Origin of the sequence: Streptococcus sp. DD04 (genome assembly GCF_001578725.1) — a bacterium.
Lineage (GTDB): Bacteria > Bacillota > Bacilli > Lactobacillales > Streptococcaceae > Streptococcus > Streptococcus sinensis.
Window position 1 is genome coordinate 379,499 of sequence record NZ_KQ968976.1, and the last position, 47,374, is coordinate 426,872.

General features: G+C 42.3%; 54 protein-coding genes, 2 pseudogenes and 1 riboswitch. Of the genes and pseudogenes, 18 read left to right on the top strand and 38 right to left on the bottom strand.

Going from position 1 to position 47,374, the window contains the following annotated elements:
• From STRDD04_RS11315 to STRDD04_RS11625, 18 genes are all read right to left on the bottom strand, one after another.
• On the bottom strand, positions 1–842 hold an 842-nt coding region (locus STRDD04_RS11315), incomplete at its 3' end, for an AAA family ATPase (protein WP_231853865.1).
• An 8-nt stretch (positions 843–850) separates the two neighbouring features.
• Positions 851–1,282, bottom strand: coding sequence for an arginine repressor (locus STRDD04_RS01805; RefSeq protein ID WP_037614433.1), 432 nt, complete (start codon positions 1,280–1,282; stop codon positions 851–853).
• Positions 1,266–2,090 carry a TlyA family RNA methyltransferase gene (locus tag STRDD04_RS01810; protein WP_062198832.1) on the bottom strand — a complete coding sequence of 275 codons (825 nt, stop codon included), beginning with the start codon at positions 2,088–2,090 and terminating at the stop codon, positions 1,266–1,268. The genes STRDD04_RS01805 and STRDD04_RS01810 overlap by 17 nt, the downstream gene beginning before the upstream one ends.
• Positions 2,083–2,958: a polyprenyl synthetase family protein gene (locus STRDD04_RS01815; protein WP_062198834.1), complete on the bottom strand. Its 876-nt coding sequence runs from the start codon at positions 2,956–2,958 to the stop codon at positions 2,083–2,085. The genes STRDD04_RS01810 and STRDD04_RS01815 overlap by 8 nt, the downstream gene beginning before the upstream one ends.
• The gene (locus tag STRDD04_RS01820; protein ID WP_037614428.1) at positions 2,955–3,167 is read right to left on the bottom strand and encodes an exodeoxyribonuclease VII small subunit; all 213 of its coding nucleotides are present in this window, start codon (positions 3,165–3,167) and stop codon (positions 2,955–2,957) included. The genes STRDD04_RS01815 and STRDD04_RS01820 overlap by 4 nt, the downstream gene beginning before the upstream one ends.
• Complete coding sequence (gene xseA, locus STRDD04_RS01825; RefSeq protein ID WP_062198836.1) at positions 3,145–4,485, bottom strand: exodeoxyribonuclease VII large subunit; 1,341 nt, start codon at positions 4,483–4,485, stop codon at positions 3,145–3,147. Before xseA ends, STRDD04_RS01820 begins: the two co-directional genes overlap by 23 nt.
• 171 nt (positions 4,486–4,656) lie before the next feature.
• Positions 4,657–5,499 carry an NAD(P)H-hydrate dehydratase gene (locus STRDD04_RS01830; RefSeq protein WP_062198838.1) on the bottom strand — a complete coding sequence of 281 codons (843 nt, stop codon included), beginning with the start codon at positions 5,497–5,499 and terminating at the stop codon, positions 4,657–4,659.
• 917 nt (positions 5,500–6,416) lie between these two features.
• On the bottom strand, positions 6,417–7,127 hold the full coding sequence (locus STRDD04_RS01840; protein ID WP_062198842.1) for an ABC transporter ATP-binding protein: 711 nt from the start codon (positions 7,125–7,127) through the stop codon (positions 6,417–6,419).
• The gene (locus STRDD04_RS01845) at positions 7,127–7,891 is read right to left on the bottom strand and encodes an ABC transporter ATP-binding protein (RefSeq protein ID WP_062198844.1); all 765 of its coding nucleotides are present in this window, start codon (positions 7,889–7,891) and stop codon (positions 7,127–7,129) included. Before STRDD04_RS01845 ends, STRDD04_RS01840 begins: the two co-directional genes overlap by 1 nt.
• The gene (locus tag STRDD04_RS01850; RefSeq protein ID WP_062198846.1) at positions 7,891–8,844 is read right to left on the bottom strand and encodes a branched-chain amino acid ABC transporter permease; all 954 of its coding nucleotides are present in this window, start codon (positions 8,842–8,844) and stop codon (positions 7,891–7,893) included. Before STRDD04_RS01850 ends, STRDD04_RS01845 begins: the two co-directional genes overlap by 1 nt.
• Before the next feature lie 3 nt (positions 8,845–8,847).
• A complete protein-coding gene (locus tag STRDD04_RS01855) occupies positions 8,848–9,729 on the bottom strand; it encodes a branched-chain amino acid ABC transporter permease (protein ID WP_062198848.1) in 882 nt (293 codons plus the stop codon).
• Between the two features lie 139 nt (positions 9,730–9,868).
• A complete protein-coding gene (locus tag STRDD04_RS01860) occupies positions 9,869–11,029 on the bottom strand; it encodes an ABC transporter substrate-binding protein (RefSeq protein ID WP_037614421.1) in 1,161 nt (386 codons plus the stop codon).
• 89 nt (positions 11,030–11,118) lie between these two features.
• Positions 11,119–11,388, bottom strand: a complete 270-nt coding sequence (locus STRDD04_RS01865) for a DUF2129 domain-containing protein (RefSeq protein WP_062198849.1) — start codon at positions 11,386–11,388, stop codon at positions 11,119–11,121.
• A 101-nt stretch (positions 11,389–11,489) separates the two neighbouring features.
• Positions 11,490–12,080 (bottom strand): ATP-dependent Clp protease proteolytic subunit, encoded by a 591-nt coding sequence (locus STRDD04_RS01870; RefSeq protein WP_062198851.1) that lies wholly within the window; start codon positions 12,078–12,080, stop codon positions 11,490–11,492.
• 170 nt (positions 12,081–12,250) lie between these two features.
• Positions 12,251–12,880 (bottom strand): uracil phosphoribosyltransferase, encoded by a 630-nt coding sequence (gene upp / locus STRDD04_RS01875; protein ID WP_062198853.1) that lies wholly within the window; start codon positions 12,878–12,880, stop codon positions 12,251–12,253.
• Positions 12,881–12,977: 97 nt separating this feature from the next.
• Positions 12,978–15,638 (bottom strand): magnesium-translocating P-type ATPase, encoded by a 2,661-nt coding sequence (gene mgtA / locus STRDD04_RS01880; protein WP_062198854.1) that lies wholly within the window; start codon positions 15,636–15,638, stop codon positions 12,978–12,980.
• A gap of 279 nt (positions 15,639–15,917) precedes the next feature.
• Positions 15,918–16,070: riboswitch (M-box (ykoK) riboswitch) on the bottom strand.
• 114 nt (positions 16,071–16,184) lie between these two features.
• Positions 16,185–16,367: a PspC domain-containing protein gene (locus tag STRDD04_RS01885; protein WP_062198856.1), complete on the bottom strand. Its 183-nt coding sequence runs from the start codon at positions 16,365–16,367 to the stop codon at positions 16,185–16,187.
• An 80-nt stretch (positions 16,368–16,447) separates the two neighbouring features.
• Positions 16,448–16,663 (bottom strand): DUF2798 domain-containing protein, encoded by a 216-nt coding sequence (locus STRDD04_RS11625; protein WP_197460068.1) that lies wholly within the window; start codon positions 16,661–16,663, stop codon positions 16,448–16,450.
• Between the two features lie 439 nt (positions 16,664–17,102).
• On the opposite strand from STRDD04_RS11625, the gene STRDD04_RS01895 reads away from it, so the two are divergent.
• From STRDD04_RS01895 to STRDD04_RS11325, 3 genes and pseudogenes are all read left to right on the top strand, one after another.
• Positions 17,103–17,522 carry an NUDIX hydrolase gene (locus STRDD04_RS01895; protein ID WP_062198860.1) on the top strand — a complete coding sequence of 140 codons (420 nt, stop codon included), beginning with the start codon at positions 17,103–17,105 and terminating at the stop codon, positions 17,520–17,522.
• A gap of 55 nt (positions 17,523–17,577) precedes the next feature.
• The gene (locus STRDD04_RS01900) at positions 17,578–18,387 is read left to right on the top strand and encodes a peptidylprolyl isomerase (protein ID WP_062198862.1); all 810 of its coding nucleotides are present in this window, start codon (positions 17,578–17,580) and stop codon (positions 18,385–18,387) included.
• 92 nt (positions 18,388–18,479) lie between these two features.
• Positions 18,480–18,658: pseudogene (locus tag STRDD04_RS11325) on the top strand (zinc-ribbon domain-containing protein).
• A gap of 55 nt (positions 18,659–18,713) precedes the next feature.
• Here STRDD04_RS11325 and STRDD04_RS01910 read toward each other — a convergent pair.
• The 14 genes and pseudogenes from STRDD04_RS01910 to STRDD04_RS01975 form a co-directional block, all read right to left on the bottom strand.
• A complete protein-coding gene (locus tag STRDD04_RS01910; protein ID WP_062198867.1) occupies positions 18,714–20,255 on the bottom strand; it encodes an ABC-F family ATP-binding cassette domain-containing protein in 1,542 nt (513 codons plus the stop codon).
• Positions 20,256–20,366: 111 nt separating this feature from the next.
• Positions 20,367–20,675, bottom strand: coding sequence for a DUF898 family protein (locus STRDD04_RS01915; RefSeq protein ID WP_062198869.1), 309 nt, complete (start codon positions 20,673–20,675; stop codon positions 20,367–20,369).
• A gap of 13 nt (positions 20,676–20,688) precedes the next feature.
• Positions 20,689–21,381 (bottom strand): 5'-methylthioadenosine/adenosylhomocysteine nucleosidase, encoded by a 693-nt coding sequence (locus STRDD04_RS01920; protein WP_062198871.1) that lies wholly within the window; start codon positions 21,379–21,381, stop codon positions 20,689–20,691.
• A gap of 58 nt (positions 21,382–21,439) precedes the next feature.
• Entirely contained in the window at positions 21,440–21,751 is a 312-nt protein-coding gene (macP, locus tag STRDD04_RS01925) for a cell wall synthase accessory phosphoprotein MacP (protein WP_062198873.1), read from the bottom strand.
• A gap of 12 nt (positions 21,752–21,763) precedes the next feature.
• Positions 21,764–22,318, bottom strand: coding sequence for an NUDIX hydrolase (locus STRDD04_RS01930; RefSeq protein WP_062198875.1), 555 nt, complete (start codon positions 22,316–22,318; stop codon positions 21,764–21,766).
• A gap of 8 nt (positions 22,319–22,326) precedes the next feature.
• On the bottom strand, positions 22,327–23,706 hold the full coding sequence (glmU, locus tag STRDD04_RS01935) for a bifunctional UDP-N-acetylglucosamine diphosphorylase/glucosamine-1-phosphate N-acetyltransferase GlmU (RefSeq protein WP_062198878.1): 1,380 nt from the start codon (positions 23,704–23,706) through the stop codon (positions 22,327–22,329).
• A gap of 336 nt (positions 23,707–24,042) precedes the next feature.
• Positions 24,043–24,741: a 3-oxoacyl-ACP reductase gene (locus STRDD04_RS01940; protein WP_062198880.1), complete on the bottom strand. Its 699-nt coding sequence runs from the start codon at positions 24,739–24,741 to the stop codon at positions 24,043–24,045.
• Positions 24,734–24,970: a DUF2829 domain-containing protein gene (locus STRDD04_RS01945; RefSeq protein ID WP_062198882.1), complete on the bottom strand. Its 237-nt coding sequence runs from the start codon at positions 24,968–24,970 to the stop codon at positions 24,734–24,736. The genes STRDD04_RS01940 and STRDD04_RS01945 overlap by 8 nt, the downstream gene beginning before the upstream one ends.
• 95 nt (positions 24,971–25,065) lie before the next feature.
• Positions 25,066–26,211, bottom strand: a complete 1,146-nt coding sequence (locus STRDD04_RS01950) for a tyrosine-type recombinase/integrase (RefSeq protein WP_062198884.1) — start codon at positions 26,209–26,211, stop codon at positions 25,066–25,068.
• A gap of 522 nt (positions 26,212–26,733) precedes the next feature.
• Positions 26,734–27,258, bottom strand: coding sequence for a type II toxin-antitoxin system VapC family toxin (locus tag STRDD04_RS01955; RefSeq protein ID WP_062198886.1), 525 nt, complete (start codon positions 27,256–27,258; stop codon positions 26,734–26,736).
• Positions 27,248–27,592 (bottom strand): STAS-like domain-containing protein, encoded by a 345-nt coding sequence (locus tag STRDD04_RS01960; protein ID WP_062198888.1) that lies wholly within the window; start codon positions 27,590–27,592, stop codon positions 27,248–27,250. The genes STRDD04_RS01955 and STRDD04_RS01960 overlap by 11 nt, the downstream gene beginning before the upstream one ends.
• 10 nt (positions 27,593–27,602) lie before the next feature.
• The gene (locus STRDD04_RS01965; protein ID WP_062198890.1) at positions 27,603–28,529 is read right to left on the bottom strand and encodes a hypothetical protein; all 927 of its coding nucleotides are present in this window, start codon (positions 28,527–28,529) and stop codon (positions 27,603–27,605) included.
• A gap of 197 nt (positions 28,530–28,726) precedes the next feature.
• A pseudogene (locus tag STRDD04_RS01970) lies at positions 28,727–29,032 on the bottom strand (Fic family protein); the annotation flags it as partial.
• Positions 29,033–29,267: 235 nt separating this feature from the next.
• A complete protein-coding gene (locus STRDD04_RS01975; RefSeq protein WP_062198892.1) occupies positions 29,268–29,831 on the bottom strand; it encodes a helix-turn-helix domain-containing protein in 564 nt (187 codons plus the stop codon).
• Between the two features lie 250 nt (positions 29,832–30,081).
• Between STRDD04_RS01975 and STRDD04_RS01980 the strand changes: the two genes are divergently transcribed.
• The 11 genes from STRDD04_RS01980 to STRDD04_RS11115 all read left to right on the top strand — a co-directional run bounded on the left by STRDD04_RS01980 (position 30,082) and on the right by STRDD04_RS11115 (position 37,019).
• Positions 30,082–30,279 (top strand): helix-turn-helix domain-containing protein, encoded by a 198-nt coding sequence (locus STRDD04_RS01980; protein WP_062198894.1) that lies wholly within the window; start codon positions 30,082–30,084, stop codon positions 30,277–30,279.
• A 14-nt stretch (positions 30,280–30,293) separates the two neighbouring features.
• Positions 30,294–30,701, top strand: coding sequence for a hypothetical protein (locus tag STRDD04_RS01985; protein ID WP_062198896.1), 408 nt, complete (start codon positions 30,294–30,296; stop codon positions 30,699–30,701).
• A 15-nt stretch (positions 30,702–30,716) separates the two neighbouring features.
• Complete coding sequence (locus tag STRDD04_RS01990; protein WP_062198898.1) at positions 30,717–31,346, top strand: Rha family transcriptional regulator; 630 nt, start codon at positions 30,717–30,719, stop codon at positions 31,344–31,346.
• 276 nt (positions 31,347–31,622) lie between these two features.
• On the top strand, positions 31,623–31,925 hold the full coding sequence (locus STRDD04_RS01995; RefSeq protein WP_062198900.1) for a hypothetical protein: 303 nt from the start codon (positions 31,623–31,625) through the stop codon (positions 31,923–31,925).
• A gap of 380 nt (positions 31,926–32,305) precedes the next feature.
• A complete protein-coding gene (locus STRDD04_RS02005) occupies positions 32,306–32,638 on the top strand; it encodes a hypothetical protein (protein ID WP_062198903.1) in 333 nt (110 codons plus the stop codon).
• Positions 32,631–32,912 (top strand): hypothetical protein, encoded by a 282-nt coding sequence (locus tag STRDD04_RS02010; RefSeq protein ID WP_062198905.1) that lies wholly within the window; start codon positions 32,631–32,633, stop codon positions 32,910–32,912. The genes STRDD04_RS02005 and STRDD04_RS02010 overlap by 8 nt, the downstream gene beginning before the upstream one ends.
• Positions 32,913–33,046: 134 nt before the next feature.
• Positions 33,047–33,946 (top strand): primase alpha helix C-terminal domain-containing protein, encoded by a 900-nt coding sequence (locus tag STRDD04_RS02015; RefSeq protein ID WP_062198907.1) that lies wholly within the window; start codon positions 33,047–33,049, stop codon positions 33,944–33,946.
• Positions 33,927–35,429, top strand: coding sequence for a DNA primase family protein (locus STRDD04_RS02020; protein ID WP_062198910.1), 1,503 nt, complete (start codon positions 33,927–33,929; stop codon positions 35,427–35,429). Before STRDD04_RS02015 ends, STRDD04_RS02020 begins: the two co-directional genes overlap by 20 nt.
• A 335-nt stretch (positions 35,430–35,764) precedes the next feature.
• On the top strand, positions 35,765–35,941 hold the full coding sequence (locus tag STRDD04_RS11110) for a hypothetical protein (protein ID WP_197460063.1): 177 nt from the start codon (positions 35,765–35,767) through the stop codon (positions 35,939–35,941).
• Between the two features lie 11 nt (positions 35,942–35,952).
• Positions 35,953–36,411: a hypothetical protein gene (locus STRDD04_RS02025; protein WP_062198912.1), complete on the top strand. Its 459-nt coding sequence runs from the start codon at positions 35,953–35,955 to the stop codon at positions 36,409–36,411.
• A gap of 98 nt (positions 36,412–36,509) precedes the next feature.
• Complete coding sequence (locus tag STRDD04_RS11115; RefSeq protein WP_062199193.1) at positions 36,510–37,019, top strand: hypothetical protein; 510 nt, start codon at positions 36,510–36,512, stop codon at positions 37,017–37,019.
• An 899-nt stretch (positions 37,020–37,918) separates the two neighbouring features.
• Here the strand turns inward: STRDD04_RS11115 and STRDD04_RS02035 are convergent.
• Positions 37,919–38,272 carry a type II toxin-antitoxin system PemK/MazF family toxin gene (locus STRDD04_RS02035; RefSeq protein WP_062198914.1) on the bottom strand — a complete coding sequence of 118 codons (354 nt, stop codon included), beginning with the start codon at positions 38,270–38,272 and terminating at the stop codon, positions 37,919–37,921.
• On the bottom strand, positions 38,256–38,471 hold the full coding sequence (gene mazE / locus STRDD04_RS02040) for a type II toxin-antitoxin system PemI/MazE family antitoxin (protein ID WP_045498766.1): 216 nt from the start codon (positions 38,469–38,471) through the stop codon (positions 38,256–38,258). Before mazE ends, STRDD04_RS02035 begins: the two co-directional genes overlap by 17 nt.
• A gap of 133 nt (positions 38,472–38,604) precedes the next feature.
• Here mazE and STRDD04_RS02045 point away from each other — a divergent pair, with 133 nt between their 5' ends.
• From STRDD04_RS02045 to STRDD04_RS02055, 3 genes are all read left to right on the top strand, one after another.
• On the top strand, positions 38,605–39,018 hold the full coding sequence (locus STRDD04_RS02045) for a DUF1492 domain-containing protein (protein WP_062198916.1): 414 nt from the start codon (positions 38,605–38,607) through the stop codon (positions 39,016–39,018).
• A 282-nt stretch (positions 39,019–39,300) separates the two neighbouring features.
• Complete coding sequence (locus tag STRDD04_RS02050; RefSeq protein ID WP_024402467.1) at positions 39,301–39,483, top strand: type II toxin-antitoxin system HicA family toxin; 183 nt, start codon at positions 39,301–39,303, stop codon at positions 39,481–39,483.
• A gap of 37 nt (positions 39,484–39,520) precedes the next feature.
• Positions 39,521–39,973: a type II toxin-antitoxin system HicB family antitoxin gene (locus STRDD04_RS02055; protein WP_062198918.1), complete on the top strand. Its 453-nt coding sequence runs from the start codon at positions 39,521–39,523 to the stop codon at positions 39,971–39,973.
• A gap of 477 nt (positions 39,974–40,450) precedes the next feature.
• Here STRDD04_RS02055 and STRDD04_RS02060 read toward each other — a convergent pair whose 3' ends face one another.
• The 3 genes from STRDD04_RS02060 to STRDD04_RS02070 form a co-directional block, all read right to left on the bottom strand.
• The gene (locus STRDD04_RS02060; protein WP_062198920.1) at positions 40,451–41,617 is read right to left on the bottom strand and encodes a MalY/PatB family protein; all 1,167 of its coding nucleotides are present in this window, start codon (positions 41,615–41,617) and stop codon (positions 40,451–40,453) included.
• A gap of 1 nt (position 41,618) precedes the next feature.
• Positions 41,619–42,713 carry a cystathionine gamma-synthase gene (locus tag STRDD04_RS02065; protein ID WP_062198922.1) on the bottom strand — a complete coding sequence of 365 codons (1,095 nt, stop codon included), beginning with the start codon at positions 42,711–42,713 and terminating at the stop codon, positions 41,619–41,621.
• 319 nt (positions 42,714–43,032) lie between these two features.
• A complete protein-coding gene (locus tag STRDD04_RS02070; RefSeq protein WP_062198924.1) occupies positions 43,033–44,664 on the bottom strand; it encodes a putative polysaccharide biosynthesis protein in 1,632 nt (543 codons plus the stop codon).
• A gap of 86 nt (positions 44,665–44,750) precedes the next feature.
• Between STRDD04_RS02070 and STRDD04_RS02075 the strand changes: the two genes are divergently transcribed.
• Positions 44,751–46,202, top strand: coding sequence for a UDP-N-acetylmuramoyl-L-alanyl-D-glutamate--L-lysine ligase (locus STRDD04_RS02075; RefSeq protein ID WP_062198926.1), 1,452 nt, complete (start codon positions 44,751–44,753; stop codon positions 46,200–46,202).
• Positions 46,203–46,234: 32 nt separating this feature from the next.
• Here the strand turns inward: STRDD04_RS02075 and STRDD04_RS02080 are convergent, their stop codons facing one another.
• Positions 46,235–46,984: a CPBP family intramembrane glutamic endopeptidase gene (locus tag STRDD04_RS02080; protein WP_062198928.1), complete on the bottom strand. Its 750-nt coding sequence runs from the start codon at positions 46,982–46,984 to the stop codon at positions 46,235–46,237.
• Between the last annotated feature and the right edge of the window lie 390 nt (positions 46,985–47,374).

Below are 47,374 nucleotides of genomic sequence, written 5' to 3' on the forward strand. Positions count from 1 at the left end.
ACATCTTCCAAGACATAATAAGTCTCTGACAAGCTGCCTGAAAGCTCCTTGTAGGCTGGATCGTAATCCTCGATAGACTCAAGGTCATTCATAGCTGAGCGGACATTGGTCAGGCTGGAAAAATCTTCATTATCCAGCATGGTATAGGCATTGGTCAGCGTATCGGCAATGAGCTTGTGGTTGAGCAAACGGTCTCGTTCCTGATGCAGGGCAGTATCTTCACCGCTTTTGAGGGCTGCGCTCTCAATCTCCGCCATCTGAAACTCCAGCATCTCAATTCTGGCCTTATGCTCCTGCTGATTTTTCTGCAGAGTCAGGACTTGCTTGCGCAAACTTCGATAGCGGTCAAAGGTCTCCTGATAGCGGCCTTTGAGATTTAAAAAGTCTGCTGAGCCAAACTCATCTAACATAGCAATATGAAGCTGAGGTCGCATCAACTCTTCCTGATCGTGCTGACCATGGATATCAACCAAGTGCTGACCGACAGCCTTTAGAACAGACAGATTCACCATCTGACCATTGATACGGCTGACACTGCGGCCGTTTTGCAGAATTTCCCGACGGATAATCAGCTCATCGGTCAGCTCCCAGCCCTGCTCCTCAAAAATCTCTTGCAAAGCTCTGCTATTTTCCAGCGAAAAAAGCCCCTCTATCTCAGCTTTGGGCGCTCCATGACGAATAACATCCGTCGTCGCACGACTGCCCAGCATCATGTTCATCGCGTCAATAATAATAGACTTTCCAGCTCCGGTTTCCCCGGTCAAAACCGTCATCCCCTGCTCAAAATTAAGAGAAATCTCTTCAATGATGGCAAAATTTTTAATCGAAATTTCTAATAACATAGGCTTTCCTACCAATTATCAATTTCAGCCGTTACTTTTTTGGCTGCACTTTCACTTACTGCAACGACTAAAATACTGTCATTATCCGCAATGATGCTGAAAATTTCCTCAGTAAATTCTTTACTAAGATGGCGTTTGACTACAGCAGTACTCCCTGGCACCAAGGTTAGATTAATCATATTTCCCAGATTTTGACAGGCTAAAATATTATTTTCTGCCAACTTCAGACTATTGGTCGCTGTTTTGGGAAGCTCATAGATATAGGTATTATCTTTAAAAGGGATTTTTACAATCCCTAGCTCCTTGATGTCTCGTGAAACCGTTGCCTGTGTCGCTGTAATACCAGACTCCCTGAGATGTTCCACAATTTCCTCCTGGGTACCAATCTCAAACTCGCTGACAAATCGTCTGATTTTCTCTAATCTATCCTTCTTCTTCATCTTTAAATTCCTTGTGGGCTGCCTCTACGACAGCAACTAAGTCTTTCTCCAAGTCATTTTTCGGCTGCTCGCTTTTTTCCAGAAAGGCTAGAAATTCAACATTGCCATGCCCGCCCTGAATCGGAGAAAAATCCAAACCTTTAACTGAAAAACCTGCCTCCAACATAAAGGCTGTCACGGTCTCCAGCACCGCTAAATGAACTTTCTTGTCCTTGATAATCCCCTTCTTGCCAATCTGCTCGCGACCAGCCTCGAACTGAGGCTTAATCAAGGCCACGACCTGACCTCCCTCCTCTAAAATCTGATAGAGGGCCGGCAGAATCAAGCTGAGCGAGATAAAGCTGACATCAATGCTGGCAAAGCTGGGTCGAAAGTCAAAATCAGCTGCCTCCGCATAGCGAAAATTGAACTGTTCCATGCTGACGACCCGTTCGTCTTGGCGTAGTTTCCAGGCTAACTGGTTGGTGCCGACATCAACAGCGTAGACCAATCGTGCTCCCGCCTGCAACATGACATCAGTAAATCCGCCGGTCGAAGCTCCAATATCCAAGGCCACTCGGTCTGTCACCGAAAGGCCAAACACTTGCAAGGCTTTTTCTAATTTTAGGCCGCCCCGACTGACATACTTGAGCTTTTCTCCCTTGAGCTTGAGCTCTGTTGCATCATCGATTTTTTCACCCGGTTTATCAAAGCGTTCTCCATTCACAAGCGCCACGACTAGGCCGGCCATCACTCCGCGCTTGGCCTGTTCTCGGGTCTCAAAGAGGCCTTGCCGATAGGCCAGTACATCCACTCTTTCCTTAGCCATCCAGTCTCAAACTTTCTATTATTTTTTGAATTTCTTCAGCTGAAAAATCACTTTCTGTTTCTAGTTGCTCCAGCAGGTTTTTTGCTTGTTCCAGTGTTTCATCGAAAAAGGCTCTGGCTCCATCTAAACCTAGTAAAGCTGGATAGGTCGATTTCTCAACCGCCAGATCCTTCTGCGGTGTCTTGCCAATCTGCTCAAAACTAGCTGTCACATCTAAAATGTCATCCCGTACCTGAAAAGCCAAACCCAAGAGTTCTCCCGCTTGACGGAGCTTCCCTAGGACAGACTGACTGGCCTGAGCAATAATGCCCGCCGCTACAAAAGGATAAGCTAGGAGTTTGCCTGTTTTATTATCATGGATGGCTTGGAGCTGGTCCATGGTCAACTTGCGACCTTCTCCCTGCATATCCAAAACCTGTCCGGCCACCATACCAAAGGATCCAGCTGCCAGAGACAGCTCTGCTATCAGCTCCACCTTGACCTGACTAGGGAGCTCTGCCATTGCCACCAAACCATAAGGATCCAAAAAGAGAGAATCCCCCGCTAAAATGGCCATATCCTCCCCGAATTTCTTGTGGCTGGTCAGACGGCCTCGGCGGTAGTCATCATTATCCATAGCCGGCAGATCATCATGAATCAAACTACCAGTGTGAATCATCTCTAAGGCTGCCGCCACCTGAAAGTGAGCGGGAGTCAATTCCAGACCAAAGCCCTCCAGCAACTCCAAAAGCAAGAGAGGGCGAATCCGCTTGCCACCGGCCTCGACAGAATAGAGAATGGTCTCTGTCAAATCCGATGACACTTCCTTGCTCTGATAAAAATCTTGAATCGTCAGGCCAATTTGCCTGATTTTAAACTCTCTTGTCATTCCATATCCGTTTCTGTGCCATCAGCCTGCATGACCTTGACCAAGGTCTTTTCTGCCTGATCTAGCGTCTTTTGCAGCTCTTTAGACAACTGCATACCCTTCTGAAATTCGGCGATTGCCTCTTCCAAGGCCACATCTCCATTTTCCAACTTCTGTACAATGGCTTCCAAATCAGCTAAATTTTCTTCAAATTTTTTGTCTTTTGACATCTTTTACCTCAACTTTGACCTGGCCATCTCGCATGAGCAGAGTCAGCTGGTCCTTCTCCTTGATATCCTGACTGGACTCGATTACTGTTTCATTTTTTTGGATAATAGCGTAGCCCCGCGCCACAATGCGACTGGTATCCAGCATGAGCAACGCATCTGACAGCCGCTTGGCTTCAGCCACCTTGTGATCATAGATAACCGCCATATTACTACGCAACAAGCGTTCCTGCTGGTGAACCTGCTCCTGATAGCGCTGCACCTGCCGCAGAGGTGACAGAGACTCTAAGCGGTGCCAGAGAATCTTGACCTGCTGGACTTCTTCACTATAATATTCGCGAATTTTTTGCTTTAAACGCAGAATAAGTTGGTCTAACTTTTGCAGATAGCCATCATAGAGCCGTTCTGGCTGCCGAAAAACAACAGACGAAGCCAGCTTGTGCAAGCGTTCTCGCTGGTAGGACAGACGATTTGAAGCTGCATTTGCCAGACGATTTTGCTGCTGACTCAAATGCCCCAGAAGATCCAGCTTGGTGACTGGTGTCGCCAATTCAGCTGCTGCTGTGGGGGTTGCTGCTCGTCGGTCTGCCACAAAGTCAGCCAGAGTCGTATCCGTTTCATGCCCCACACTGGAAATAATAGGAAGCTGAGACTCAAATATAGCCCGTACCACTACTTCTTCATTAAAAGCCCAAAGATCCTCAATCGACCCTCCACCTCGGCCTATAATCAAAACATCCAAGTCCTCTCGTTCATTGGTCCGACGAATATTGGCTGCCACCTCAGCAGCAGCTCCCTCTCCCTGAACCTTGGTCGGATAAAGCAAGATGTCCACGCCAGGAAAACGGCGGCTGACTGTCGTGATGATATCTCGGATGACAGCTCCGCTAGGACTGGTCACCACCCCAATTTTCTTAGGAAACTGGGGTAAAGCTTGTTTAAATTTATCTTGAAAGAGTCCTTCTTCTCCCAGCTTTTTTTTAAGTTGCTCGAACTGAACAGCCAAGGCGCCAATGCCGTCTGGTTCAGCCTTTTCAATAACAATCGAATAAGAACCGCTGGGCTCATAGAGCTGAACACGGCCAATGACATTAACCTTCATCCCTTCTTCTAACTCAAAGCCCAGCTTTTTATACACACCAGACCAGATAGTCGCCTGAATGACTGCCTTCTCATCCTTAAGCGAAAAATACTGGTGGGTGGGGCGCTTACGAAAATTGGAGACCTGACCAGTCAGATAGACCCGTTCTAGATAAGGGTCTCGGTCAAACTTCATCTTCAGATAACGGGTCAAAGTCGAAACCGATAAATAATCTGGCATGCCTCCTCCTTTCTATTTCCTCATGTTTTCGTAACTTTTATTATAACAAAAAACTGTATAAAAAACCGATTTCAAACCCCAAAAATGTCTTGAAAAGCTAAAAAGCTGGGACTTTCTAAATAGAACCCAGCTTAAGGAACAACTAAGATTAAAATTCACTGATGAAAAAATCTACGGACAGATTTTCTTCATCCATCTTGGGATTGCCCGACTAATCTCCGTCGGTAAAACGACATAGGCCTCCTCGGCTAATTCATCCGCGATGGCTGAATGCAGGTGGGTTGCAGACGTTACCCGTTCAAAAAGTGAAGCCTGCTGAAATTGTCCTGCAAAACCAGCAATCATCCCTGCCAAGGTATCTCCCATCCCACCAGTCGCCTGATAGGGGCCACCAACCTGCAGCTGATAAAAGTCTTTTATCCCACTCTGAAAAACTCGTGTTCTATTGCCTTTCTGAACAACTATAGTACCTTCAGAAAATTGGTCAACAGCTTTTTGACTGGATGTCTCATCTTGTGACTCGATAGGCAAGCCAGACAAGATTTCCCACTCTTTTTGATGAGGAGTAAAGATTATCTGGGAGCTTGGAAAGGGCAGAGCTTGCTTGGCAAAAAGCGAGATGGCACCACCATCCATAATCAATATTTGTCGTTTGTCCACAAGATTCAAAACCAGCTGCAATACTAACTTCTCTAAAGGGTTCTCAGCCAAACCCGGACCGATTAAAATCACACTTGCCTTACGAATCTGCTCCATCAGCCGCTCTTGCTCCCGCAAATCAAAGGCCATTGCTTCTGGCAGATGAGCATGGAGGGCGGAAATATTCTCCCGTTCAGTCGCAACTGTCACCAGACCAGCTCCGCTGCCTACTGCGGCTAAGGCAGCCATGATAATAGCTCCGCCATAGGGATAGGTTCCGCCAATCAAGAGCAGGCGACCATAGTCTCCTTTATGGCTCTCTGGCGGCCGATTTATAATAACCTTTTTCAAAAGATTGTCACTGACTATTTTCATTTTCAATCCTCTACAACTTATTTTAAATATTTTCGAAAACAAATATTCCCTACTCTATCATATCAGTCAAAGAAACTCGACCTATCTCCTCATATCTCTGCTTAACATAAAAAGTCGGTGCATATATGGATACGGGCGCCACGAAAAGACTCCCCATTCCATATTGCCGTCCCAAGTTTTCAAGATAGTTCAATAATAAAGTACCTAAATCTGGATACTAAGAGGCTTTTTCCACTCATAACTTCTGCATCTGAATTTGGATTCCGCAAGATAAATTCGTCAAGCCAACCTGAAAACATCACCCTTTTTCATTTCAGAAACTAAAATTGCTCTGTATCTCGCCAATCACCCGCAACAAGCGCCTCGTATTCCTTGGATTTTCGCTCCAAATCTTTTTGAAGAAAGTCTGAGTCTGCATTTAAACCAGAGCAGTTTTCCTTCTCCCATATTTTATCATATTTTCACCCAATACTTAAAATGAAGAAATAGATTTAGGAAAAGACTAATGAGAAACTGTTGCATCAGTTTCTTAACCAACACTTTAAAAATTCATGGAAGTTTCAAACAAAGAAAACTCGCTATTGCGAGTTTCTATCTGCAACTTAAAAAGGCCCAGTTGGCCTTTAAAAACGTAAAGTTGTTAGCAAAACTTCTTATCTGCAACCTAAAAATGTCTCTCAGATTATATAAATAAGTAGATTCATTCTGACAACAACTAAAAAAGGTCCACTGGATCTTAATTAACGAAAACTCGCTATCGCGAGTTCCCACCTGTAACCTGAAACAATCACCCGGAAATTTTGACGAAAACTTTGTTTTCTTTATACGCAACTTAAAAAGGTCCACTGGACCTTAATAAGCGAAAACTCACTATCACGAGTTCCTATCTGCAACCTGAAACAATCTCCCAGATTGTTTCAGCCACCTAAGTATGCTTTGCGGACTTCATCGGAAGTCAGGAGTTCTTGTCCTGTGCCTGAAAGGACGACTTCCCCAGTTTCAAGGACATAGCCTCTGTCAGCAATAGATAAGGCTTTATTGGCATTTTGCTCGATCAAAAGTACAGTTGTTCCCTGCTTTTGGATATCTTGAATGATGTCAAAGATTTCTTGAATGAAGATAGGAGCCAGCCCCATTGACGGCTCATCCAGAAGCAAGAGCTTGGGTGTAGACATGAGCGCTCGGCCCATAGCCAGCATTTGTTGCTCACCACCAGAAAGAGTCGCTGCATCTTGATTTTTTCGCTCTTCCAAGCGTGGGAAACGAGAAAAGACTTTTTTGAGATTAGCTTGGTTTTCTTCCCGATTTTTCTTAAGAAAAGCTCCCATTTCAAGATTTTCCAAAACGGTCAGGCCTGGAAAAACATGGCGCCCTTCTGGAACCTGTGAAAGCCCAGCCGCTACAATTTTTTGGGCGGGTACTTTTTGAATTTCATTGCCTAAAAATTCAATCTTTCCCGCACTTGGGCGAACCAAGCCAGAAATCGTGCGGAGGATGGTCGTTTTCCCAGCACCATTGGCACCAATAAGCGAAACGACTTCTCCTTCGTTGACTTCAAAGCTGACATCACGGACAGCCTGAATCATGCCGTAGTGGACGGATAGATTTTCAACTTTGAGCATGGACATTAGGCTTCACCTCCTAGATAAGCTTCAATAACGCGCTTGTCATTCTTAATCTCATCTGGTGTCCCGTGGGCAATCAAGCGGCCGTATTCCAGCACATAAATGCGCTCGGTCACTTCCATAACCAGACTCATATCATGCTCAATCAGCATGATGGTAATGTTAAATTCATTTTTAATCCGACGAATCAGGGCAGTCAGCTCAGCTGTTTCCTGTGGATTCATCCCAGCTGCTGGCTCATCCAAAAAGAGAATCTTAGGCTCTGTAGCAAGCGCCCGAACAATCTCCAGACGACGTTGCTGACCGTAGGCCAAATTTTTAGCCAAGGTTTCTGCTTCCTTATCCAAGTCAAAGATGGCCAGCAACTCCAAAGCTTTCGCTTTCAATTCTTTTTCATTTTTATAAAATGCCGGAAGGCGGAAGAAAGAAGCCAATACATGAGGTTTATGGTGATTACCAAAAGCAATCAACACATTATCCAACACTGTCAAATCTTTAAAAAGACGAATATTTTGGAATGTCCGGCTGAGACCCAGAGTTGCAATTTTGTAAGGTGCCTTGCCATTCAGCAAATGCCCGTCCAAAGTGACCGTTCCCTCACTCGGCTCGTAGACGCCTGTCAAAAGGTTGAAAAGAGTTGTTTTCCCAGCACCGTTAGGACCGATAAGACCGACCAGTTCTCCCTCGTTCAATTCCAGACTTACATCGCTAACAGCCGTCAGTCCTCCGAAATTTTTGGTTAATTTTTGTACATCAAGAAGCGCCATTATTCTTTGACCTCCTTATTCTTTTTAAAGAGCTTAGACAGGCTCAGTTCCCAAGTACCCAGCAAGCCTCCTGGACGGAAAATCATCACCAAAATCAAGGCCAGTGAGTAAACAATCATCCGGACGCTAGAAATATCTTGCAAAAGCATATTGAGGATACCCAGTACCACCGCAGCTACAATTGTTCCAGTCATTGACCCGAGACCACCAAAAACGACGATAATCAAAACGTTAATCGTATTGATGAAAGAATAATCTTTTGGTACAACAGAACCAACGAACCCTGCCTGCAGAGAGCCTGCGATAGAGGCTGTGATAGCTCCGAAAACAAAAGCAAGCACTTTAATTTTTGTTGTATTGACACCGACAGATTCTGCTGCAATCTCGTCCTCACGAACAGACAGGGTGCTGCGCCCGATAGGACTGCGGAGAAAGTTGAGGGTCAAAATAGTCGTAATCACTACAAAGACATAAACCATCTGCCAAGATGTAAATGGAGGAATAGACAGGATACCTGCTGCACCATTGGTCAATTCGCCTCCATTGACAATCAAAATCCGAATAATTTCAGAAACACCCAACGTCGCAATTGCCAAGTAATCTCCCTTTAATCGAAGAGTAGGAACACCGACAAGTAGTGCCACAGCTCCAGCAATCACAGCTCCGACCAACATGGCAATAAAGAAAGCTCCGTAGGTCGGTGATTTTGAACCCATAATAGCTACTGCATAGGCACCAATTGCCATGAAACCAGCATGACCGAGTGAGAATTGTCCAGAGAAACCAACGATGAGATTGAGCCCGACAGCCAAAATAATATTAATCCCAATCTGCTCAAAAATTTGCAGATAAAAAGGATTCAAGATACCTGCACTGGCAAGCACTGTCATCAAACCGTATCCAGCGACGATTAGAGCAAGCCATAACGCATTTACTTTTAAATTCTTTTTCATACATTACACCTTCTCTTTCACGTTTTTACCTAGAATACCAGCAGGACGAACCAATAGAATAACAATCAAGATAGCATACACAATCGCATCCCGGAAATCTGACAGTCCAACTGCTGTTGCAAAAGTTTCCAACAGACCGATTACAAAACCACCTAAAGCCGCCCCTGGGATGATACCGATTCCGCCCAAAACTGCCGCAACGAAAGATTTGATACCCGGTGTCATTCCCATTAGTGGCTCAAGTGAATTGTAGTAAAGGGCAATCAGGACGCCAGCAGCTCCTGCCAAGGCTGAACCTAAGGCAAAAGTAAAGCTAATCGTACGATTGACATTGATTCCCATCAGTTGGGCAGCGTCGCTATCCACGGAAACAGCCCGCATGGCTTTCCCCATTTTGGTTTTTTGCACGATAAACTGCAAACCAACCATGAGTAAAATCGAAATACCCAAAATCATAAGTTGGATATTGGAAATCGAAACTGGTCCGACTGTATAACGCACCGTTTCAATCACCTGAGGGAAGGAACGAGTATTGGCACCTACAAAGAAGACCATGCCGTATTCCAAAAGGAAAGAAACCCCAATCGCCGTAATCAAGGCTGCAATCCGTGTCGAATTGCGTAGCGGTCGATAGGCTAAAAACTCAATCACTACACCGAGGATAGCTGTTCCAACCATAGATAAAATAAGGGCCACAAAGAAATTCAGGTGAAGGGTGTTAATCAGGTAATATCCCATGAAAGCACCGATCATATAAATGTCCCCATGCGCGAAATTGATCAATTTGATAATCCCGTAAACCATGGTATAACCCAAGGCCAGAAGCGCATAAACACTCCCCAAAATCAATCCATTGGCTAGCTGCTGAAGAAATTGTTCGAGCATTCCACACCACTCTTTCTAATATAAAATAAGAGCAGAAACAACAATCTCAGACGAAGCCTTGTCTTGCCGTCCCTACTCAAACATCATAAGCAAGTAATAAACAAGCCAAAGACTGGGAATGCTCCCAGCCTCAGACCCTTTATTCAGGTTTAACTGTCTCAACAGTATCTACTTTACCATCTTTCAAACCGATCATCAAGGCTGTCTTAACAGGGTTGTGATCTTTATCAATGGTAATGGATCCAGTAACTCCTTCAAAGTCTTTTAACTTAGCAAGGTTATCTTTAATATCTACAGATGTTTTTGCACCCTTAGATGCTTCTGCTGCCATGTAAACTGCATCATATGAGAGCGCTGCAAACATAGAAGGTTCTTCATTGTACTTAGCTTTGTAGGCTTCAACGAATTTCTTCGCTTTATCTGTCATGTCACCTGAAGTTGAGAAACCAGATACATAATAAACATTAGTTGCTGCTGCTGGAGTTGCTTGCTCTACAAACTTAGCATCGCTAAATCCGTCTGGTCCAACGATTGTTTGAGTGATACCCAAACCACGCGCTTGGTTCACCAATTTACCAGCTTCTGTGTAGTAACCTGGCACAACCAGTGCATCAAATTCTTTGCCTTTGATTTTTGTCAAAGCAGCTTGGAAATCTGAGTCACCAGAAGCGAAAGTTTCTGTCGCAACGATTTCACCCTTGTATTCTTTCTTGAAGGCTTCAGCCATTCCTTTAGCGTAGTCGCTTGAGTTGTCATAATAGAGAACAACTTTCTTAGCTTTCAAGTTTTCAGTTACATACTTAGAAATGATTTTACCTTGATAACCATCTATAAAAGTTGCACGAAACAGATAGTCTTGGTTTTTAGTCAAATCATCCTGTGTAGCACTTGGTGTTACCAAAGGCACACCAGCTTTACCAGCATTTGCAATTGCAGCCGCAACCCCACCTGAAGTCGCAGGACCGATGATTGTATTCACCTTATCTTGAGTCGCCAAGCTTGTAGAAATAGTAGCTGCTTCTGCTGTTTCTGATTTATTATCTTTATCAGTGACTTCGATCTTCTTGCCATCTACACCGCCAGCTGCGTTGATTTCATCAACAGCAAGCTGAGCACCGTGTTGTTCTGCAGTACCGTAAGCTGCTACAGCTCCAGTTTCTTCAAAGTTGAAACCGAACTTAAGTGTATTACCGATTTCTGTTCCAGTAGCGGATGAGTTGTTTGTCGAAACCTCACCACAGGCTGCTAAAAGTGCAGCACTAGCAAAAGCTACAAGAGAAAGTGCAAATTTTTTCTTCATAATAATTCTCCTCTATTTTGTTATTTGCAAATGATATAGTAAGAATATACCGAATTATCTGACAATTGTCAACCCAAATAAACTATTTTTTAAATAATAGCGTTTTCTTGACTCCTATGGAGGCTACCAACAAAATCGGTATCTAGATCTTTAATATGACAAAATCGGATTCTTTTAATATATCTTTCCTTTGACAAACGTTTTTTTAGTTCATCAGCATGCTCTTTATGAACATACAATTGAAGATAACGGTGCTTTTTAGAATGATACACAATATCGCCAACATCTTCTAATTTTTTAACATCGCGATTATAATAAAGGTAGATAATTAAGCCTATTCTTTCCTCTTTTGTAAACATAAAACTCCTCTCTTTTATTTTTCGTTCTACTTGCTCTATTGATTATATCAAAAAAAATGCCCTTACGGAGCATTTTTTTCAAAACAGATTAAGTAGATTGACTAACTTAAGTTGTTATTTGCCATAATTTCGTCAATAAAACCGTATTCTAGAGTTTCTTGGGCACTCATCCAATAATCCCGCTCAGCATCTTTATGAACTTGCTCAACAGATTTTCCAGAATTGTCAGCTAGGATTTGCTCTAAGGTCTTCCGAGTCTTAAGCAAATGCTCAGCTGCAATCGCCATATCTGTTTGCTGGGTACCACCGCCAGTGCCACCCATTGGCTGGTGAATCATGTATTCTGCATTCGGAAGCATGAAGCGTTTCCCCTTGGTACCGCTAGAAGCAATAATGGTTCCCATGCTAGCTGCCATTCCCATAACAATAGTTTGCACGTCTGATTTGATGAAGTTCATCGTATCGACAATAGCTAAACCAGCAGAAACGGATCCACCCGGCGTATTAACGTAAAGGTAAATGTCTTTGGTATTGTCCTGAGCATCCAAAAAAAGCAACTGAGCAATGATAGAATTAGCCATATTGTCCTCAACGGGACCTGTCAGCATAATAATACGGTCTTTTAAAAGGCGTGAGTAAATGTCATAAGAACGCTCACCACGGCTGGTTTGTTCAATAACTACAGGAATCATGAATATTTTCTCCTTATTTCAATCTATTCATTATTATAGCTTTTTGGTCAAAAAAGGTCAAATATTTGCTTTATCTGTCGGATGACAGAGAACAAAGCTGTGATTATCTTTGGTTTGGAAAGCACAAATCCACTGGATTGGCTGGACTTTCCTATTACAAACTAGAATTTCTATTTTGTACCAAAAAGACGATCTCCCGCATCTCCCAGACCTGGAACGATGTAGCCGTGTTCATTGAGGTGATCATCGAGGGCAGCCGTGAAAATATCCACATCTGGATGAGCTTCCTGCAAAGCTTTGACACCTTCTGGAGCAGACACCAAGCAGACAAATGTAATATTGCTAGCACCACGTTTCTTCAGAGAGTCCACCGCCAAGATAGCAGAACCACCAGTAGCTAGCATTGGATCTACAACGAAAATCTGACGTCGGTCAATATCTTCTGGCAGCTTCACCAGATATTCAACCGGCTTCAAGGTTTCTTCATCACGGTACATTCCAATGTGACCAACTTTAGCTGCTGGAACCAAACTCAGAAGGCCATCCACCATGCCAATACCTGCGCGCAAGATTGGTACGATGGCCAATTTTTTCCCTGCAATCTGCTTTTGAACGGTTTTCGTAATTGGTGTTTCAATTTCTACATCTTCAAGTGGTAAATCGCGCAACACTTCGTATCCCATCAACATAGCAATTTCATCTACTAATTCGCGAAAAGCCTTGGTAGAGGTATCTGTACGGCGCAAGATAGACAGTTTATGCTGAATAAGTGGATGAGCGATAACTTCAAGTTTTCCCATGATTGGATTTCCTTCTTTCAATTTATTCGTCTTATTATATCAAAAAAATATTGAAAAGGCTTGCCATAAGCAAACCTTCTTAAAGATTTTATTTGCTTTACAGCCATTCTCTGTAGCGCTTGATATAGAAATGTTTAACAAAGGTTACGCTAAACATATAAAGCACAATTATCAAGAAGAGGAAAAGGAAATATGTGCCATTCAGCGGAGCTGTCTTCAGGACAGACGCAAAGAGGCTGTATGGTAAGGAAGTGACAAAGAGCGCAGCCGCCATGGTCGTCACAATAAGGGACAAAGCAGGACGACTTTGCACAAAAGGCAGCTTAGGCGAACGCAGCATGTAGATAACCATGGTCTGGGTCCACATAGACTCAATAAACCACCCTGTTTGGAAAAGAGTGATAAAGATCACTGCCTGTTCAGTACCAGCTTGATAATTTCCACCGGTCAACATAGGCACAATAATAAAGTAGAGCACCAGATAGGTCAAAACATCAAAAACGGATGAAATTGGTCCAATCCAAGCCATAAAGCGCGTAATGGAACTGGCTGACCAGATATGAGGTCTTTTGAGAAATTCCCTGTCCACGTTATCAAAGGGCAGAGCTATACAAGACCAGTCATAAACCAGATTGAGGACAATCAAATGAACTGGTGCCATAGGCAGAAAAGGCAGAAAGATGCTAGCAAAGAGAAGAGAAAAAATATTCCCAAAATTGGAACTGACCGTCATCTTGATATACTTGGTCATGTTGGCATAGACCTTGCGACCTTCTACCAGCCCTTTCTCCAGAACCATAAGGTCCTTGTCTAGCAGGATGACATCCGCCGTTTCCTTGGCAATATCGACAGCCGTATCAACAGAAATACCCACATCTGCTACTTTCATAGAAGGCGCATCATTGATGCCATCGCCCATGTAGCCGATCTTGTGGCCATTGGTTTTGAGCTGGAGGATAATACGAGCTTTTTGGTCAGGTGAGAGTTTAGCAAAGACTGTTGTATTCTCCACTGCCTGGCTCAATTCCTCATCAGACAGGGCATCTACCTCTACGCCTAGTAAGATATTGTCTACATCTAGGCCAACCTTCTCACAAACTGCCTGAGTTACCTTCTCATTATCACCCGTCAAAATCTTAGTGGCAACGCCGTACTCAGCCAAGGTTTCAATAGCTGGCGCTGCAGATGGCTTAGGCGGATCCAGAAAAGCCAGATAGCCCGTCAAAATCATATCGGACTCATCCTCAACTTCAAAGGCGTAATCTTCTTCTAAGTCTGACTTGTAGCTAACACCAAGCACGCGCAGCCCTTGCTCATTGAGTTGGGCCACTTCCGCAAGGATTTCCTGACGAATCTCCTCAGTCAGTTCCGTAATGCGATTCTTGTATTCTACATAGCTAGAGATAGACAGCATTTCCTCCAAGGCTCCCTTGGTCACCATACTGATGATATTTTCATCATCCTTGACAATGACGCTCATGCGGCGGCGTTCAAAGTCAAAGGGGAGTTCATCAATTTTCTTAAAGGTTTGGTCCAAATCACGGACAATCTCATGCTTTTCTGCTTCTTTCTCCGTTCGGTTGATAATAGCCCGATCCATGAGATTTTTAAGGCCCGTTTGATAATAGGAATTGAGAAAGGCACGACGGAGCACTGCCAAGTCCAAATCGCCGTGAATATCCAGCGGATATTCTAACACAATCTCGTCTTGGGTTAGTGTCCCCGTCTTATCCGTACAGAGGATATCAATAGCTCCTAGGTCTTGGATGGCATTCAGCTTTTTAATCACGACCTTTTCCTGAGCCATGATAATGGATCCTTTGGCTAAGCTCGCCGTGATAATCATCGGCAGCATTTCTGGCGTCAGGCCGACACCAACGCTAAGGGCAAAGACACCTGCTTCCAACCAGTCGCCGTCTGTCAGACCGTTGATGAAGAAGACAACTGGCACCATGACCAGCATCAAACGAATCAAGAGCCAAGAAATGCTATTCATCTCGCGCTCAAAAGAGGTCGGCTCATCGTAGGTATTCAGCGTCTGCTCAATAGCTCCCATCATGGTCTCGTCACCAACCACCAGCACCAGAGCTGTAGCTCTCCCGGAAATAACGTTGGTTCCCATAAAGGCCAGCGACTCTGTTTCTAAAAGGCTATCAAAGTTTTGCCCATCCGCCTTGTTCAAACAGAGCTTTTCTACTGCATCACTTTCCCCTGTCAGACCGGACTGCTGAACAAAGAAATCACGCGAGTCCAGCAGCAGTATATCTGCAGGAATCATGTCTCCGGCACTAAGCTTGATGATGTCTCCTACAACAAGCTCATCAATCGGAAGTTCCTGCTCTGCTCCTTCTCGGATAACCGTAGCTGTGTTGACAATCAGACGAGACAAATTGCTAGCAGCGCGGTCGCTCCGCAATTCCTGAATAAAACGAATGCCTCCAGAAATCAGCACCAGAACGACAATGATGATGGAAGTCGTTGGATCCTCCTCTCCAGGCTTGGCCAGCCAAACATTTGTCACTAAGGACACCAGAGCAATCACTAGCAAAATAACCGTAAAAGGGTTAATAATAGACTCGTAAATCTTCTTAAAAATGGAGTCTTCCTGACCCTTCGTGATGATATTTTCCCCATAGAGGTCCCGATTTTCTTCGACCTGCTCTTCTGTCAGGCCTCGAAAGGCACTATTGTAGAATGCCAAAGTTTCTTTTACAGGAAGCTGCAAAGCTACAACTAATCTTTCTTTTACTGTTTTCATTGATTTCTCCTTTATGTATGATTGATCATTTTCATACACAGGGACCAATCGCTTTATAAGGACAGAACGACACAAATCAGCGATTGGCTGTGTATGTGCGGTTCCGGATAATCGTCAATTTGCATCGTGCTGCTCCTTTCTTTTATTCTTGATTTGCAGGGAATCCATCATTTACATACTTAACCTACTTTCAGCAAAAAAGAAGACCCTGCCAATTTCTCGGCAGGGTTGGTTGCATGTCAGGTTATTCGCTTCATTGTTTTAAATACAGATAAAGCAAGTTTTGACCGTTCAAGCTTTAACTCCATAAGGCGATGTAATGAACTTAGTCTTGACCTTGGCGATCAGGACTGTTGACCAACGAGTAGTGTCTCCACTGCTTTGCGGTAGTCATCCGTATCCTTATGGTAGCCTCACCTACCGATTTACACTCTTACTATACTCCTATTTAGAAGGACTGTCAACAGTTAAGTGTCCTTAATTTCATTTTGGGGAAATCTATTTATTTAAAAGAAAAGCAGCCGCATTTTGCAACTGGCTTTGGCCTTATTCTTCTGGCAGAATCAACCAGAAAATGAGGTAGGGAAGAAGTCCAATCCCATAAGCGAAAAAAGAAACTCCCCAGATGACACGGATGATAACTGGATCTATATTAAAATAACGAGCTAAGCCGGAGCACACCCCAGCAATGATTTTATCATTGGCATTTCTTGTTAATCGTCTTGCCATAATCAAGCCTCCTTCAAACGGACTACAAATCTTTACCAGACTAAACAAATGATTCTAATATTATTTTACCACAATTTCCCTCAAATAATCGTCGGAAGTTCATCGTCGTCTTCAAAGTCTTCGAGCTTTTCCTCACATAGGAAAGGTTTTTGGATATTCCCTAGTATAAAACGAGAAAAGGGACCAACCAGCAGAAAGTTGAGCGGAAAAGGCATTACAAAATTTGTTCCCCAAGCTCCCAAATAGCTTTCCATTGACAAAGGTACTCTATTAAAAAGCAGCCCATAAACAGACATCAATGATACCATTGCTAGCACCATGCCCCCAGATATGACCGCAATCTTTTGCCAGCGCTTATGATAATCTTTCAAAAAGCGAAAGGCCAGGCCTTTGACCAAAGGTCCCACTAAAAGAACATCTAATAAAAAAGCAGTTGTAAAATCAGGTAAAAAGCCAGCGGCTAAATTTTCCAAAGAGAAATGTTCCAGTAAATAGAGATTCCAAACAGACATCCCCAAGACCATCAGACTACACATGAACAGCGTGAAAAACATGGCATCCTTAAAATTTCTAGGCATAAGCACTCCATTTCTTGTTTAAGAAAATTCATTCTAACATAAATATTTTTTTCGTAAGCAGAATTTCAAGAAAATGTTTTCATAGGTTCAGATTCGCAATTCTTGGCTATTTTTGCTAGACTAAAGTTAAGAGAAAACCATTGAAAAGGAGAAAAGTATGCGAGCAGGTATCATTATCTACAATCCTTTGTTGGACAAGATTTTACTGATTCACCGTTGGAAGGATGGACAAGAGTATTTTGTGATTCCCGGTGGAACTATCGAGCCTGAAGAAAGACCTTTAGAAGCCGCTCTGCGAGAGATTAAAGAAGAAGTCAATCTTACCTTTTCTGCCGACCAGCTGCTCACAGCTTTTTCCCTTAACAATCAGGGCAGAGAGGAGCATTATTTTTATACCGATCTAAGCACAGCTGACACTCCTCTGATGCAGGGCGAAGAAGTCCAGCGCAGTAGTCGTCAAAACATTTACCAGCCTGAATGGGTCAGCTTGCGAGATATTGACAGCCATAATCTGCGCCCAGAAAGTCTCAAATCCCTGCTCTTGGAATTTCTGACACAGGAAAGTTTGAAAAACTAAACCACTTATAGTAAAATATCAATAGTTTATAAACTTATGCTCAGAAAGGTTCCTTATGAAAAAAATTATTCTTTTCAGTCTTTTATCCGCTCTTACTCTGGCAGGCTGTTCTGCCAAACAAGAATCCAATACCCAGTCTTCCAGCGCTACTAATCAGTCTTCTGCTACCAATACCAGCTCTGAAGATGCTGAGACTCAGAAGCTCCGCGAGCAATACAAGGATGCTATGACCAACGAAAATGCCAACTTCCCACAGCTATCTACAGAAGTTGCCGAAGACGAAGCCGAGGTCAAAATCACTACTACTCAAGGAGACATTCGTCTCAAGCTTTTTCCAACATACGCTCCTTTAGCTGTCGAAAATTTTCTGACACATGCTAAGGAAGGTTATTATAATGGCATCATTTTTCACCGCGTTATCAATGATTTCATGATTCAGGCAGGTGATCCAAAAGGAAATGGCACGGGCGGCGAATCTATTTGGAAAGGAAAGGATACTGCCATTGATTCAGGAAACGGCTTTAAGAACGAATATTCTCCTTACCTCTACAACTTGCGAGGCGCATTAGCCATGGCCAATGCCGGAAAAGACACGAACGGCAGTCAATTTTTCATCAACCAAAGTAAGAAAGATTTATCCAACCAATTACCGACCGATACCTTCCCAGCTAAAATCATTGAAGCTTACAAAAACGGTGGAAATCCTAGTCTTGACGGTGGCTATACTGTCTTTGGTCAAGTGATTGAAGGAATGGATGTGGTAGATAAAATTGCTGCTGCAGAAACAGACAGCAGCGACAAGCCCAAAGACGACATCAAGATTGAAAAAATCGAGATTATCAAGGACTATGACTTTAGCAAATAAGCTTGCTGCTCAACGGATAAAGAAGGGAAATCAAGATGATTGTCTGGGGATATAAAGGTTATCAGAAAAACTTGGGCTAGACTCAAAGCAAAATTGAGTGCACAAACTGTAACAATGCTGCACCTTGCGACATTGTTGAAACTAGCTGAAAGTTTACACTTTACTGGATTCCAATCTTTCCTTATGGCAAAAAAATCTACCTCGCCTGCTCGGTCTGCCAATATGGTAAACAAATCGAAAAGCAGGAAATCAACAGTTTTTGAATTATTAACAACAAAAAGAGATGATTCGTAGTGAATCGTCTCTTTTCTTTTTTACTTCATTCGTCAAGTCAGCTGATTGAAATCCCAGATTTGGTCCATCCAGCCTTCATAGAAATCAGGCTCGTGACAGACCATGAGAATGCTGCCCTTGTACTCTTTCAGAGCGCGCTTGAGCTCTTCCTTGGCATCTACATCCAGGTGGTTGGTCGGCTCGTCCAGCACCAGAACATTATTTTCTCGGTTCATGAGGAGACAAAGGCGAACCTTGGCCTGCTCCCCACCTGAGAGAACCTGAATCTGGCTTTCGATATGCTTGGAAGTCAAACCACATCTAGCTAGAGCTGCTCGGACTTCGGCCTGATTGAGGGCCGGAAAGGCATTCCAGACTGCTTCTAGCGGTGTCTGACGATTACCACCTTCGACTTCCTGCTCGAAATAACCCAGCTCCAGATAGTCCCCACGCTCAACTTCCCCAGCGATTGGTGGTATAATCCCCAAGAGACTCTTCAAAAGAGTTGTTTTCCCAATCCCATTTGCCCCGATGATGGCCACTTTCTGATTGCGCTCAAAGGTCAGATTAAGAGGCTGGGTCAGTGGACAGTCATACCCAATCTGCAAGTCCTTGGCTTGGAAAATAAAGCGCCCTGGTGTGCGGGCAGGTTTGAAATCAAAAGATAGCTTTGGTTTCTCACTTTGCAGCTCAATAATGTCCATCTTATCCAGCTTTTTCTGGCGGGACATGGCCATATTACGGGTCGCCACACGGGCTTTATTGCGAGCTACAAAGTCCTTGAGGTCTGCAATTTCCTTCTGCTGACGCTCATAAGCTGCTTCCAGCTGAGATTTTTTCATCTCGTAGACTTCTAAGAATTGATAATAATCCCCAGAATAGCGGGTCAACTGCTGATTTTCCACATGGTAGACGATATTGATCACGTCATTCAAGAAAGGAATATCGTGAGAGATTAGAACAAAGGCATTTTCATAGTTCTGTAGGTAACGCTTGAGCCAGTCAATATGCTCAGCATCCAGATAGTTGGTCGGTTCGTCCAAGAGCAGAATATCCGGTTTTTCCAGAAGAAGCTTGGCCAAGAGAACCTTGGTCCGCTGGCCACCAGATAGCTCCGTCACATCACTTTCCATACCGTAGTCCATGACGCCCAGCGCCCGTGCGACTTCATCAATCTTGGCATCCAGAGTATAGAAATCCCGACTCTCCAAGCGATCCTGCAGCTCGCCCACTTCCTCCATAAGAGCATCAACATCTGCTCCGTCTTCTGCCATAGCTAGATATATCTCATTGATTCGAGACTCAGTCTTGAAAAGCTCATCAAAAGCCGTCCGCAACACATCACGTACAGATTGACCTTCTTTCAACACAGCATGCTGATCTAAGTAACCAGCTGTCACATACTTAGACCACTCAACCTTGCCTTCGTCCGGCAGCATTTTACCAGTCACAATGCTCATGAAGGTTGACTTTCCCTCGCCATTGGCGCCGACTAGGCCGATATGCTCACCCTTGAGCAGGCGGAAGGATACATCCTCAAAAATAGCCCGGTCTCCGAAACCGTGGCTGAGATTTTTTACTTCTAAGATACTCATTTTTTCTCCTCTATCATTGATTACAGTTCCTTGATTATACCATCAAAAGGGATTTTTTGGCAAGACAGAAGAAAAGGAAAAGCGAGCCACTTAAGTCTCGCTTGGTTTAACCTAATTCAAATGATGAGTGTGTTTGGTAATCCACTGGGTCAGTTTGATTTTAAGCCAAAAGCCATAAATACCAAAGGTAACAATGGTTAGAAGCCACCACTTGATCCAATTTCCAAAAAGCTGCATGGCGGTACCGTCAAAATAGAGACGGCGCCCATCAATGACCGTATGTTTTATCTTCCAACTATATAAGATACACATGCCCCAAGGTGCACAGATTCCTAGTGTCAAAACAGTAATCAAGGCAGCTAAAATCACATGACCAATGTAAGAAAAGAGACCGCCATCGAAATAAGACTCTTGATTCATGACATTTCCTCCTTTAAACCAACTCTTTCAGAAATTGAATCAGAGTTTCTGCAGAGCGTTTACCAGCTTCAAGAATAAATTCATCAAAAGTGACATTGGCATCATGGCTAGCTGTGTCACTCATGGCCCGAATAACCATAAAAGGCAGGCCAATTGAATGCGTCGCTTGCGCAATAGCTGCGCCTTCCATCTCCACAGCTAAGACATCTGGGAAATGCTCCTTGATACGGTCAATCTTATCCTGACCAGCAACAAAACTATCTCCTGTCGCAATCAATCCTACTCTTGCAGTCTGATGGGTCTTTCCCAAAATTTTTTTCATTTCAGAAACTAGATAGCGGCTAGCTTCAAAATAGAGCGGCTGCCGTGCCATCTGACCGTAGTCATAGCCAAAGGCCGTCACGTCCACATCATGATAGACCAGACGATCTGCGACTACCACGTCGCCGATAGCCAGCCCTTCTGCCACTGCTCCTGCTGAGCCTGTATTAATCACAGCTGTGACCTTGAAGTCATTGACCAAAACTGCCACACTCATAGCGGACATGACCTTGCCAATTCCGCTTTCGACCAGGACCACCTCATGACGGCCGATGGAGCCCGTATGATAGACATGACCCAAACGCAGGTGTTTCTCTGGATTCTCCAAATGCTCCAGCAGAATCTTCAGCTCTTCGGGCATGGCTGCGATAATTCCAATTTTCATGATTACTCATTTCCTCCATTCACATTAAAAAAGCGAAGAAGCCCAGCTTCTCGCTTTATTATAGCCAAATAATTGCTGCGATTAATACAACCAAAAGAATCACAATCCAAAAGAGAATTCTATTTAATTTAGCTTGGAAAATGCTGCGCTTTTGATTTTCAATCCGACGGCTTTTTGTTACTGTCGGTTCCACCTCAATCTTCAGGGTGTCTTGAGTTACATTTCTGCGCGGGGCAGAGTAACCAAAAACACCTCTCCCGGCGGTGGAAATCACCTTTGTTTCCTCATCATCCATCATAGGCGGCCCCGAAATGTCTTCACCTCGATTGGCACGCTCAATCATTTCATCAGTTAATAAGGGTTTTCCCATTGTTCTACATTCCTATTTCTTCAAGTTTTTTTCTTGCTGCCAATATTGAAGGGCCATGATAGTCTTGGCATCACAGATGTCCCCACTAGCAAGAAGCTGCTGAGCCTCTTCCAGACTGACTTCAAAGATTTCCAAGGTTTCATCTTCATCCTGAGGACGGGGATTTTCCACTTTTGTCAAATGGCTGGCGCTGTAGAGCTTGATTTTTTCATTGCAAAAACCAATAGCAGAATAAAAATCATAAAGCAATTCCAAGTCACCAGTATAGCCTGTTTCTTCCTCCAGCTCACGCAGAGCGGCCGCCTGAGGATCTGCATTTTCTCCCACTTCCAGTTTTCCAGCCGGAATCTCATAAGAAGTCGCTTCAATCGCCTTGCGGTACTGCTTGACCAAAATCATTTTGTTTTCCGGAGTGATAGCAATCACAGCCACCGCACCATTGTGGAAAATCAAATCCCGCTGAGCTTGACCTTTACCCTCTGGCAGCTCAACCTGATCCGTGACCACTTGGAAAATCGGTCCCCGATAAATTTCTTTGCGTTGGACGGTTTTTTCTTCAAATTCCATAACTAAACCTACTTATTTTGAGGGTGATGAGGGAGACGCTTAGCATAGTCTTCTTTGTTTATCTGACGACCGCGTCCCAGAGCGATGGCATCTGCTGGTACGTCCTGCGTTATGGTAGAACCCGCACCGACTAATGAATTGTCACCCAGCTCAACTGGGGCAATAATGGTCGAGTTGGAACCGACAAAGACATTATCTCCAATGATTGTCTTGTACTTCTTCTGACCATCGTAATTAACCGTAATCGTACCTGCGCCAAAGTTAACATGGGCACCGACCTGAGAATTACCGATATAAGTCAAATGACCAGCCTTGGTATTTTCACCAATACTAGAGCCCTTGACTTCGACAAAGTTGCCAACATGGACATCCTTGGCTAGACTGGATCCTGGACGGATATGGGCGTAAGGGCCGACTGTTACCCCATCTGCCAAGCTAGACTCCTCAATCATAGAGTTTGTAATGACCGCTCGCTCACCAATTTCTGAATCTACAATATAAGTGCCATTGGTCAGGATAGTCTCCGCCCCAATCTTGGTCTGACCTTTTAGGGTCACGTTAGCTTCAACTTTAACCTCAGGCGCGATTTCCACATCTACATCGATATAAGCCGCATCTGGGTTAACAAAACTGACCCCATTGACCATGTGTTGCTGATTAATCCGGCGGCGCATCACACCTTCAGCTGTAGCCAGAGCCACTCGGTCATTAACCCCTAGACTCTCATCAAAGTCTTTCAGCGTATAAGCGCCGACCTTTTCGCCATTTTCACGGAAAATACCGATCACATCTGTGATATAGTATTCACCTTGGGCATTATTGGTATTGATATTTTTGAGAGCTTCAAAGAGGCGAGCATTGTCGAAGACGTAAGTCCCTGTATTGATTTCCTTGATTTGCTGCTCAAAGTCAGAAGCGTCTTTTTGCTCAACGATTTTGACAACTTCTCCATGCTGATTGCGGATAATTCGACCGTAACCAAAGGGATTGTCAGCCTCTGCAGTCAAGATGGTCGCAACATTCTTGTGGTTGATATGAAAATCAATCAGATTTTCCAGGCTTTCTCCCGTAATCAGGGGCGTATCACCAGCAATGACCAGCGTTTGTCCAGCAAGGCCTTCTAAAACAGGCTCGGCCATCATAACCGCATGGCCAGTTCCCAGCTGCTCAGTCTGACGGACAAACTCTGTCTGACCTGCCAAGACTTGCTCGACCAGCTCTGCCTTATGTCCGATAACGGTAACAGTTTTCTCTGGCTCAATCGCACTAACACTGCGGAAAACGTGCTCTAGCATGGAAATTCCTGCCACCTTGTGCAATACTTTTGGTAAATCTGATTTCATGCGAGTACCTTTACCCGCAGCCAAAATAACGGCATAATTTGTCATAGATGAACTCTTTTCTTTAAGATATTATCATTATTATACCATTAAAACGAGATTTTTTAAAATCAAAAAAGAAATAGACAGTTGAAATGTCTATTTCTAATGAAATATCGCCCAGCTTTCCTCTCAAAATTCTCAAACTTTTTGCATACAAATTACACATATGTGGGAAAATATTTTTTATTCTCAAGGAAGTAAATTCGCATGAGAATATGCTAATTTTGCTCTTAGAATCCTCAGCACACTTGGAGGGATGAGACGAGCATAAAGTCACATTTGAATGCCTCTGTAGAGTGTAACCTATTTATTTCTTTTTCGTATTTGAAAATACTATTAAAACTACTTCAAACTCCAGCCACCATCAATCTTGATAATTTCCCCCTGCATGGCTGCAGCCTTACCACTGGCTAGAAAGAGGCTGACATCAGCTACTTCCTGAGGATCCAGCCAGCGCTTGATAGGAGTTTCTTCGGCCACCCAGTCAGCGAGTCCGTCTGGCTCAAAATCTGCGGCAGTCATGGCTGTCTTAACAGCGCCTGGCGCCAAGCCAAAGACTTGGATATTTTTATCCGCATAGTCTAAAGCTATCTGCTTGGTCAAGCCGGCCAGAGCATGCTTAGAGGCTGTATAGGCAGCACCGCCTCCGCCAGCCAGAAAGCTAGCAATCGAGCACATGTTAATGATGATACCAGACTTTTTCTCCAGCATTTTCTGCAGGTAAAAGCGGGTGATTTTCATGGTCGCGGTCAGATTGAGCGCAAAAATCTGCTCCCAGTCCTCGTCACTGGTCTCGTGAAGGGGACGATAATCGTCCAAGATACCGGCTGTATTACAGAGAATATCCACCTCAGGCAAGCTAGTGAAGAGCGGTGTCAGATCACCTGTCAAATCCAGCTGGACAAAACGCAGCTCATTGAGAAAGCCTGGATTTTTATCCTTATCTACACCATAAACGCGGTAGCCATTTTCCAAAAAGGTTAGAGCCTGAGCTCGGCCAATGCCAGAGCTAACTCCCGTCACCAGTACTGTCTTAGTCATTCACTTCCACCCAATCTGTCGCCAATACATCACAAGGAGTCGGACTCCACATGGAGAAGCCCTCCCCTTCGCCTGAGACATTGATGAGGAAATAAGGTGTCACTTCAAGAGCCACCCCATTCTGCTCAAGCGTGTCAAAGAGCTGGACGTAGTTTTCCGCTCCACCCCATCCTGTACGTACATATTTTTTCTTGGCCTTAAGGCCTGGCAAAATTTCTTCAAATGTCATGGTTTTCTCCTTTATTGTCTATAAACCTTGATTTGATAAGGTTTGTGAACCTCTGAAATGAGGTGGTTTTTAAATTTGTTCACCTTTTTGTGGACTTACAGGTCATTTATGGCTTTTTCGTAGTATGAAACAGCCTCTTTTTCTTTGTCTTTGGATAGGTGACTGTAGATGTCCATGGTCATAGCCAAGGTAGCATGGCCTAACCGGTATTGTAATTCTTTATAGCTGATACCAGCATTGAGCAATAAACTAGCGTGAGTGTGGCGGAAAGCGTGGAAGGTAAAGCGGGGGATTCCAATTTCTTTGCAACGCCTATCCAGGGAATCTTGCCTTGTGGCCATATTCTGATATTCCTTAGTCGGGATAGCAAATACTACAGACGGAGCACGCGCCCCATCTTCTACGAATAGTTGCCGCTGCCTATTTTTGTACAGCTTAAGCATATTGACTGTTTTCCGGTCAATACTAATCACTCTAACTCCTGCTTTACTTTTAGGCGGGCCTACTAGATCCACCAGCCTATTATAATTCTTTGATATGCTGATGGTCGCATTCTCCAAGTCGATATCAGACCACTCCAGAGCCACTGCCTCACCAAAGCGACAACCAGTCGCAAGTAGTAGGCTATACAGCACATAATCAAAATAATGACTGTATTTTTTAAATGCCAGCTTCTCCATATAGCCTAAAAGAGACTTCAAGTCCTCCGGAGCGATAAACTTGATTGCTTTACTCTCACGCTTTGGCTTCCTGGGCAGGATAATATCCCTCGCTGGGTTGAATGGCAAGAGCTGCAGTGAAACGCCATATTTTAAGATACGGCTGTTTATCGAGTGAACCACGCCAAAGTGAACCAAGCGACTTGATAAGTCATTGATGAAATTCTGGATATAACTAGCGGCCAGCTTATCCAGTTTCATCTTTCCAAAAACTGGGACTAAGTGGCTATTCACCATTCTTTCTGTCGCTATGAAGGTTTGTGGTTTGACAGTCAGCCGGTAACTTTCCAGCCACAGTTCAGCCAATTCTTGATAATTCTTCACCCGCACAGTTTTATGAACCGTTGATCCGTTCGCTTTAAAGTCAAGCTGCGCGTGCTGGGCTTTGCTCTTGACCTCTTTTCTTGTCCGTCCAGTGATACTGGTCTTTACTTTCTTCCCTGTTACCTGATCCACTCCCAGATAGACACTTGCGCGGTACACGTTGCTACCGTCTTTCTTTTTGACTTCTGTTATTTTCATGATATACCTTTCCATCAGCAGGCAAGCTGTTATTAAAAAGATTTTAGATTGAATTAGGTTTATATCATGCTAGGAGTTACGAGAACCCCTCTATTTTTGATTTTAACGAGTTGAACGGTCAAAATATACCAGAAAAGAAAACACGCGCTTAAACGGGCTTGTATTGCGTTTTAAAACGTGGCATATTTTGGGTGAATAATCTAGGTCAAGAAATGAGATTGTGAGGGTATGAGACTATTCATCCGATAGGTGCTTGATTTGTTTTTATATAGATTGAGCTTTACAATCCTCGTTTTACTTATCACTCTAACATCCAGATATTTTGCGTAAGAATTTTTGTTAACATTTGTTAACATTCAGGAATTTTTTACAACAGTTTTAAATTCTTTGATTTCTCTATCTAAATTGCGTTTCACCTCATTTCTTGGTAAAATTAGGTACAAGAAAACGACCTTTTGAATGGTTGTTTCTTATACGTATTTTCCTCACACTCAACGTTTTGCCATGACGAGTGTGAGTTTTTTAATAGTGTAACCAGATAATGTCTTCAGGATGATTTCCAAAATCTCTGTCATGACTAACAATTTTTATGTCACTTGTTAACATTTTTGTATAAAGCAAGTCATTGTAGTCTTTCATTTGGTGATAGTCATTTAGACTGCTATTGATATGTGATTGTTTGATTGGTAAAATTTCACTGTACTTTAAGATTTCATTTTTTACACTTTCACAAGCTAGTTGATAATAGTGTGAGAAGTCTGTAGTCTGTTGATAATCACGTTTGAACTTAAAATTACTCTTATTCAATCTACGAGTTCTTACGTAGTTCTCGTAAGCGGTTCTGCAAATGACATTGATATATTCTGAAATGATTTGTGAGTTGGTAAAGAGCTTGCAATTTTTATTTTGCCCTTCGGATAAGAAATTTTGATAACCAAAGCTATTGGTAGAAAATGGCGAGAAGAGATATATCCAGACATTGGTATCAACGATAAAGGTCTCACCTTGATTCAAGGTATAAGTATTCAAATCTTTCTCAATAGCCATCCTGCATTACCTCATCTTGCAAATCGGATAACTCTTGCCTTTTTTCTTTACTGTTAGATAGAACAAGACCTATTTTTCGGAAATGAGAGTCACTAACTGATGACCGTTTTATCTTCACTAGCTTTGTGAGTTCGTTTGTTGGTTTTAGATCATAAAGTTGCCCGATAGCAAGATTTAGAAATGCTGTGGTTAAAGTTTCTATGCCTGTGAAATCTAGTATAACTGGCTCGTCTTTCTCAACATATTCTTTAATTTTCTGAAAAACAATTTGGCCAGTTTCAGATAGGATAGCTGATTTGTTATTAATTATTTCAGCAATATTTAGTGTTTTCATGTATACTCCTTTATAAAAACCATTCTTCTAGTAGTAGCCCTGATAAATCCATTGTATCAGAAAGGGAAGGATTTTGACAGTCATCAAGGAAAAAGGTGATAATAACAAGCGTCCCTGAGACGTTAAATGGGAACTCTGAAAAAGTAATATCACCCGTTTTATCAATGTGATAATATCCGTTATTGGAGACTATTTTTATTTCCCCTTTTCCTCGGAGTTTTTTCTTTAGTTCATACAATCCTACACCACTGTCATATCTTTCTTTGGTTGACGTCCCTCTGGCAAAAGCCCATTCAAAGTATCCCTCTGTTTCAGAAAAGGAATGTCCTTTGGTTTTAATATTTTCTATCATTCCAATGCCATTGTCTGATATAGCAAAAGATATAGTACCATTTTGACTTCCTCTAGGTTTTCGCGGATAGTGCTGTCCGCACATATATAGGACATCCGAGCGCGAGTGGTCTCGAACGTTGTGGATAATTTCCAACAGAGCTTCCTTTATCTCTCCTAAAAACTCTTCAGAAGTTTTGTTTCGGATCTGTCTTAAAAGCTTGTCATCTATATATTCGTCAATTTTGTTAATTTTTTCTATCGTTTCTCTAAAAAATGGTATGGTGGTGTCGTAGGTATCGGCTAATTCATATTTTAAGCCGAAATGCTTTAAAAAGCCATTTTTTAGAAGTATTTCTTTTGATTTTAAAGAGAGGTTTTCTACAATGGCATAGACATCAGCTCCTCTATCTGTTACAGCACTGAACAACATCCCTAAAAAAACAGTCATTTCAGCATTTATCCAGCGGATATTTTCAAAGTTGAAAACAACTTTATCTTCTTTTGCTAAATACGGAAGGAGATTATCTATTTGCTGATATAGGTCAACTAGGTTGGGATACTCATTATCTAGTGTTCTTGGTAAAAAAATCTCGTACTTTGCCATATTCACATCCTCACAATTTTCTTGAATTCTTCCTGAATCATATCTTCATCCCATGTTGTTGAAAATTTGTGTCTTTCGGAAAATTGAAGCCAATTAAATTCTGTTGCTTCACATTTTATGAATCCTTCAGCCATGAGACGGCGCACCATAAAGCGGTTAGCTTCACTCTCGCAGCGCATAGAAGAATGACGATGTATAGAACTTACACGCTCTAACCACCCTCTATCGTGCTGTAGGCGGTCTGTCAATAGCGCGTGGAAATCTTGCACCAGACCTAAAGTCAAGGGGGCATGATTGACCAAGCTATCCAGCAGAAAAGAAAAGGCCTGCTTGTGGTTCTCTATCTCGTAGAACTCTCTAATACTCTTGTGCTTCCCTGGCAAGGTGCTTTCCAAGATGATGCTGACCGTTTCAGGAAGGGATATGGTGTTTCCCTCAATCCCGCTAGAATGGTAGGCCATGCGAACCAGAATATCATCCAGGTAATCTTGTTTGTAGGTCATGCGGTTTCCTTTCTGTGGTTTAGTGTATTCGTTATTCAGAAGATTTGGTAGGCGTTGAACTCCGAGCGAACGCCGAGAAATCACGCGCAGAATATGAAAAATAGTGAATTTTCAGAGCTTCTAAAATCTTAAGAACTCGCTATTTGCAAGGCTTTTAGCCGTTTCATACTGTAGGGGGTCATGTTTTTCTGATTGTTAACATTTGCTAACGTTTTAAAATATATAAGCGCGTGGGTTAGTTGTCTATACTATTATTGCTGTTAGCGAATTCCTTACTTAAATCCATAACGATTTTTCTTTGAATGTTAGTTCCCATAGTCCAATATACTAGCAAATCACGAAAATCTTCAGGCAAACTAGAAATATTGTTGATTAAGTGATTTATATCTCTATGAGCTTCTTCTTTTGAACTGTAGGCACCTAGTCCAAACTTCTTATTTTCAATATTAGCTATGTTGATGAGAGCACTGTAAAAATCGTCAATCCGCTTTTCTCCGATAGTATTAAAAGTTAGAAGTTCTATAGGGTTGGCTTTTAGTTCAATAATATCCCCCACTTCTTCATGATGCACTATTTCACGGCTATCTAGAAAATCTTCGGGTGTTTTGAAATCACTATACCCCAACAAATACCCAACAGACACCCCGAAATAGTCGGCTAATTGTTGGGCTTTTTCTGGTTTGATATTGCTTTCGCCGTTTTCCCAACGTGAAACAGTTTTTTCATTAACGGCTAACATTTCAGCTATTGCTTTTTGTGATACCTTTTTCTCTTGTCTTAACTCTTTTAGTCTATTCATAAATTTCAACACCTTTCACTATTGATTATAACACAATTTTATAGAGCAGACAAAAAAAGTCTGATTGTTTGCAAAAAATCATTGACATAGACACAAAATGTCTGTATAATAAAACCATCAGGACAAAAAACGTCCGATACCCCTAATACCTTTCAAGTCTATTCTAGGGGTTTATTTTATCGGTACGTGATTTGTTTTGACGGTGAGGCGTCCGACTTGCACTGGTAAAAAGAGCGAAAGGAGGTAGAGCATGAAAAATAATATGCGCGTATTATTAGCCAAGCGCCGTGAGAAAGTTTCTGATGTTGCAAAAATGACAGGTCTATCAAAAAGCACGTTAACAGCTTTGTACTATGAACGGGCGAAAAGTCCGACTATTGACACTCTCCAACGAGTAGCCGATTATCTAGGCGTCACCATAGATGAACTACTTACACCAGAAGAATAGAAAGGAGGCAGGAAGTGGCAAAACAACCATTTACCCAAGAAACACTCTATAAGCTCTATGAAGATAACGGAGTTATCACTTTGGATCTTATCGCTGAAGCTTTGCCGACGTGGACGCTTGCAGACATTAAGCAGCGGCTTTCGGGTTGGCGGTATCGAAAGGCTATTGACTATAAGTTAGAAGATGATGAGCTGATAGATTTTGAATTTTTGAGAAATAAAAAAGCCCAACAAGTAGAAATTACAGAAGGGCATAGACTCAAATTAGACTTACTTTTTCGGCAAGTTCTCGCAACTTCTGAAATTATCGAAAAAAGCACCGCCAAAGCAAGCGATCGTAACAAAGCTATGGAACTGCAACAAAAAGCCATGCGAGCAATCCCTGACGCTGTTTTTAAAGAACTATCAGAGGTTTACGAGTAAGAAAGGAGGCGCAGTATGGAATTAGTTTACATGGACGGCAAGAAAGAGCCGTACACCACAAGCGAGATAATCGCTGAATGTGCTGAGGTTACTCATCACACAATACAAGAGCTTTTAAGAAAGCATAAAGCTGATTTTGAAAGCTATGGAATTATCGCATTTAAAATGCGTAAATTAGACGGCAGAGGACGACCAATGAAAATCTATCGCCTGAACGAACAACAGGCAACCTTGCTGATCACTTACCTAAAAAATACCGAACCCGTTAGAGCTTTTAAGAAAGCTCTAGTCAAAGCATTCTTTGAAATGCGGGATGAGCTAATTCAGTTTAAGCTGCAGCGTGCTTTAGAAAAGCCAAAGCGTAAGACTTTGCATGACAGCATAGAAAGCTGGAAAGAAGCTCCAAAGCACCCGCATAGCACCATTACAAATCTTTTGCTAAAAGGCACTAGCGGCATGAATAAAAAGCAACTGATGGCAGCGCGTGGCGGTCTAACAGGTATCGATAGCCTGACTAGTACCGAGCTTGTCAGATACCAAGCCTTGGAAGATATGGCTATCGCTATGATTAACCTAGGCATGACCTATCAGGATATTAAGTCTATGGTCTTCAGACCAAAAGAAAACGCACCACAAGGCGCGTGAGAGCAACAAAAAAGGCTTACCGAGACCAATCAGCAAAGCCTTTCACACTATCACTAAAACATAATAAACAAGCAGGCAAGCTGTTATTAAAAGGGTTTTAGTAAAGATTTATACCTAGATTATAGCACATCTGGGACACTTTGACCATACGGAGAGCGCTAACTCTTAAAACTGGTACTTTCTCACACTCTCAAACTTTGGCGACTCTGAGCGTGAGACTGACTACAAGAAAAACTTTCAAAAGATTGTAATTACATTAAAAGCGAGGTAAATACCATGAAAAAACAAGACCAAAATCAAATAGTTGCTCTGACAGTTAAGCAAATCAAAGAACAAGGCCAACGCACTACCGACATTATGACGAGAGTAGACACTCTAAAAGGCTATGCTAACAGTCTTATGCTAGCCATGAACAGCGAGCCAGACAAAGCTGTTCTATTAAGCTGCCTAAAAAACTTTCTAAGCCAAGTATATGACCAGATGGATGTAATGCATCAGGAACTAGATGCTGTGGCATATCAGCTACTGGAATGCGACAATCCCGAAGAATTAAAAGCCTATCTAAGCGCGAAAGGATAAGGGTTATTAGCATGAGCGAACTACTAGGCGCAATTTTAACACTACTACTGTTCTTTCTGGCTGGCGTATGTGCTGAGCTATTTCACTCCTGGGCTATTGCTTACAGACGCCGAGGATATATCACCAAACGGCAACTCAAAAAGATGGAAAAATGGCTTGAAACAATGGAGGGTAGAGGATGATAAATAAAACAAATGATATTCTAGTAGACTATGAAGGGCTTTGCGGACAGTTAAAGGACATTCTAGAGGTCTTAGAGTTAGCTAGTGCAGAGGAAGGGCAAAGAACTTTTTCCTTACTCCATACAGCTAACCACGCTCTAAAACAACTTATTTCAGAACATGACGCTCTAGCCGAGACATACCGGAAGGAGGGCAGCCATGACAGAACTTGAAGAAAGAATTTTAAGACTGATACCAGTAGGGGCGGACGAGCCACGCGCAGGGCGAGATATTGCCAATGTGCTAGGGCTAGAGATGAGAGCCTTACGAGATCATATTCTCCGGCTTATCGTTCGCTATGGTATTCCCATTGTGGCCAAACGTGGAGCGAGTAATGGCTACTATATCCCTGCTAATAATACCGAACGCCTAGCAGGTATCCGAGAACTAAAGGCTCAGTATGACACAGAGGGAAGGCGTCTAGATGTGCTTATTAAAGCTGATCTAGAAAGCTATAAAGAGCTGCTGAAGGGAGCTGATCAGAATGTTTAGTCTTAGTAAAGAAAGTGAATATGAGCTAACTCATGGCGTTTTGGAGCTTGTGGAGAACTATCTAGAAGTGCGTGAGAAGGTCAAACCACGCTTGACAGGGTTAATTTCAGCCCAGCAAGCCATGGACGAACTGGATATAAAATACAAGACATTGCAACGGTGGGAAAAGGCGGGACTAAGACGATACAAGCCACCGTTAGAGGACGCTAGAAAAGTGTATTACAGGGTTAGCGAACTTTTAAAATTTTTGGGGGTGGAAAATGGCAAGGTATAACGTACACCCCGCACAAGGTGGCGGCAAATATCATGATATGAAAATCTATAAGGATCGGCAGCCTAAACCTCTTACACACGAGGAACAAAAACGCTTAAAACGCCTGAAAAAGAAACGGAGAAAGGGGCGATAGGATGGCCATCTATGAAAGCCGAGGGTTTGGATCACTGGTCCAGCCATATAAAGGCAAACTAGAGCCGTTTGATTATGTTGCACAGTTTAAACCTATGGTAGTCTCAGAAAGTGCAGACATCGAGGAATACAAACGAACTGCAGCGCCCTACTGCTTAAGCGGAAAAGTAATCGCAGAAAAAAATGGCAGCTATCGCAGAAGTAATCAAAGTTTAGTGTATCGTGATTTGATTTTCCTTGATTATGATGAGATTGAGGGAACGACTGAGAGCTTCATAGAAGCTGTTTCTGGTGCTTTGTTTGGCTACTCCTATATCTTATACCCCACCATCAAACACACCCCAAAAAGCCCCCGTTTTCGCCTTGTGGTGAAGCCTAACAACGTGATGAATGAGGCAACCTATAAGCAGGTAGTAAAGGAGATTGCTGACAAAATAGGACTACCCTTTGATATGGCCAGTCTGACCTGGTCACAACTCCAAGGGCTACCAGTAACCACTGGAGAACCATCCGAATATCAGAAAATTGTCGAGCATGGCCTAGATTATCCAGTCCCCAAGGTTGAACCAAGAGCGAAGCAAGAAACTACGGAGCGTTACAAGCCTAGAGCAAGTGGCCAGAGGTCAATGACTATGAGGATCATTGACACGCTTTTTAATGGCTTTGGAGACGAGGGAGGGCGTAACGTGGCAGTGACACGATTTGTAGGCTTACTCTTTAACAAGTGGGTTGATTGTGACCTAGAGACCGCCTACGAGCTAACAAAGATAGCTAATAGCGTGACTGCTGAACCGTTACCGATTGAGGAACTAGACCGTACTTTCAGCAGCATAGCACGGGCAGAATACAGAAAGAGAGGGGAGAACCATAGAACTAGAAGAATTGGAAAACCTAAAAAGTGAAATCTTAGAGGTGAGAGAAAAAGAGCAACCCCCTAGGACGATGAAAGAGCTTGAAAATCGTATCTTTCAGGCTGGTGAAGAATGGCGAACTGAACATACCGAAACTAAGGTAAACGAGTCCACAGGGGACGTTACCGAGAAAGTAGCTATGCCCCAGACCTTCACAGTCGCTAAAATTTTAAGCGATATTGTTACGTTTACTTTTATCAGTAAGAGCAACATAGCAGACTATAGCCTACTCTATATCTATGATTTAGACGAGGGTATCTATACCGCTAGTAATGACCTGTTTAACCTATTTTGTAAGACTTTTGACGTGAGAATTAAGCCCAGAGAGTGGCCACAGATTAAGTTAATGGTTAGGACATTGACCAAGATTAAGAAACCACTGGAGAGTGCTGACCTTGTCCCCGTTAAGAATGGCATTATTGACCTAAGAACTAAGGAGCTACTCCCTTTTAGCCCTGACTATGTCATTACAAGCAAGATCAGCACAGCTTACCACGCGCCTAAACGAGTCCCAACAGATCGAGAGGGCAAAACTTTTGACGATTGGCTAAACTCAATCGCTTGTAATGATAGTGAGCTGGTAATATTGTTTTGGCAGATTATCCTAGAGGCTATCAATCCTAACCACACCCGAAACAAGTTCGCGATCTTCTACGGGGACGGTAACAATGGTAAAGGGACATTTCAGCGCTTCCTTATCAATCTGATAGGAGAAAGCAATATATCAGCGTTAAAACCTGCACAGTTTGCTGAAAAGCATAACCTTGAAACCTTGGTGGGTAAAGTTTGTAATATTGGAGACGAAGCTCCAAACGAATACTTAAAAAATCCGTCTGATCTAATGAGTATCACTAGCGGGGACACCGTGCTAGTCAATCCAAAAGGTCGGCCAGCTTTTGAGGCTACTTTTAAGCTCTTTAATATTTTTTCGGGCAACTATATCCCCAACGGAGGCAACAAGACTAAAGGCTGGTATCGTCGAATTATGATCGTACCTTTTAACGCTGACTTTAACGGGGAAAAGGAAAAGCCTTGGATAAAAAACGAGTTTTTAGCAACTAAGGAAGTCCTAGAATATACCCTATACAAAGCTATCAATCAAGAGCCATTTACTCACTTTATCGAACCTCAAGCAGTCAAAGACCTGTTAGAAGAATACCAAGAGGATAATGACTACTTACTTTCATGGGTTAAGCATGAATACATGGAAAAAGGTTGGCATGAGCTGGACGTGGTGCCTGTTTTTATAATGACCAGATCGCTGAAACATTATGCTGAAGATATGGGAATACCTAAGCCCAATGTTTACGGAGCAGGTAAAGAAACTATTAGGCATTTACAACAGTTAACACCTAATAAGTATCAACTTAAAAAAGCTCGTGTTAGGATTGAAGATTTTGACAAACTAGATCCGTTGGAGTTTGAAAGACCTAAACTTGGTCGAGTGAATCACGCTATAACTAAAAAAGAATAATGTTGACCTTCTTAGGATGCTTTAAACTATTGAGATGACTGGTTTTTTACGAAATATGTTGACCTTCTTGTTGACCTTGTTTTAAAGAAGGTCAACATCTTAAAGCCTTGATACTACTAATTTTATATCCTTTATGTTGACCTTGTTACCTTCTTTTTAACTCTCTATATAGAGAAAAAAGCAGTATTTATATATAAGGGGTAAGGACTTCAAAAGAAGGTCAACATGGTAACAAAACGACCTAAAGCATTGTGGCAGTAAGGCCGAACTATGTTACCTAGAAGGTAACAAAATCACTAAAGAAGGTAACAAATTGAAGAAAAGGAGCTAAAAAAATGAAAATCAAGATATTTTATCAGCAACAGAAGCAAAGCCTGCAGGAATTCGAAGCTCAAATCAACAACTTTATGGCAAAGGTTGAAGTTGTGGATGTAAAATGCACTGAAGCAACTGAGGGTGACTATGAGAATTTGAGTGCAACATTGGGGCTACTGGTCCTATATAAAGAATAAGGAGGAATCCCATGACAGAATCAACATACTTTGAACAGACAGATCATGAACTGGAGGAACTCAACCGTAAGCGTGACGATTTTATGGCGGATGCAACACCAGTATGTCTTGCAGATACGCCTAAACTGATTGAACTAGGTGAAAAGCTCCGAACAGAAGACACCAGCATAAACGCCTATGAGTTATACAAACACCCTGAAGCGCGTGCAAAGTTATTCGCCCAAATCGTGGAAGCCTGCTTCTTGCTGATTGCCTATAGTTCACCAGTACCAGTGCAGCCAACACAAGCACAGCGGATCCATTTTTGCGAGTACCTAGAAGGGCAGTTCCAGAATATCATTAAGAAGTTGATTGTAAGCACAGACAAGCAAGCTATGGAGTATTTACTTGAAGCCCTGCAACTGCCCAAAGAAAAACAAGCTCAGTTTGTCCGTGATGTGGTAGTAAGCGGCTTACTCAGTGAAAAATAACATCAAAAGGGCATTGCCTCTTTTTGTGGCTTAATTGCTACTTATCCCAATAGATTTGGGTTTTTCTCTATATGGGGATTTTGGAGCGGATGAAAACTATAAAATCAATAGCTATTGAAACATTTATAAAGCCATTGAAAATTAAAAATCTAACTCATGGCATAGCTAAGTTAGACGGCAGGAAACTAGAAATAGACTTAGATAATTTATATATCACCCTTGGCAAAAACTACTTTGATTTAGATAGAATACCAGGGACTAAGGGAGGCTATCGCTACTTCTTTCTATGCCCTATTTGTGGTCGGCGGTGTAGAATACTTTATAAACGATATTTGCTCTATGGTTGCGGATCATGCCAGAAAATACACAAGTCAACCCTGAACCGCAGCAAGACGGATTGTCAATACTATTGGGAGAGAGCACTGAGAGAGGCTAGAAAGGTAGAGCCGGGTTGGAGTCCTAAACGTGGCGGGTATATGTTTGACGCTTTTCCAGAACGACCAAAGTATATGAAACGGGAACGGTACTACAAGCATTATCAGAAATTTGTTAATTACACCAGAAAAGGGGATAGATTTTGGCTGACTGGCTTAGGTAGATTGAGGTAGCTCCTTGGCCACTAAACGGAATAGCTAAAGCCCTAAAAAAGTACCAAGTTTTGAGTTAGGCTGCGCGTGCTCAAAGCTCAAGCGAAGCCGGAGAAAATGCAAAATATCCCCTGTCATTTATCAGGCAGATAAGAGCAACAATAAGGCGCCTTAACTCCCTGAGAAATGACAAGCAGATAAGAGGAGTTTTTAGCACTCTTATTTCTCGTCTTATTTTGAGTTTGCTCCTTGTAACTTTACAAGCAGATAAGCGGACTTTTTAGTCCCCTTATTTCTGATTTACTCCTTGTAGAATGGTAAGCAGATAAGGACGACAATAAGCCTTCTTAATTGCTTACAAAACAATAGGGAGTTAAGATGACTTTAAAAGCTCCTTATTTTCGTTTTTCCCCTTGTCAAATGCTAAGGAAATAAGACGGGAAATAACATCGCTTATTTTGATTTTACTCCCTGAAAAACTGCAAGGAGATAAGGAGAAGTTTTAGCTTCCTTAATTTGAATTTTCTCCCTGCAGAATGACAAGCAGATAAGAACTAAAATAACTCCCCTTATTTCCTTACAAAATGGCAGGGAGATAAGAGAAGTTTAAAAGTCTGTTATTTTGGATTTGTTGCTTACAAAACGACAAGCAGATAAGCTAAGAAATAACTTGCCTTATTTGCTTGCAGAATGACAAGGAAATAAGAGTGATAAAAACTTTTCTTAATTGCTTATCAAACTGTAAGCAGATAGGGGGGTATCCTCCTACCCACGCACCCCTAAGAGCTTCACACCGTCATTATACATTTTTTCTCACGGCGAACCGATCAAGTCATATAGCACTTGAACCTCGAACGAAGCAAGAGCGAACCATGAGAAAACGCAAAAAAGCCAAGGTGCTCCGCCTCAGCTTGATCGATTCATGCTTCAAAGATGAAGTTATAGAGTTGAACAACCTTCTGAAAGCTCGGTGTGTCCATGGTGGTGATTTTTTGCGCCTGGCGTTCTCGAAAGTCGAAGGTGTAAAGCTGGAGCGGATTCACTGAGCCATCTACCTCAGAGGACAGGACAGGAACCAGCAAGCCTAGCTTTTCTAGTTTCTTCTGGCCATGCGTGACAGGGCAGACAGCAACGAAGCCAGTGCGTTCTGAATATTCCTTGCGAGATACCACCACGGCAGGGCGGCGCTTCTGGATCTCACGCCCGACAGATGGATCAAAGTCTATCCAGATGATATCCTGCTTTTCTGGGATATAGTTAGATTTCGCTGTCAAGTAGTTTCACCCCTTCAAAATCATTTTCCATACGGAGATCAGCCACTTCAGAGAATGGATCTGCAATCTTTGGAGCTAGGACGATCACATTATCAGCGCCTTTGTAGACGACCATTTCTTGACCTTCTGGGACATCTAGCGCCTTGGGAATGGTCACAGTCAGAGAGTTCCCAACTTTACGGGTTTTTACTGTATTCATTTCTTTTCTCCTTTGTTTGTATATATCAAGTATATACCTGAAAAGAGAGAAAAGCAAGCAAAAAGTCAGCCTTGCGACTGACTCCTTGGTATAGATTAGATAGATTTATTATACCACAAGAGGAGGCCAAAACGTGACACCAGAGCAAGTAAAAGCAAAGTTAGAAGGTATTAGATGGTTAGATAAAGAGATTCAGAGTTTGCAGTTAGAACTTCAATATCTAGAACAAGGTCTATTTAAAAAATCAACTCTAAAACAAGCCAAAGTCCAGACTAGCAGAGCGAACAATACAGAGAATGAACTTGTCTATGTTTTGAAGTTGAAAGAAGATATACAAGACAGACTTTCCAATCTAATCAAAGAACGTTCAGAAACTTCTAAACTCATTGACAAGCTGAGTGATCCTCTTGAAAGGTCAGTATTGCGGATGTCCTATGTCAATCACTTGGAAATATGGAATATCGAAGACGAGATAGAAAAGTCAAAAGCTACAATTTACAGAATAAAGAGATCAGGAATAAAGAAACTTGCTGCAATCTTAACCTAGGTAAACCTATGATTTTTCGAGAAGCTGTATTTTTCACACCCCCCGCCCCTATGTGGTGGATAAGAGAGCCGCAACAAGATGTCGTCTTATATCACGCGCCAATTTTTCAAAATTTTAGGTAGGGGGGGTAACACCTTAAAAACATTGATAATACAAGGTTTTTAGTCTCGTTTCACATAAAACCGCTCCTGTTTTAGCACTTGTTCCACCGCTAATATCGCCTTTTAGTTGAATACGTGTAGTACGTATGATATAATTATCTTGTCAGGAGGTAAAAGCGCTATGCCTATGACACAAAAAGAAATGGTTAAGTTACTGACTGCCCACGGTTGGATAAAGACCAAAGGTGGTAAAGGGTCGCACGTTAAGCTTGAAAAAGCAGGAGAGCGACCTATAACCATTCCCCACGGTGAGATTAATAAATACACCGAAAGGGGTATCAAAAAGCAAGCAGGGCTGTTATAGTGACAGCCTACCGCTTGTTTTATTTTGGAGGTAAACTATGCTTGTCACTTATCCAGCTTTATTTTATTATGACGATACAGACGGAACGAATGTCCCTTATTTTGTTACTTTCCCTGATTTTGAACATTCAGCAACTCAAGGGAAGGATATGGCAGACGCTATGGCAATGGCTAGTGATTGGTTAGGTATTAACCTAGCGGACTATATCGAGAATGGGCGTGAGATCCCTACCCCCTCAGACATTAACGCTTTATCTTTGGTTGATAATAACCCTTTTCTCGATGATGAGGATATAGAGCTAGTTTATGACCCTAGCAAGTCTTTTGTCTCAATGGTTATGGTTGATGTCGCCGAGTATCTAGGCAGCCAAGAGCCTGTAAAGAAAACACTCACTATCCCACGTTGGGCAGATAATCTAGGGCGTGAATTAGGTTTGAACTTCTCACAGACACTAACAGACGCTATTGCTGACAAGAAAATCCATGCTTAATAATCAATTATGCTATAATGAGTATAAACAGAGGTGGTCTGATACTCCTTTTGGGTAGAATGCACCTATCAGCAACTCCACAAGTAATAAAAAAGCACGTTTGACCGTGCTAGTTTCTTGCCTGCTGAACTCATCAATTTTACGCCCTTTTTGAGGGCTTTTTTTGTTCACCTTTTTGTGGACTCCTGAAGAATATCAAAGATGAACTAATATTGGTATTCTTGCTATAAACCGCTATAAATCACTGTAAAGAGACACTAAAGAATATATAAAATCATGGTTTTTTTAAATTTCTTCAAATGTCATGGTTTTCTCCTTTTATCACTTTCAATTTATTCATCAAAGCTACCTTGGCATCATTTTCACCGCTGTAAGTCATCCCTATTTTCTTTAAAAACACCTTTTGAAATACCTTGAAATGTCCATCTATGATTCCAAGCAAGTCTCTCTTGAGGAAAAGATTCCACTTTTATTTGCTCAACGAGGTAAATTTTCTGCAATTCGCTTACAAATTTCTTCTATGATGCTTTTAGGTGCTGCAACATTCAGCCGCGCATGATTCTTTCCTTCTTTTCCAAAGTCCGTCCCTCGGTTAAGGACTACTTTTGCTTTCTGGCGCAAAATCTGAAATAACTCTTCATCCGTCAAGTTATAAGCTGAAAAATCCAACCAAATCAGGTAAGTTCCTTGTGGCTTCATAACCTTGAGGCTAGGAGCGTGCTGACTAAAGTAAGCGACTACAAAATCAATGTTATCCTCCAAGACAGCTTTGAGTTCAGTCAACCAAGGCTTGCCATAGCGATAAGCAGCTTCCGTAGCTAAAAACCCTAGACTAGATACTTCATGATGATTATTGGCCAGCTGACGTTGCTGAAATTTCTTTCTCAACTTTGGATTTTCAACAACAACGTAGGAATTTTTTGTACCAGCAATATTGAAAGTCTTAGTTGCGCTACTCAAAATCAGTGTAAAATCTTTGAAATCAGGCGAAACTGTGTTAAAAGAACAGTGTTTATTGCCAAAGAAAGTCAAGTCTTGATGAATTTCATCAGAAACTAAAATCACCCCGTGCTGCTGACAGAGTCGGCCAATTTTTTCTAGTATCTCTTTTTCCCAAACACGGCCTCCAGGATTGTGAGGATTGCAAAACACATATACTTTAACATCGTGTTCCGCCAAATCCTTTTCCAACTGCTCAAAATCAATCTGGTATAAGCCGTCCTCTTCTATCAAAGAATTCGTAATCAGTTTACGATTATTGAGCTCAATACTGCGAGCAAAGGGAGGATATACCGGAGTATTAATCAACACCGTATCTCCTTCCTGAGTAAAAGCCTGAATGGCTATGGAGATAGCTGGAACTACCCCTTCAATAAAGACAAGCGCATCTTTTTCAAAAACGTAACCATGCTCTTCTTTTTCCCAGTCCAATACAGACTGAATCAAGCTGTCACCAGCATAAGTATAGCCATAGACTAACTGTTCTGCATAATCATGAACTGTCTGCCTGACTTCGGGCAAGACTTCAAAGTCCATATCGGCTATCCAGGCAGCCAAAACCTCTCGGTCAATTTCCGCTTCTTTCCACTTATAAGTATGTTGCCCCAATCGATTCGGTGCTGTTTCAAAATTATAATTTCTCATATTAAGCCTCCAATGCTGACTGCAAGTCAGTCACTAAATCTCGGCTATCCTCAATACCAATAGACAGTCTCAGTAGATCATCCGTCAAACCATAAGAATGGCGCACTTCTACAGGAATATCTGCATGCGTTTGAGTTGCCGGATAGGTAATTAAACTCTCCACTCCTCCCAGACTTTCAGCGAAAGTGAAGATTTTAAGATTATTCAACAAATCAGGTATTTTACTCTCATCCACAACCTTAAAAGAAATCATACCTCCTTTTCCTGGGTAAAGCACCTCCTTAACAGCCGCAGATTTTTTCAAAAACTCCACGACAGCTAAAGCATTTTGCGTAGAACGTTCCATTCTCAAAGACAGGGTTTTGAGCCCCCGAAGAAGCATATAACTGTCAAACGGTGATAAAACGGCACCAGTTGTATTAAGTTGATAAAAAAGCTTTTCATAAATCTTAGCATCACTGGTCATAATCGCTCCGGCTAAAACATCATTATGCCCTCCTAGATATTTGCTTGCAGAATGCAAAACAATGTCTGCTCCATCCTCAAGTGGCCTTTGATAAATTGGACTGTAAAAGGTATTATCGACTACCACGGTCGCACCGTTCTCATGAGCCGCTTTAGCAATGCGAGCAATATCAAACTCGACCATCAAAGGATTCGTAGGTGTTTCGATATAAACAACATCCACTTGGTCTGTCAATTCAGTTAACAGCTCTGCTTCACTGCGAGCATAACTAAAATGAAAGCGACCTTCTTGCTCGAGCTGATTAAACCAGCGGAAAGAGCCACCATAAAGGTCCCGTACAGCAAGAACTTTGCTGCCCGCTGGAAATACGCTAAAAGCCAAAACAATGGCACTCATCCCTGAGCTAGTTGCTAAAGCATAATCTGCACTTTCAATAGCTGCTAGCGTTTCTTCCAAACTAGCACGTGTCGGATTCTTCGTACGCGTATAATCATAGCCTGTTGACTGACCAAACTCAGGATGCTGATAAGTAGTTGCAAAATGCAAAGGTGTTGTCAGGGCACCAGTCGTTTTATCATTCTTAATCCCAGCTTGAGCTAAAATAGTATTTAGTTTTAAGTTCTCACTCATAGCAACCTCCGATAAAAAATATTGAGAAATTTCCCTCAATTGTTTTACCTTTCTATTGTAACATCTTCAGAAAAAGCTAAACTTTTTTCTTTTTAAGATCTAGGTATAGTTTGAAGCTATGGTCACTATTTTAATATCAGCTGACTATGCTCTATTCAAAGAAAACATCCAAACATCTTCCAGATTTTTTTTGAGGAAGTCGAAGCTTTCTTTAGCCACCGACTCTACCAATTTTTATTAAAGAGGTTTGTTAGTCTTTCTTAAATATCAAACAGTTTGCTGTATTGTCTTGATTCAAAACAAAAAGCCCATAGGCTTTTTATTTGATGTGAAAAGTCCGACGCAGACTGGCCGCCCTTTCACCAATAAAGCGATCCAGCAAACGAACGCTAAGTGAGAATCCTCCGTAAACTGCGACTCCAATTCCTCCGATAATGGCCAAATAGATAAAACTCGAAATCCGTCCGCTTGGCTGGAATAAATAACCAATGATAAATTCTGATATGAGAACAACCAGTGTCATCAAAACAGTTAAAATACAAGTCAAGATTGTCCGTTTTTTAAGATTTCTAGGATTCAAACCAGTAACCTTACGAATTTCTTGATACATCAATACAATTGGAATAATCAGACCAATGGTTGTCGCAAGAAGAGTTCCGTATGCTTTAAATAAATAGATAAGCGGAATTTGTAAGATCAGCTTGACAGCAACTCCATAGAGGAAATAGATGATGGCCTTTCTATTTTGAAAAAGTGCCTGAATCATCGGAGCAAGGACTGTATAGATACTTAGGATAATCGTTTGCAGCATAGCAAAGATGAAGAGCCCTAGAGCCAGACTATCCGGTTTTCCATAAAAGACTGTATAAAGCGGCTCAGCTACTAGAACTGAGCCAATCGTAGCCGGTAGGATAAAGAAGAGTAACATGCTAAGATTATCCTGAACCAGACGGGCAGTCGCCTTCAAATCTCCCTTAACATAGTTTTCTGTCAGCAACGGGATTCCAACCCCACCGATTGAAGTCGCCACAGCAATCAAAATCATCGTAATCTTATTAGGATTGGCTGAGAAGTAAGCAAACATGACTTTCAACTGAGACTCATTGAGTCTTGTAAACCACTTCATACTGTTGATAAAGGTCATCTGGTCAATGATTTGGAAAAGCTGAATGGCTGAGCCTGTAATGATGAAAGGAATTGCTTCCCGAACCGTGTCCCAGAGCAAAGTCCGCCCCTTGATTTCTGCTGAATTTTCAGGTTTATCAAGAATGGACCGCAACATGCCAGTCTTCCACAGATAGAAAACCAACACTCCCATACTAGCCAGCATCCCAATAAAGGCAGCAAAGGTGGACTGGGTAACAGCCTCTACATAGTTTCCAGACCCAATCTTCATGATGAAAAAGGCAGTCAGGAGCATCCAGATAACCCGAATAACCTGCTCCGCAATCTGGCTGATAGCATAAGGCTTAAGATTGTTAAATCCTTGGAAAAAGCCGCGGATAACACTCATGGACGGGAAAATCAGCACAGCCCAGGATAGGCTTTGCATGACTGGAATCAAGTCCTTGCCACCGCCCGACATGCTAGCGAAAACAGGAGACAGCAGGTACATGATGACTGCAAAAACAGCCCCTAAAAGCAGCATAAATTTCAAAAACTCACGAATAAGGGTAAAACTATGCTCTTCCTTATCGATGGTGTTGTACTTGGCCACCTGCTTAGCGACAGCCACCGGTACTCCTGCTGTAGAAATCAGCAGAAACCATGCATAGATATTGTAGCCCATGGTGAAGAGACCATTGGCTTCCGCTCCGTGACGTCCCATCCAGATATACCAAGGAATGATATAAATAGCTCCTAAGAGACGGCTAATAAAATTACTGGCAGTCAGCCAGGCAGTCCCCCGCAACATTTGCTGCTGCTGACTTGTTGTTTTTGGTTGGTCCATAAATAACCTCTTTGATTTATTCTTATTTTATTATAAACTTTTCCTGAGCTCTTGTAAAACATAGTCTTTAGGTTTACAATAGAGATATGATAAAAATTAAAACTGTATTAGATATTTTAAAAAAAGACCACAATTTCCGTGAAATCATTGCAAACGGAGAATACTTCTTTGATTACAGCGACAGCGAATTCGCCTTCTCCAAGATTAGCTATGACAGCCGAGAAGCTGATGCTTCTACTCTCTTTTTTGTCAAGGGAGATCATTTCAAGAGAGAATTTTTGGAAAAAGCTGTGACAGCTGGGCTTAGATTTTATATTAGTGAAACAGACTTTGAAGTTAGTATTCCAGTCCTCTTAGTCAATGATGTCAAGCAAGCTATGAGTCTGATTGCTATGGAATTTTACGGCCATCCAGAACAAAAGCTCAAACTTTTGGCCTTCACTGGCACCAAGGGCAAGACCACGTCGGCTTATTTTGCTTTTAATATTTTAAAACAAAGTCACAAACCAGCCCTGCTTTCTACTATGAATACCACTCTGGATGGAGAAACTTTCTTTAAATCAACTCTCACAACTCCTGAAAGTCTTGATTTATTCAAAATGATGGCGGAAGCTGTCGACAATGGCCGAACCCATCTGATCATGGAAGTATCCAGTCAAGCCTATCTTAAAAAGCGGGTCTACGGCCTGACCTTTGATGTGGGCGTCTTTCTCAATATCAGCCCTGACCATATCGGCCCTATTGAGCATCCGACTTTTGAAGACTACTTCTACCACAAGCGACTCCTGATGGACAATAGCCGTGCTGTTGTAGTCAACAGTGGCATGGACCATTTTCAGGTTTTAGCCGAGCAAGTAGCTGCTTATGACCATGACTTTTATGGGCCAGCTTCCAGCAATGCCATCCTGAATTCCCTCGCCTTTTCCTTTGAAGTCCAAGGAAAACTGGCTAGCTCCTATGATATCCAGCTAATCGGCCGCTTCAATCAGGAAAATGCCATCGCTGCAGGACTAGCCTGTCTGCGACTGGGCGCTTCTTTGGAAGATATTCAAGCTGGTATTGCCCAAACACGTGTACCCGGCCGCATGGAGGTTCTAACTCAGAAAAATGGAGCCAAGGTCTTCGTTGACTACGCCCATAATGGCGACAGTTTGGCTAAGTTGCTGTCCGTCGTTCAAGAACACCAAAAAGGGAACATTGTCTTGATTCTGGGAGCAACCGGAAACAAGGGTGAGAGCCGGCGTAAGGACTTCGGCCTCCTGCTCAACCAACATCCTGAGTTGAATATCATTCTGACAGCTGATGATCCGAATCGCGAGGATCCTATTGCCATCGCCAGTGAGATTGCCAGCTACATAACCTTTGAGGTGGACATGATTGCTGATCGTGAAGAAGCCATCAAAAAAGCCCTCAGTCTAACGAGTGCTGAAGGCGATGCAGTCATTCTTGCCGGCAAGGGTGCCGATGCCTACCAAATCATTAATGACCAAAAAGTTGTCTATCCAGGTGATTATGCTGTGGCAGAGAAATATTTATAAACAAAAGGGATTGGAAAATATGCCAATCCCTTTTATGAACTCCAATTAACTAAAAGATAGATCAGGCTGGAGCCAAACATGTCCGCCAGAGCATGCATGAGAAAGAAAGGGAGGAGATTTTTAACCTTGTACTTATAGAGAAAGTAATAGAGAAGGCCAAAGACAAACCCAATCATAAAGGCCCAGAGTAGCCCTTGATAAGTATGGAAAGAAAAACGGATAAGAGTCGAATAGAGAAGAACCTGCCATTTATATTTGTCCTCAACTGAGGTTAGCAAGCCTAAAAAGAAGAATTCTTCATAAAAGCCATTCAGCAAGCTATAAAGGATAGCCATCGGACTTAAGGCAGCAAACTTACGGACAATCTCCATCAGGTCAATGTAGGGCCACAATTGCGGATCAAAATAATTATACTCTCCGCTGATTGTCGTTACAATATCTGCAATAATTCCCATCAGAGCAAAGATAAAAGGAACCCAAAACAGTACAGACCAGCTAAAACGGATAGGCAGTTGCTTAAAGTCATAGCGACGAATGACCAGATAGAGCAGGGCTAGAGCCAGCAGGATTAACTGAAGATACAAATTGCTAGAGTAAGCAGCGCCATTACTTGCGGTATCTGTTATTCCCTCAGTATAAGGGACTTGATCCATGCTACCTAAGTAGAGCTCTGTCGACCGATAGATAAACTGGCCAAACATAATCACAGTAATAATCACAATGTCAAACCACTTCAAATGCTTTAGCGGTTGCGACGGACGAATTTTTTCTAATAGTTTCATCGTTACTCCTTCCTTCTGCATGAAACAGTAAATTCAATTTTATACTTTATCCACTATACCACAAAAAACTTAAAAAAGTTTATATTGACGTGATCAGTATAGATACCAATCCTTATTGGAAACATGGTCAAACTCCTAGAAGCGAAAAAAATTGCAACAGGATTAGCGGATGCGTTTTAAAAGAATTTCAGTAGTTGCCGGACCATTAGAGCAAGTATTTGTAGCTCTTATTCTTTATGTTTTAACAGTTTTTTATTTTAAGCAAGAGAAAAACAGCAAACCAATTTGATTTGGCTCTATAATTTCTGTAGTGGGTAAATCCACCGCAGGGATTATGGAGCCTCTTTTGTTGTAGAAAAAAAGTCCCATAAGACCTATAATGAAAAGCGG

Coding starts and splice junctions, on each gene's coding strand:
- STRDD04_RS01845 (WP_062198844.1), bottom strand. CDS start 7,891: ATGGCGCTTCTTGATGTACAAAAATTAACCAAAAATTTCGGAGGACTG.
- STRDD04_RS01865 (WP_062198849.1), bottom strand. CDS start 11,388: ATGTTTACAAAAGAGGAAAGAATAGGCTTAATTATCTACCTTTATTAT.
- STRDD04_RS01945 (WP_062198882.1), bottom strand. CDS start 24,970: ATGACATTTGAAGAAATTTTGCCAGGCCTTAAGGCCAAGAAAAAATAT.
- STRDD04_RS01850 (WP_062198846.1), bottom strand. CDS start 8,844: ATGAAAAAGAATTTAAAAGTAAATGCGTTATGGCTTGCTCTAATCGTC.
- STRDD04_RS02065 (WP_062198922.1), bottom strand. CDS start 42,713: ATGAGTGAGAACTTAAAACTAAATACTATTTTAGCTCAAGCTGGGATT.
- STRDD04_RS02070 (WP_062198924.1), bottom strand. CDS start 44,664: ATGGACCAACCAAAAACAACAAGTCAGCAGCAGCAAATGTTGCGGGGG.
- STRDD04_RS01995 (WP_062198900.1), top strand. CDS start 31,623: ATGAAAAAACAAGACCAAAATCAAATAGTTGCTCTGACAGTTAAGCAA.
- STRDD04_RS01860 (WP_037614421.1), bottom strand. CDS start 11,029: ATGAAGAAAAAATTTGCACTTTCTCTTGTAGCTTTTGCTAGTGCTGCA.
- STRDD04_RS11110 (WP_197460063.1), top strand. CDS start 35,765: ATGAAAATCAAGATATTTTATCAGCAACAGAAGCAAAGCCTGCAGGAA.
- STRDD04_RS01940 (WP_062198880.1), bottom strand. CDS start 24,741: ATGACTAAGACAGTACTGGTGACGGGAGTTAGCTCTGGCATTGGCCGA.
- STRDD04_RS01820 (WP_037614428.1), bottom strand. CDS start 3,167: ATGTCAAAAGACAAAAAATTTGAAGAAAATTTAGCTGATTTGGAAGCC.
- STRDD04_RS01805 (WP_037614433.1), bottom strand. CDS start 1,282: ATGAAGAAGAAGGATAGATTAGAGAAAATCAGACGATTTGTCAGCGAG.
- STRDD04_RS02075 (WP_062198926.1), top strand. CDS start 44,751: ATGATAAAAATTAAAACTGTATTAGATATTTTAAAAAAAGACCACAAT.
- STRDD04_RS02080 (WP_062198928.1), bottom strand. CDS start 46,984: ATGAAACTATTAGAAAAAATTCGTCCGTCGCAACCGCTAAAGCATTTG.
- STRDD04_RS02060 (WP_062198920.1), bottom strand. CDS start 41,617: ATGAGAAATTATAATTTTGAAACAGCACCGAATCGATTGGGGCAACAT.
- STRDD04_RS02015 (WP_062198907.1), top strand. CDS start 33,047: ATGGCCATCTATGAAAGCCGAGGGTTTGGATCACTGGTCCAGCCATAT.
- mgtA (WP_062198854.1), bottom strand. CDS start 15,638: ATGAAAACAGTAAAAGAAAGATTAGTTGTAGCTTTGCAGCTTCCTGTA.
- STRDD04_RS01810 (WP_062198832.1), bottom strand. CDS start 2,090: ATGGCTAAGGAAAGAGTGGATGTACTGGCCTATCGGCAAGGCCTCTTT.
- STRDD04_RS01990 (WP_062198898.1), top strand. CDS start 30,717: ATGGAATTAGTTTACATGGACGGCAAGAAAGAGCCGTACACCACAAGC.
- STRDD04_RS02010 (WP_062198905.1), top strand. CDS start 32,631: ATGTTTAGTCTTAGTAAAGAAAGTGAATATGAGCTAACTCATGGCGTT.
- STRDD04_RS01840 (WP_062198842.1), bottom strand. CDS start 7,127: ATGTCCATGCTCAAAGTTGAAAATCTATCCGTCCACTACGGCATGATT.
- STRDD04_RS01815 (WP_062198834.1), bottom strand. CDS start 2,958: ATGACAAGAGAGTTTAAAATCAGGCAAATTGGCCTGACGATTCAAGAT.
- xseA (WP_062198836.1), bottom strand. CDS start 4,485: ATGCCAGATTATTTATCGGTTTCGACTTTGACCCGTTATCTGAAGATG.
- STRDD04_RS01955 (WP_062198886.1), bottom strand. CDS start 27,258: ATGGCTATTGAGAAAGATTTGAATACTTATACCTTGAATCAAGGTGAG.
- STRDD04_RS01900 (WP_062198862.1), top strand. CDS start 17,578: ATGAAAAAAATTATTCTTTTCAGTCTTTTATCCGCTCTTACTCTGGCA.
- STRDD04_RS01915 (WP_062198869.1), bottom strand. CDS start 20,675: ATGAATCAAGAGTCTTATTTCGATGGCGGTCTCTTTTCTTACATTGGT.
- STRDD04_RS01965 (WP_062198890.1), bottom strand. CDS start 28,529: ATGGCAAAGTACGAGATTTTTTTACCAAGAACACTAGATAATGAGTAT.
- STRDD04_RS01870 (WP_062198851.1), bottom strand. CDS start 12,080: ATGATTCCTGTAGTTATTGAACAAACCAGCCGTGGTGAGCGTTCTTAT.
- glmU (WP_062198878.1), bottom strand. CDS start 23,706: ATGACAAATTATGCCGTTATTTTGGCTGCGGGTAAAGGTACTCGCATG.
- STRDD04_RS01910 (WP_062198867.1), bottom strand. CDS start 20,255: ATGAGTATCTTAGAAGTAAAAAATCTCAGCCACGGTTTCGGAGACCGG.
- STRDD04_RS02025 (WP_062198912.1), top strand. CDS start 35,953: ATGACAGAATCAACATACTTTGAACAGACAGATCATGAACTGGAGGAA.
- STRDD04_RS01855 (WP_062198848.1), bottom strand. CDS start 9,729: ATGCTCGAACAATTTCTTCAGCAGCTAGCCAATGGATTGATTTTGGGG.
- STRDD04_RS01960 (WP_062198888.1), bottom strand. CDS start 27,592: ATGAAAACACTAAATATTGCTGAAATAATTAATAACAAATCAGCTATC.
- upp (WP_062198853.1), bottom strand. CDS start 12,880: ATGGGAAAACTTGAAGTTATCGCTCATCCACTTATTCAGCATAAACTG.
- STRDD04_RS11625 (WP_197460068.1), bottom strand. CDS start 16,663: ATGTCTGTTTATGGGCTGCTTTTTAATAGAGTACCTTTGTCAATGGAA.
- STRDD04_RS01975 (WP_062198892.1), bottom strand. CDS start 29,831: ATGAATAGACTAAAAGAGTTAAGACAAGAGAAAAAGGTATCACAAAAA.
- STRDD04_RS01830 (WP_062198838.1), bottom strand. CDS start 5,499: ATGAAAATAGTCAGTGACAATCTTTTGAAAAAGGTTATTATAAATCGG.
- STRDD04_RS01885 (WP_062198856.1), bottom strand. CDS start 16,367: ATGGCAAGACGATTAACAAGAAATGCCAATGATAAAATCATTGCTGGG.
- STRDD04_RS01920 (WP_062198871.1), bottom strand. CDS start 21,381: ATGAAAATTGGAATTATCGCAGCCATGCCCGAAGAGCTGAAGATTCTG.
- macP (WP_062198873.1), bottom strand. CDS start 21,751: ATGGGAAAACCCTTATTAACTGATGAAATGATTGAGCGTGCCAATCGA.
- STRDD04_RS01950 (WP_062198884.1), bottom strand. CDS start 26,211: ATGAAAATAACAGAAGTCAAAAAGAAAGACGGTAGCAACGTGTACCGC.
- STRDD04_RS01980 (WP_062198894.1), top strand. CDS start 30,082: ATGAAAAATAATATGCGCGTATTATTAGCCAAGCGCCGTGAGAAAGTT.
- STRDD04_RS01895 (WP_062198860.1), top strand. CDS start 17,103: ATGCGAGCAGGTATCATTATCTACAATCCTTTGTTGGACAAGATTTTA.
- STRDD04_RS02005 (WP_062198903.1), top strand. CDS start 32,306: ATGACAGAACTTGAAGAAAGAATTTTAAGACTGATACCAGTAGGGGCG.
- STRDD04_RS01930 (WP_062198875.1), bottom strand. CDS start 22,318: ATGGAATTTGAAGAAAAAACCGTCCAACGCAAAGAAATTTATCGGGGA.
- mazE (WP_045498766.1), bottom strand. CDS start 38,471: ATGAATACAGTAAAAACCCGTAAAGTTGGGAACTCTCTGACTGTGACC.
- STRDD04_RS02050 (WP_024402467.1), top strand. CDS start 39,301: ATGCCTATGACACAAAAAGAAATGGTTAAGTTACTGACTGCCCACGGT.
- STRDD04_RS02055 (WP_062198918.1), top strand. CDS start 39,521: ATGCTTGTCACTTATCCAGCTTTATTTTATTATGACGATACAGACGGA.